Source organism: Azotobacter beijerinckii (genome assembly GCF_900110885.1).
Lineage (GTDB): Bacteria > Pseudomonadota > Gammaproteobacteria > Pseudomonadales > Pseudomonadaceae > Azotobacter > Azotobacter beijerinckii.
Genome location: NZ_FOFJ01000009.1, coordinates 1 through 53,952 on the forward strand (window position 1 = coordinate 1; position 53,952 = coordinate 53,952).

A 53,952-nucleotide genomic window follows, 5' to 3' on the forward strand; every position below is an offset into this window, starting at 1 on the left:
CGGGCGATGTTTTGAACCGTTCGGACTCGAGGCGTTTGAGCCAAAGGCAAAAGCCGTTGCGCTCCCAATACAATATCTTCACTCGATTACGCTGGCGATTCAGGAAAACGAAAAGCACCGGATCGAACACCGCCACCTGGATATCCAGCTCGACCAGGGCCGCGAGACCATCGATGGATTTTCGGAAATCGACCGGCTTGGGGTAGAGGTAGACTCTTCCGACCTTGGCGTCGGGACGCATCATGGCGACTGGCTCCAGAAAATAACGGGAGCAAAGCATCGTCGGGTCTGCACCTCATTTGAAGGTGGGGTTCATGGAGCGCTTTCGATGAAACCTTCTTTCTGGAGTCTTTCAAGGGGCAGCGAGACTTGCCGCGCCTACCTCGCAAGCGCGGAGGCAGTGCGAAGCGACGCGGGTTGTCTGCCGAGCAGACCCCCAACCTGACCCTGGCCGGACTCACCGCGACCCTCGAACGGGAGCGCGGTTCGGTGCTCTCCCGGCGGTGCCCGGCCAGCAGCTCAGCGCTACGATCATCGGCAAGACCCGCCTGCAGAGCGCCGAGCAGTTTCGCGAGACCCTGCTCGAGCCGTCGGTTGAGGTTTGCCGGATGCACCTGCGACCGATCCTCATGACCTCCCTGGCGTTCATTCTTGGCGTCGTGCCGCTGGCGACCTCCAGCGACGCCGATGCCGGCAGCCGGCACGCCATGGGTACCGGGGTGATCGGTGGGATGCTCACCGTCACCGTGCTGACGATCTTCTGGGTACCGCTGTTCCATGTGCAGGTGTCCTCCTGGCTCACGGGGCGGAGTCGCGCTGAGCAGCGGCGAAAACGCGCAGTGAAACAGGGGCGCGGTCGACATTCGTGGCTGGCGGCCGGAAAGCGGTGTCTACAGTGATATGGTTGTTGGTGCTTGCATCGTTCCGGGAGCAGAGATGATTTCAAGACACGCCACCCCCAGTCTCCTCTTCGCAGCCCTGTTGCTGGCCGGCTGCAGCTTTGCCGACAAGTCCGAACCGCGGCCGGCGGCCGCCAGCGCTCAGGGATGCGACGCCGGCGCCGTACAAGGCCTGATCGGCCAGACCGCCAGCCCCGACCTGCTCGAGCAGGCCCGCCAGCGTGCCAGGGCGCAGACGGCGCGCGTCATCGGCCCGCACGACAACATAACCCTGGACTACAACTCCAGGCGCCTGAATCTGGAAGTCGACGAGCGCCTGACGATCGGGCAGATCCACTGCGGCTGAAACGTCCCTGCAATGATCGCCCGCCGGTTTCGACCGGCGGCGGGGCGGCATCGATCATCGCTGTCGGCGCACCGATGCAAAGCAGGCACTTCCGGCATGAGCCGGGCATTGCAAGGAAATTGTCAATATATTTCTGCAAATAAAGTAATAATGCTTTTGGGAATCCCTGGTTTTTTGCCTTCCGTACGCACTCTAGAATCCAAGCGTCTTTCATACCCCGGTCTTTTCGCCGCATCGACGAAAAAGCTCCAGCTTCATCCCGATTAGCCGGAGGGTGAGGCACGGCGCATCGACCGGCCGCAAAAATCCAACCACTCCTTTTACGGGTTACGCCTATGACATCGATGGTCATGCCGTTATGTATGGCGCTTGCCTTCGTTCTATGCCTGCTGGGCGGCTGTGGATCGCCGCCCCAGATTCCCCATCGCTCCCATTCGGAGGCCGAGGTCAAGGAGTTCGCCAAAGACATGCTGGGGCGGAGCAACCTGCCGCGGGATCAATACGAACAATACAAAAAGGCCTTGTCCGCGCCGTAGGGGCCAATTGCAGGCGATAAGAATTCAAATCGGGCCTTGTCTGCAACACACCCGCCGCCGCGCATGCGTGCGGTTTCCGCGCGCAATGCTCGCGTGCCTTTCCTGCGAAACCATCCTGCCCGTCGCCTGGCGGACGGGTTTTCGCCCGGCAATGCTGGTCCGGACTCTCCGAGGGATCTGCAGAGTCGCAATTGCTAATAAAACAAAATAGAGGACGTTTCATGCGAAAGTATCTGTCATTGCCCGCAGTAGTCGTTCTGCTTCTGGGATCGGCGGGGGTGGCACACGCTGTCGAGGTGGGCGCCGCGGGCGGCGTCACTAGCCAGGGCGACATGACCTACCGCCTCAGCGTGGGGCTGCCCTGGGACCAGCAATGGTGGAAGAGTGACCTGGGCCACGCGACGGGTTACTGGGATGCCGGTTACACCTACTGGGAAGGCGGCTCCGGCGACGACAACTACTCGGGTGCGCACTCGCTGTCGCTGAGCCCGGTGTTCACCTACGAGTTCAGTGGTCTCGGCGTCACCCCGTTCCTCGAGTTCGGCGTCGGTGTCGCCTTCTTCTCCAAGACCCGCGTGGGCGAGAAGCAGCTGGGCTCCTCCTTCAACTTCGAGGACCGCATCGGCGCCGGCCTCAGGTTCGCGGGCGGCCAGAAGATCGGCGTCCGGGCGATCCACTACTCCAACGCCGGCATCAAGCAGCCCAACGACGGCATCGAGTCCTTCTCGGCCTACTACAGCCACGCGTTCTGATCCGGCTGCGGCTCTCGAGCCCGTTTCCAGGCGGAGCTCGAGACCGACAGTCCGCTCCGCCCCGGATTTCCGGGGTCCCCCGCAGGCGCCTTCGTCGCCCGAAGAGCGGCAGATCCGCTTTCGTGCGCGGTTTGCCGCGCTCTGCGCGAGCGGGGCGTCGGCGCTCCCGGTGGCGGCTGCGGTTCAGAGCGCGTTCAGCGGGATCTTCAGGTAGCGGATGCCGTTGTCCTCGGCCGGCGGCAGTTCGCCAGCACACATGTTGACCTGCACCGCGGGCAGGATCAGGGCCGGCATGCCGAGGGTGGCGTCCCGCGCGTTGCGCATGGCGACGAACACCTCCTCGTCGATACCTTGGTGCGCATGGACATTGTGTTTGCGCTCCTCGCCCATGCTGGTCTGGTGGAGAAACTCCGCGCGCCCCGACGCCTTGTAGTCGTGGCACATGAACACCCGGGTCTCGTCCGGCAGGCGGTAAAGCCGCTGGATCGAGCGGTACAACGTGCGTGCGTCTCCTCCCGGGAAGTCGCAGCGGGCGGTGCCATAGTCGGGCATGAACAGGGTATCGCCGACGAAGGCGGCATCGCCGATCAGGTAGGTCAGGCAGGCCGGGGTATGTCCGGGGGTGTGGAGCGCGCGGGCCTGGACGGCGCCGACCTGAAAGTCTTCGCCATCCCGGAACAGGTGGTCGAACTGGCTGCCGTCGCGGGCGAACTCGTCGCCGGCGTTGAACAGCTCGCCGAAGGTCTCCTGGATCTGGGTAATGCGTTCGCCGATGCCCCGCCTGCCGCCGAGCTGGCGCTTGAGGTAGGCGGCGGCGCTCAGGTGGTCGGCATGGACGTGGGTTTCCAGGATCCACTGTACCTCCAGCTCCTGAGTGCGGACATGGGCGATCAGGCGGTCGGCGGAGGCATGGCCGATGCGCCCGGAGGCGGGCTCGTAGTCCAGTACGGAGTCGATCAGGGCGCACTGGCGGGTGGTCGGATCGCTCACCACGTAGCTGTAGGTGAAGGTCGCGGGGTCGAAGAAGGCTTCTACACGGGCGTTCATGGGCTGTCCTTCAGCAAGGGGATCCAAGGTACATGAGAGCCTGGCGCCGGGGCTTGTTGCAAGCGGCGCTTGCCGAAGGGCCACCCGCAGTAGGAGCAGGCCGGCGGCGATGGACCGGGCGCGGTCGGGCGTTCCGACGCGGGTTTTCGTCTTGACCTTCGGTCAGCGAGCGCGCCGGCGCTCCAGCGCGGAGAACAGTCCCATCCCGCCGAGCAGGGCGAGCACGAACAACAGGCTCTGCCAGTAACCGCCGAGCAGCAGGGTAAGGGCCGGGCCCGGACAGATGCCGGCAATGCCCCAGCCGATACCGAACAGCAGGCTGCCGCCGATCAGTCGGCCGTCCAGTTCGCGTTTCTGCGGCAGTTGCATGGGGACATCCAGCAGCGAGCGCTGCCGGCGCTTGGCCCAGGAGAAGGGCAGCAGGGCGACGGCGATGGCGCCGGCCATCACCAGCGCCAGCGAAGGGTCCCAGGCACCGGCCAGATCGAGAAAGCCGAGCACCTTGGCCGGGTTGCTCATGCCCGCCAGCAGCAGGCCGATGCCGAAGAGCAGTCCGGCGAGCAGTGCCGTCAGTCGGCGCATGTTCAGCCTCCCCACAGGTGGCGCAGGACGAATACCGTGGCGAATCCGCTGGCCATGAAGGCCAGGGTGGCGACCAGGGAGCGCGGCGACAGACGGGCGATCCCGCACACGCCATGCCCGCTGGTGCAGCCGGAACCGTAGCGGGTGCCGAGACCGACCAGCAGCCCGGCGAGCGTCAGGCCGATCCCGCCGGTCTGGAATTCGACCTCCGGCAGTGTGTCGAACAGCCCCCAGAGCAGCGGCGCCGCCAGCAGACCGAGCAGGAACAGTGCCTTCTCGTCGCGCCCGTCGCCGCCGCGCTGCAGCAGGCTGCCGAGCAGCCCGCTGATCCCGGCAACGCGTCCGTTCAGCACCACGAACAGGCTGGCCGAGAGGCCGATCAGTGCGCCACCGGACAGTGCCGTCCAAGGCGTGAAGCTCGCCCAGTCGATATGCATCTCATCGTCCTGCCGCTGGGGCGGTCATCAGTTGATTGATAGACAATATATTTACTTATAAATCGTTTTCAAGGCTTTGCCTCGCGGGTTTTCCGGGAAGAGGGCCCATCCCTCGTTCGCCCGCGCCCACCGATGCCGCCTGCCGGCCTGCCCGGAGCGGGCCGGGCAGCGGGATGCTGTCGCTTGCTGGCGAGGCGCGGGAGCGCGCTGGCGCAGAGGCTATGAGCGCGCCGGGGGCTGCCTGCTGTCGCCCGGACGGGACGGGGGACGGCGGGGCGGCGGGCTGGCCCCCGCCGATCAGCTCGCGGAACGCGGACGCGCTCAGCGCAGGGGCGAACAGCCAGCCCTGGCCGTAGTCGGCGCCCTCGCTGCCGAGCAGGCGTGCCTGCTCCTCGCGCTCGATGCCTTCGGCGATCACCTTGAGGCGCAGCGCCCGGGCCATCCGCACGATGTGGGGGGCGACGCCGCTGCTGGCGGCATCGGCGCCGAGGGCATCGACGAATGCCTTGTCGATCTTCAGGCAGTCCACCGGCAGCATCTGCAGGTAGGCCAGGCTGGAATAGCCGGTGCCGAAGTCGTCGATCAGTACCCGGTGGCCGCGGGCGCGCAGTTCGGCCAGGTTCCGGCTGGCCGCCTGCAGGTCGATCAGTCCGTGCTCGGTCACCTCGAAAGCGATCTGCTCGGGCCTGACTCCGTGCCGGGCCAGCAGACGTCCAGTCAGTGCGCCGATCCGTGGCGCGCTGACGTCGCAGGCGGACAGGTTGATCGAGATGTACAGCTCGGGATGGCTGCGCAGCAGGTCGCCGAGCTGTTCGAGCACCTCCTGGAGCAGGAAGTCGGTGATCGCGCGAATCTGGCCGGTCGACTCGGCCAGCGGAATGAACTGCTCGGGGCTGGTCAGGCTACCGTCCGACCGCTGCCAGCGCATCAGGGCCTCGGCGCCGACGTAGCGGCGGCTGGCGAGGTGGACGATCGGCTGGTAATAGACCTGCAGCTCCTGACGCCGCAGGGCGCCCTGCAGTTCTCCGCCGAGCGACTGGCGCTGGCGTACCAGCCGGAAGGTCGCGCCGCCGCCCAGCAGGGCCAGCAGCAGGCCGACCGGCAGCAGGCGTTCCCAGCAGGCACGGATGCGCTGGAGCAGCTGGGCACGCGGGGCCAGCAGGGCCAGCTGGTAGTCCGGGTTGTCGCCCTGCAGGCGGTAGAACGGCTGCCCGTCGAGCAGTTGCAGCGCGGCGCTGTCCGCCGCCCCGGGCAGGACCGTCAGCGGCGGGGGCGCGGCGAGGATCGGCAGGGCCTGGGTGCTGCCGCGGGGAATCAGGTAGACGCCGAGGCCGTCCGACGGATCGACTGCGTCGAGCAGGTGGCCGCGGGAGCTGGACACCCGGAAGGGGCCGTGGGCGAGCATCAGGGCGGCCGGATCTTCGTCCGGCGCGTTCGTGGCGTTCAGCCAGTAGTCGAGGCTCTGGCTGTGGAAATCCGCCGGCCGTGCCGGCTCCGGGGCGGCGTGCGGCGGCCGGCTGGAGCAGCGCTGCCCGTCGGCGGCGAAGCTCGCCTCGTGGATGAAGCGATGCTCGAAGCTGACCCGCTGCAGGCTTTCCACCAGGCCCGGATCGCAACGGCGCAGGGGCTGCAACTCCAGCGTGGCGAGCCCCTGGCGCAGTTGCCCGAGGACCTGCTCGAAGCGCAGCAGGAAGCGTTCGCCGCGGCTTTCCAGATCTGCCCGCTGCGCCTCCCGTGCCTGGGAAAGCGCCACGCCCAGGCCGAGCAGCGCCAGCAGGCAGACGCTGGCCAGGGTCGCCAGCAGGGCCATCGGCCAGGGCCGGTAGACGGATCGGTACAGCCGTCCCAAGGGGTGTTGCATGTCAGCGCTCCCGACATCCTTTCAGGTCTGACCTTTGCCGTGCGTCTTTCTCACCCCGTTCCGTTCAGGGTAGCCAGCAGGGCTGCGGTTTCGGCGTCCGGCTCGCCGTCGAAACGGACCGGTCGGTACTTCATCTGGAAGGCGGCGATGACCCGACGCGTTTTGTCGTCGAGCACGCCATGCCGCTCCAGGGCATAGCCGTTGCGGATCAACTGTTCCTGGAACCAGGCGATCCCCGGCAGGTGAGCGGCATAGCGGGCCTGCAGTTCAGCCACCCGGCGGGCGTCCGGCCAGACGACCAGTCCGGCCTCGGCCAGGCGCTTCCAGGGGAACTGCGGGCCCGGGTCGACCTTGCGCTGCGGGGCGATGTCGCTGTGGCCGATGATCGCTTGCGGTCCCAGTCCGTGACGCTTGACGATCTCCTTGAGGAGGACGATCAGTGCATCGATCTGCTCCGGCGGATAGGGATACCAGAGGCGCCCGTTGGGGGTGTCCAGGTAGCCGGGGTTGACCAGCTCGATGCCGATGCTGCTGGCGTTCAGCCAGGTCCTGCCGTGCCACTGGCTGTCTCCTGCGTGCCAGGCGCGACGCTCCTCTCCAACCAAACGGTAGATGGTCGCGGGCTTGGCGTCGATCAGATAGTGGCTGCTGACGCTGCCCTGGGTGAGCTGTCTCAGCGAACCCTGCAGATCCTCGGAGGTGTAGTGCAGGACGACGTACTGCACGCGGCTGTCCTGGCTGCGGGCATTGTAGCGGGTGTCGATCCGCGGGCCGGCGGCGCAGCCGGCCAGCAGGGCGAGGATCAGGGAGAGGGCGACGGGTCTCATGAAGTTCGGGGCTATCCGGCAAGGTTTTGGCGGGTATCGGCAGGCTTCGGCGGGTTTTCGCGGAGCGGACGATACGCACCCTTGGAGTATTGCAAAAGCGTGGCGATCCGCTGCATGGGTCGATGGCAGGCCGTTCGCTCAGGGGCAGGGCTGCGGCAGGGTATTGCGCCGGAGGTGCTCGGGCAGGCGGATCTCCACCGCCACCGGCAGGTGGTCGGAGATCTGCTGGCGGAGCACCTGCACGCGCTCCAGGGTCAGGCTGGGGCTGAGCAGGATGTGGTCGATGCAGCGCTGTGGACGCCAGCTGGGAAAGGTGGCCTCGATCTGCGGGGCGAGCAGGCCGAGGTCGCGCAGCGGCGAATGCTCCAGCAGCTCGCGGGCGTGGGTGTTCATGTCGCCCATCAGCGCCAGGTGGCGGCAGTCGCCGATCAGCTCGCGGATATAGGCGAGCTGGCGGGTGCGGGTCCGTGCGCCGAGGGCCAGGTGCATCATCACCACCGCCAGGGCATCGCGCCCCGTGCCGAAGCGCAGGAGGATCGCGCCGCGCCCCGGCGGGCCGGGCAGCGGGTGGTCTTCCAGCTCGGTGGGCCGCAGGCGGCTGAGCAGGCCGTTGCTGTGCTGGGCCAGCGGGCCGAGGTTGCGGTTGAGCTGCTGGTACCAGTAGGGGAAGTGGCCGAGCTGGGCGAGATGCTCGACCTGGTTGACGTAGTCGGAACGCAGGCTGCCGCCGTCGACTTCCTGCAGGGCCACCAGGTCGAAATCGGCAAGCAGCTCGCCGATCCGCTGCAGGTTCACCGCGCGTCCCGCATGCGGCAGCAGATGCTGCCAGCTGCGGGTCAGGTAGTGCCGGTAGCTCTCGGTGCGGATGCCGACCTGGATGTTGAAGCTCAGCAGGCGCAGCCGGCCGTCGGCGGGCAGCCCGCTCGCATCGCAGCAGTGCGGGTTGCTCCGCGGCTGCCGCACGGCGGCCTGACGTTCAACCGTGCGTCGGCGCAGCATGGCTCCTCCTGCCCTCCGTCACTGGGCGGTGCGCTCCCGCTCGATCAGGTAGTCGGCCACCTGCAGGGCGTTCTGCGGGCCGCCGGCACTGCCCAGGTCGAAGCGGTACTTGCCGTTGACGACCATCACCGGGACGCCGGAGATCTGGTAGGCGATCGCCAGTTTCTTCGCCTTCTCCATCTGGGCCTTCACGTTGAAGGAGCTGTAGGCCTTGAGGAAGGCATCCTTGTCGACGCCCAGGGTGGCGAGGAACTCGGCCATTTCCTCGGGCGTCGCCAGCTTCTTGCCGTCCTTGTGGATGGCGTCGAAGATCGCGCTGTGGACCTTCGACTCGATGTTCATCGACTCCAGGGTGAGGAACAGCTGGCCATGGGCGTTCCACACACCGCCGAACAGGGCCGGGACGCGCCGGAAGCTCACGTCCTCCGGCAGAGTGCCGGCCCAGGCGTTGATGCTCGGCTCGAACTGGTAGCAATGCGGGCAGCCATACCAGAACAACTCCACGACCTCGATCTTGCCCGGCTGCGCCACCGGCACCGGAGCGGGCAGCTCGACATACTGCTGGCCGGCCTTGATGTCGGCGGGCGCGAGCGATTCCGCCTGGGCGGTCAGGGCGAGCAGGCTTGCACTGGCGAGAACGGCGCCGAGAATCAGTTTACGCATGCGTTACGACTCCTTGCATTGCTGGTGAGGGCTCCCGGTACGAGCCGGTCTTGACCCGGAAGGGGCGAAGCGAATGGCGCCTATTGTAAGGGGAGGGCCAATGAAAAAGGGCGGCCATCCGCCGCCCTTTTTCATCGCCGGTGAGCCGTCGTACTCAGTGCAGGCCCTGGATATAGCTGGAGATAGCGGCGATGTCCTTGTTGCTCAGCTTGGCGGCGATGGAGCGCATGATCATGCTGTCGCCGTCGTTGGTGCGCACGCCTTCGCGGAAGTCGGTGAGCTGCTTGGTCACGTACTGGGCGTGCTGGCCGCCCAGTTTCGGGTAGGCGGCCTGCTCGTTGCCCGCGCCGTTGGGCGAGTGGCAACCGGTGCAGGCCGGCATGCCGTCGGCCAGTTTGCCGCCGCGGTAGAGCGCTTCGCCGGCTTCGACCAGTTGGGGATCGGCGGCGCCGACGCCCATCTTCTGCGCGGCGAAATAGGCGGCGATGTCGGCCAGGTCCTGGTCGTTGAGGTTGTCGAGCTGGCCGGTCATTTCCAGCACCTTGCGGCCGGTACCCTCGGCGGCGCCTGCCGTCATGCCGGCCTTGATGTCCTTCATCTGCTTGAGCAGGTAGCGTTCGCCCTGACCGGCCAGTTTCGGGAAGTTCGGTGCCGCGCTGTTGCCGTCCGGGCCGTGGCAGGCGCCGCAGACGGCCGCCTTGCCCTGGCCGGCGGCGGCGTCGCCTGCGGCATGGGCCAGGCCGGAAATCCCCAGGGTTAACAACAGAGTCACGAGTGCTTTGTTCATCAGCTAATCCAAATCACGGCTCAAGAAAGGAGTTGTTTTAGACCGACGTGTCCGGCTTCAGGGGGATTCCCGGCGGCTTCGGCGTCGCTGTCCATGCGTCCATGCGCGCCCGCAGAGCCAGAGTCAACTGGGCAGCTGGCAGTCAAGGGCAGCATCACGACACCGCGGCGGGCAACAGGCTCCTGGAGCAGGCCTTTCGCAGGGAACAAGCACCGTGCGATCAACGTACGGCCAGTCTTGAACCGTTCCCGTGAACACTTACCCTGGGACAGGGGCAAAGCGCACACAAAATCCGCGGCATTATATACTGGCGACTCCGAAACGGAAACGACATGGCAGCGCAGCCAGCGCGTGCCAGCCCAGCGGAATCTCCCGATGTCCTTCAAGAATCCCATTCTCGGTCTGTGCCAGCAGGCCGCCTTCATGCTCAGCGCGGCCCGGGTCGACCAGTGCCCCGCCGACGACGGCCGCGAGGTCGCCTTTGCCGGGCGTTCCAACGCCGGCAAGTCCAGCGCGCTGAACACCCTGACCCACGCCAGTCTCGCGCGTACCTCGAAGACTCCGGGGCGCACCCAGTTGCTGAATTTCTTCCGCCTCGACGACGAGCGTCGCCTGGTCGACCTGCCCGGCTACGGCTACGCCAAGGTGCCGATCCCCCTCAAGCAGCACTGGCAGCGCCACCTGGAGGCCTACCTGGGCAGCCGCCGCAGCCTGGCCGGGGTGGTCCTGATGATGGACATCCGCCACCCGCTGACCGACTTCGACCGGATGATGCTCGACTGGGCCGGTGCCAGCGGCATGCCCATGCACATCCTGCTGACCAAGGCCGACAAGCTGGCCTTCGGCGCGGCGAAGAACGCCCTGCTCAAGGTCCGGCGAGATTTGGAGCAGGGCTGGGGCGAGGGGGTGAGTATCCAGCTGTTCTCGGCGCCCAAGCGCCAGGGGATCGAGGAGGCCCACGGCGTGCTGGCGCACTGGCTGGGGCTGACCGACGAGGCGGAAGGCGAGGCGGACGCCGAGGCCTGAGTCCGCCGGCGCGGCTCATTCGTGCCAGGCGTGGCCCTGCTGTTCGAGCAGGCTATGGGCCTGCTCCGGCCCCCAGGAGCCGGCGGGATAGGGGCGCGGCCGCTGGTAGTAGGCGTGCCAGCCGCCGATGATCGGGTCGACCCAGCGCCAGGCGGCTTCCACCTCGTCGCGGCGCATGAACAGGGTGGAGTCGCCCTCGATCACGTCGAGCAGCAGGCGCTCGTAGGCGTCCCAGCGGCGCTTCTGGCGGAAGGCGTGGGCCAGGTTGAGATCCAGCTCCACCGGCGCCAGGTGCATGCCCTTGCCGGGACTCTTGGCCATCAGCTGCAGGCTGATCGATTCCTCCGGCTGCAGGCGAATCCGCAGGCGGTTGGCCTGGCCGTCCTGGAACAGCCGGTGCGGCACCGGCTTGAACTGGATGATGATTTCCGAACACTTCCTCGCTAGGCGCTTGCCGGTGCGCAGGTAGAAAGGCACGCCGGCCCAGCGCCAGTTGTCGATCTCCGCCTGCAGCGCGACGAAGGTCTCGGTATCGCTGTCGTTGTCGACGTTTTTCTCGAAGTAGTACGCCGGAACCTCCTGCCCGCCGATCTTTCCGGCGGCGTACTGGCCGCGCACCGTGCGATCCTTCACGTCGAGGCCGGCGATGGGTTTCAGGGCCTCGAGAATCTTCACCTTCTCGTTGCGTACCGCTTCGGCGTCGAAGCGCACCGGCGCCTCCATGGCGACCAGGCAGAGCAGCTGCAGCAGGTGGTTCTGCAGCATGTCGCGCATCGCCCCGGCGTGGTCGTAGTAGCTGCCGCGGTTTTCCACGCCGAGGGTTTCGCAGACGCTGATCTGCACATGGTCGATGTGTCCGGCGCGCCAGAGCGGCTCGAACAGGGCGTTGGCAAAGCGCAGAGCCATCAGGTTCTGCACGGTTTCCTTGCCCAGGTAGTGGTCGATGCGAAAGACCTGGGACTCCTGGAATACCTGGCCGATGGACTGGTTGATCGCCAGCGCCGACGCCAGCGAATGGCCGATGGGCTTTTCCAGCACGATGCGCGCGTCGCTGCCGGCCAGGCCGGCGTTGGCCAGGCAGGCGGCGATATCCTCGAACAGGCTGGGGGCGGTGGCGAGGTAGTGGATGCGCCCGCGCGGGCCGGCGTTGTCGAGATGCCGGGCCAGGCGACCGTAGTGGGCGCTCTGGCTGGCATCCATGGCGAAATAGTCGATCCGCTCGGCGAAGCTCTGCCAGGTTTCCGCCTGGAAGCTCGTCCGCGCCACCTGGGCCCGGCAGCGGCGCTCGGCCAGGGCGCGGTAGGCGTCGCGGCCCAGCGGCTGGCGTGCCAGGGCGACGATGCGCAGGTCGGCCGGCAGGAGCCGGTCGCGGTGCAGGTGGTAGAGCGCCGGCAGCAGCTTGTGCAGCGCCAGGTCGCCGGTGCCGCCGAAAACCAGCATGTCGCAGGGATGGGTCACAACAGTCTCCAACGCGTTTGGCTATGGGCTGGAAGCCTGTCATGTAGTATAACTACAGGCACGCTACAGCCCGACTCCCGATCATAACCGAGTTCAGTCCCCGTGAATCTCTTGCAGCATATTGCCCAATCGCGCTCCCTGTTGCGCAAGTCGGAACTCAAGGTGGCCGATCATGTGCTGCTCGATCCGGCGGCGGCGATGCACAGTTCGATGGCCGGCCTGGCCCTGGAGGTCGGGGTCAGCGAGCCGACCATCGTGCGCTTCTGCCGGGCCATCGGCTGTACCGGTTTCCAGGACCTGAAGCTGAAGCTGGCGCAGAGCCTGGCCGCCGGCGCCAGCTTCGGCCAGTTCGCCATCCACGAGAACGACTCGGTCGTCGATTTCAGCCTGAAGATCTTCGACACCACCCTGCATACCCTGATGGAGGTGCGCGAGCACCTCGACCCCGAAGTGCTGCAGCGCGCCATCGACGCCATCGCCCGGGCGGCGCGCATCGAGTTCTATGGCTTCGGCGCCTCCGGCGCAGTGGCCATCGATGCCCAGCACAAGTTCTTCCGCCTGCTGCTCACCGCCGCCGCCTATTCCGATCCGCACATGCAGGCCATGTCGGCGGTGACCCTCAAGCCCGGCGACGTGGCGATCTGCATCTCCCAGTCGGGGCGCTCCAAGGACCTGCTGATCACCGCCAACCTGGTCCGCGAAAGCGGTGCGACCCTGATCGCCCTCTGTCCCGGACAGACGCCGCTGGCCGACCTGGCCGACGTCAACGTGGCGATCGACGTCCAGGAGGACACCGACGTCTACACCCCGCTGACCTCGCGCATCGCCCATCTGGTGGTGATCGACGTGCTCGCCATGGGCGTGGCGATGGCCCGCGGTCCGGACCTGGTCAACCACCTCAAGAGCGTCAAGCGCAGCCTGCGCAGCCTGCGGCTGTCGCCCAAGTCGGTGCGGGTGGCGGAAGACTGAGGCCGCCTGGCGTCACGACAGCTTCATCCCGCTGCCGCGAAAGCGTCACCGGCCGGCGGCAATCCTGATGGTCCCCGACCCCATGCTGGGAGACCCTCATGTCCCGCCATCCGGAAGACGCCTACTACCCCTCTCCCCTCGACACCAAGGCCCGCCGCAAGCGGCTGGACGAGCGGCGCATGCGCTTTCGCCGCGCCATCGAGCACTACGACGAGCAGCGCCGGCTGCAGCATGAGCTGGACGATTATCCGGACCTGCTGGCGCTCAGCTCGCTGCCGGTCGTTCCGGCAGTTTCCCGGCAAAGCGCTCGGCCAGCGCGCTGATCTTCGCCCGTTCCGCGCGGACGAAGGTTTCGAACGCCCGCGCCACCGGGCTCAGCCGCTTGCCCTCGGCGTGCACCAGGCACCAGCTGTGGTAGAGCGGCAGCTCCGCCACCGGCAGTTCACACAGCAGGCCGGTGGCCAGCTCCAGGCTCGCCGCGTGGCGCGGCAGCAGGGCCAGGCCGAGGCCGGCGATCACCGCCTGCAGCTGCGCTTCGGTCGAGCCGATCTCCAGCGTCTCGGCGAAGTGCGCGCGCTTCTGGTGGCAGTACTCCTCGGTGGCGCGGCGGGTGCCGGAGCCCGGCTCGCGCAGCAACAGCGGAAAGCCCGTCAGGTCCTGCAGGCGCAGGTTTTCGCGCGTGCACAGCGGGTGTCCGGGCGGCGCCACGGCGACGATCGGGTTGTTCAGGAAGGGAAAGAAGTTCAGCGCCATCTCGCTCGGCACCTGCGACATGATCAGCAGGTCGTCGCGGCTCATCGACAGGCGGCGCACCGCCAGGGCATGGTTGACCACCACCAGCTGCAGGCTGACCTCCGGATGCTGGGCGCGAAAGGCGGCGAACAGGTGCGGCACCAGGTACTTGGCGCTGGACTCCACGGCCAGGTTGAGCTGTCCCTGCAGCGAGCCCTGGATATCCGAGAGCTGCATGTCGAGACTCTCCAGGCGGCCGAAGATGTCCTCGCTGGCTTTCAGCAGCGCCTCGGCGGCCGGCGTCAGGTAGAGCTTCTTGGCCACGTACTCGAACAGCGGCTGGCCGATCAGCTCCTCGAGCTGGCGGATCTGCAGGCTGACCGCCGGCTGGGTCAGCGCCATCTCCTCGGCGGCGCGGCTGTAGGAGCGGCTTTCGCACACCGCGCGGAATACCCGGAACTGGCGCAGGGTCAGGCGCATCAGGGATTTGCGCATGGCGTTCTCGGCAACGGAAGGGGGCGCACGGCAGGGTTTTCGGCGAGAAAACCCCTGTGCTAAATAAGGTATTTTCGTGCAGCTATAAGTTGTAGTTTATGCTCAACCTAACAAATATTCATTTTTCTTAATCGATCCCGCGGCCTAGGGTTGTCTCACCTGCCGACTGACCGTCCTTGTCGGCCAGTTCTGCCGAGGGAGACCTCCGTGATAAGAAAAATCCTCATCGCCAACCGTGGCGAGATCGCCGTCCGCATCGTGCGCGCTTGCGCCGAGATGGGCATCCGCTCGGTGGCCATCTTCTCCGAAGCCGACCGCCACGCCCTGCACGTCAAGCGGGCCGACGAGGCGCACTTCATCGGCGAGGACCCGCTGGCCGGCTACCTGAACCCGCGCAAGCTGGTCAACCTGGCGGTGGAAACCGGCTGCGACGCCCTGCACCCGGGCTATGGCTTCCTCTCGGAAAACGCCGAGCTGGCGGAGATCTGCGCCCAGCGCGGGATCAAGTTCATCGGCCCGAGCGCGGAAGTGATCCGCCGGATGGGCGACAAGACCGAGGCGCGGCGCAGCATGATCGCCGCCGGCGTGCCCTGCACCCCCGGCACCGAAGGCAACGTCGCCGATCTCGCCGAGGCCCTGCGCGAGGCCGAGCGGATCGGCTACCCGGTGATGCTCAAGGCCACCTCCGGCGGCGGCGGCCGCGGCATCCGCCGCTGCAACAGCGTCTCCGAGCTGGAGCACGCCTACCCGCGAGTGATCTCCGAGGCGACCAAGGCCTTCGGCAGCGCGGAAGTCTTCCTCGAGAAGTGCATCGTTAACCCGAAGCACATCGAGGCGCAGATCCTCGCCGACTCTTTCGGCAACACCGTGCACCTCTTCGAGCGCGACTGCTCGATCCAGCGCCGCAACCAGAAGCTGATCGAGATCGCCCCGAGTCCCCAACTGACCCCCGAACAGCGCGCCTACATCGGCGACCTGGCGGTGCGCGCGGCCAAGGCGGTGGGCTACGAGAACGCCGGCACCGTGGAGTTCCTGCTCGCCGAGGGCGAGGTGTACTTCATGGAGATGAACACCCGGGTCCAGGTGGAGCACACCATCACCGAGGAAATCACCGGCATCGACATCGTCCGCGAACAGATCCGCGTCGCCTCGGGCCTGCCGCTCTCCATCGAGCAGAAGGACATCCAGCACCGCGGCTATGCCCTGCAGTTCCGCATCAACGCCGAGGACCCGAAGAACAACTTCCTGCCCAGCTTCGGCAAGATCACCCGCTACTACGCGCCCGGCGGCCCCGGCGTGCGTACCGACACGGCGATCTACACCGGCTACACCATCCCGCCGTACTACGACTCGATGTGCCTGAAGCTGATCGTCTGGGCGCTGACCTGGGAAGAGGCGCTGGCCCGCGGCCTGCGCGCCCTCGACGACATGCGCGTGCAGGGGGTGAAGACCACCGCGCCCTACTACCAGCAGATTCTCGGCAGTCCGGATTTCCGCAGCGGACAGTTCAACACCAGCTTCGTCGACGAACACCCGGAACTGCTCAACTACTCGATCAAGCGCCGGCCTGGCGAACTGGCCATCGCCATCGCCGCCGCCATCGCCGCCCACGCAGGGCTCTGACGAACACCAGCCCGGCTGCGCTCCGGCTGCAGGCTGAAGAGGAACTGACGAATGAAGAAGATCACGGTCACCGACACCATCCTGCGTGATGCCCACCAGTCGCTGATTGCCACCCGCATGCGCCTCGAGGACATGCTGCCGATCTGCGACAAGCTGGACAAGGTCGGCTACTGGTCGCTGGAAGTCTGGGGCGGCGCCACCTTCGATTCCTGCATCCGCTTCCTCAAGGAAGACCCCTGGGAGCGCCTGCGCCAGCTGCGCGCCGCGCTGCCCAACACCCGCTTGCAGATGCTCCTGCGCGGACAGAACCTGCTCGGCTACCGCCACTACAGCGACGACGTGGTCAAGGCTTTCGTCGCCAAGGCCGCGGTCAACGGCATCGACGTGTTCCGCATCTTCGACGCGATGAACGACGTGCGTAACCTGCGCGTGGCCATCGAGGCGGTCAAGGCCGCCGGCAAGCATGCCCAGGGCACCATCTGCTACACCACCAGCCCGGTGCACACCGTCGAATCCTTCGTCGAGCTGGGCAGGCGCATGCAGGAGAAGGGCGTCGACTCCCTGGCGATCAAGGACATGGCGGGCCTCTTGACCCCCTACGCCACCGCCGAACTGGTCAAGGCGCTGAAGGCCGAGATCGACCTGCCGGTGTTCATCCACTCCCACGACACCGCGGGCCTCGGCGCGATGTGCCAGCTCAAGGCCATCGAGGCCGGCGCCGACCACATCGACACCGCCATCTCCAGCTTCGCCTGGGGCACCAGCCACCCCGGCACCGAGTCGATGGTCGCCGCCCTGCGCGGCAGCGAGTACGACACCGGCCTGGACCTGGAGCTGCTGCAGGAGATCGGCCTGTACTTCTACGCCGTGCGCAAGCGCTACCACCAGTTCGAGAGCGAATTCACCGCGGTCGACACCCGCGTGCAGGTCAACCAGGTGCCGGGCGGCATGATGTCCAACCTGGCCAACCAGCTGAAGGAGCAGGGCGCCCTGCACCGCATCAACGAAGTGTTCGCCGAAATTCCGCGCGTGCGCGAGGACCTCGGCTTCCCGCCGCTGGTCACCCCGACCTCGCAGATCGTCGGCACCCAGGCGGTGTTCAACGTGCTCGCCGGCGAGCGCTACAAGACCATCACCAACGAGGTGAAGCTCTACCTGCAGGGCCGCTACGGCAAGGCGCCGGGCAAGGTCAACGAGCACCTGCGCTTCCAGGCGATCGGCACCGAGGAAGTCATCGACGTGCGCCCGGCCGACCTGCTCAAGCCGGAAATGACCAAGCTGCGCGCGGAGATCGGCGAGCTGGCGCGCAACGAGGAGGACGTGCTGACCTACGCCATGTTCCCCGACATCGGGCGCAAGTTCCTCGAAGAGCGCAAGGCCGGCACCCTGGTGCCCGAGCCGCTGCTGCCGATCCCCACCGCGGGTGCCGGTCCGGCCAGCGAAGGCGTGCCCACCGAATTCCTCATCGACGTGCACGGCGAGACCTACCGGGTGGACATCACCGGCGTCGGCATCAAGGGCGAAGGCAAGCGCCACTTCTACCTGTCCATCGACGGCATGCCGGAAGAAGTGGTGTTCGAGCCGCTCAACGAGTTCATCGCCGGCGGCTCCGGCAAGCGCAAGCAGGCCGGCGCACCGGGCGACGTCAGCACCAGCATGCCGGGCAACATCGTCGACGTCCTGGTCAAGGAGGGCGACACGGTCAAGGCCGGCCAGCCGATCCTGATCACCGAGGCCATGAAGATGGAGACCGAGGTGCAGGCGCCGATCGGCGGCACGGTCAAGGCCATCCACGTCGCCAAGGGCGACCGCGTCAACCCCGGCGAACTGCTGGTGGAGATCGACGGCTGAGTTCCAGTTTCTGAAAGTTTGAAAGGCGGTTTGGGGAGTCGAGAGACTCCCTTTTTTTTGCGTGCCGGTTCTGCGGCGCTTCTTCCCTCAGCGCAGGCCGGCGAGGATCTCGAACGAGCGCAACCGGTCGGCCGGCTCGTAGAGGTCGCCGGTGAAGATCAACTCGTCGGCGCCGGTCTGTTCGAGCAGCACCTCCAGGCGGGCGCGGACCTTCTCCGGGCCGCCGATCACCGCCAGGCCGAGGAAGTCGCCGACCGCGGCCTGCTCCTGGCGACTCCAGCGGCCGACCATCGACGGCACCGGCGGGCGCAGCACCCGGCTCTCGCCGCGGACCAGCGCCAGCGTGCGCTGGAGGGCAGTGGTGGCGAGGAACTCCGCTTCCTCGTCGCTGGGCGCGGCGATCAGCGGCACGCCGATCATCACGTAGGGCTTGTCGAGCGCCGCCGAGGGCTGGAAGTTGTCGCGGTAGAGACGAATCGCCTCGTGCAGGTAGCGCGGCGCGAAATGCGAGGCGAAGGCGTAGGGCAGGCCCTTGCGCGCCGCCAGGCGGGCGCTGAACAGGCTGGAGCCGAGCAGCCAGATCGGCACCTCGGTGCCGGCCCCGGGCATCGCGATCACCCGCTGGCCGGGCTGCACCGGGCCGAGCAGGGCCTGCAGTTCCTCGACGTCCGCCGGGAAGTCGTCGTCGCTGCCCAGGCGGTCGCGGCGCAGGGCGCGGGCGGTGAACGGGTCGGTGCCCGGCGCGCGGCCGAGGCCGAGGTCGATGCGTCCCGGATAGAGGGTGGCGAGGGTGCCGAACTGCTCGGCGACCACCAGCGGCGCATGGTTGGGCAGCATGATGCCGCCGGCGCCGACGCGAATTCGCGAGGTGCCCGCCGCCAGGTAGCCGATCAGCACGGCGGTGGCGGAACAGGCGATGCCGTCCATGTTGTGGTGCTCGGCCACCCAGAAGCGGGTGAAGCCCAGCGCCTCGGCATGGCGGGCCAGCGCCAGGGAGTTCTGCAGGGCTTGGGCCGGGCCGCCATCGTCGCGGATCGGCGCCAGGTCGAGAATGGAAAGTGCGGTGTCGGCCAGTCGTGGCATGGAAGTCTCCTCGAGTCGCCCCCGGGACTCGCCCGTCGGGGAAAAGGGGAGACTAAAGCAAAAGGCGGCGCCGGTGATTGCCGCCTTGCCCGGGCCGGCGGCCGGCCTCAGCTGTCGGTCAGGCGGAAGCCGATCTTGAGGGTGACTTGGTAGTGGCCGACTGCGCCGTTCTCGATGTGCCCGCGGGTCTCGACCACCTCGAACCAGTCCAGATGGTCGAGGGATTTCGAGGCCTCGGCCAGGGCATTGCTGATGGCGTCCTCGATGCTGGTGCGCGAGGAACCGACGAGTTCGATTTTCTTGTAGGTGTGGTGATCGGACATGGCCATCTCCTTGGTCTGAAAGGGGGCCGGTGCGCGTGGTCGCCCGGCTCGATAAGGAAACCACAGGGCGGTCCGGCCCGACAAGGAAAGCATCGGCTCTCCGCCGCAGGAGCGCGGGGCGCTTCATGCCCCCGCCGTCGTCTGCTCCAGCCGTGCCTGCAGCCAGGCCGCCAGGCGCTGCGCGCGCCCGTCGCCCGATCCGTGCCGCGCCGGCACCCACAGCGCCAGCTTCGCCGGCGTCTCGACGAACCCCCAGGGCGCCACCAGCCGGCCGGCGGCCAGATCGTCGGCGACCAGTTGCTGCGGCGCGATGGCCACGCCGAGTCCGGCCACCGCCGCCTCCAAGAGGTAATAAAGATGCTCGAAGCCGGCGCCGTAGCGCAGCCCGGCCGCCGGCAGCCCCTGGCTCGCCGCCCAGCTCGGCCAGGCCTGCGGACGCGAGGCGGTGTGCAGTAGGGCCTCGTCGAGCAGCGCTTGCGGCGGCGCTCGGCGTAACGCGGCGAAGCGCGCGTGGCGCGGACTGAGCACCGGGCCGATGCGCTCGGCGGCCAGCTCGAAGACCCGCATGTCGGCCGGCCACGGCGGCTCGGCGAACAGCAGGGTGGCGTCCAGTCCCGGCCGGCGCGGGTCCGGCCCGCCCTCGCTGGCCGAGAGCTGCAGGCGCAGTTCCGGCAGCTCGCGGTTGAGGCGATCCAGACGCGGAATGAACCAGCGCGCCAGCAGGCTCCCCGGACAGCCGAGCACGAACGGCGCCTCCTCGGTGCGCCGCTTCAGCTCGGCGCAGGCGCCGTCCAGACGGGCGAAGGCGTCGCCGGCGGCATCCCGTAGCACTATGCCTGCATCGGTGAGTTTTACGCCGCGCCCTTCCTTGACGAACAGGACCACTCCCAGCGCCTCCTCCAGGGCACGGATCTGCCGGCTGACCGCCCCATGGGTGACGTGCAGCTCCTTGGCTGCCTGCTTGACGCTCTGCAGGCGGGCGGCGGCCTCGAAGGCGCGCAGGGCGTTCAGGGAGGGCAGATCCGGGGGCGTCATAGGTGAGTTTTCCTGACGTATTGGCGCGATCTTATCGCTTTTCGCCGGGCGCACCATTGGTTAACGTGTGACACATCGCAGGTGGACCGTGAAAAGCACACCGCCTGCCCCTCCGCACATCCCGGGAGCACCCATGACCGAGACTTCCTACCGCACCGGCCCCGACGAAAAAGGCCTGTTCGGCCAGTTCGGCGGCCAGTTCGTCGCCGAAACTCTGATGCCGCTGATCAATTCGCTGGCGGCGGAATACGAGAAGGCGAAGAGCGATCCGGCCTTCCTCGAAGAACTCGCCTACTTCCAGCGCGACTACATCGGCCGCGCCAGCCCGCTGTACTTCGCCGAACGCCTGACCGAGCACTTCGGCGGCGCGAAGATCTTCCTCAAGCGCGAAGACCTGAACCACACCGGCGCGCACAAGATCAACAACTGCATCGGCCAGATCCTCCTGGCCAAGCGCATGGGCAAGCAGCGCATCATCGCCGAGACCGGCGCCGGCATGCACGGCGTGGCCACCGCCACCGTGGCCGCGCGTTTCGGCATGCAGTGCGTGGTGTACATGGGCACCACCGACATCGAACGCCAGCAGGCCAACGTGTTCCGTATGAAGCTGCTGGGCGCCGAGGTCATCCCAGTGGTCGCCGGCACCGGCACCCTGAAGGACGCCATGAACGAGGCGCTGCGCGACTGGGTGACCAACGTCGAGAGCACCTTCTACCTGATCGGCACCGCCGCCGGCCCGCACCCCTACCCGGCGATGGTCCGCGACTTCCAGTCGGTGATCGGCAACGAAGTGCGCGCGCAGATCATGGAAAAGGAAGGCCGCCTGCCCGACTCGCTGGTCGCCTGCATCGGCGGCGGCTCCAACGCCATCGGCCTGTTCCACCCCTTCCTCGATGACGCCAGCGTGCGGATCGTCGGCGTCGAGGCGGCCGGTCACGGCATCGACACCGGCAAGCACGCCGCCAGCATGGCCGGTGGCGCGCCGGGCGTGCTGCACGGCAACCGCACCTTCCTGCTGCAGGACGAGGACGGCCAGATCACCGATGCCCACTCGATCTCCGCCGGCCTCGACTACCCCGGCGTCGGCCCGGAACACGCCTGGCTGCACGAGATCAAGCGCGTCGAATACGTGCCGATCACCGACCACGAGGCGCTGGAGGCCTTCCACCAGTGCTGCCGTCTGGAAGGCATCATCCCGGCGCTGGAGTCCTCCCACGCCCTTGCCGAAGCCTTCAAGCGCGCGCCGACGCTGCCGAAGGAGCACCTGATGGTGATCAACCTGTCCGGCCGCGGCGACAAGGACATGCAGACCGTGATGCACCACATGCAGGACAAACTGGAGAAGCACGCATGAGCCGCCTGCAGACCCGCTTCGCCGAACTGAAGCAAGCCAACCGCGCCGCCCTGGTCACCTTCGTCACCGCCGGCGACCCGGACTACGACGCCTCCCTGGCCATCCTCAAGGGCCTGCCGGAGGCCGGCGCCGACGTGATCGAGCTGGGCATGCCTTTCACCGACCCGATGGCCGACGGCCCGGCGATCCAGCTGGCCAACATCCGCGCCCTCGGCGGCAAGCAGAACATGGTGAAAACCCTGCAGATGGTGCGCGAGTTCCGCACCGGCAACCAGGACACCCCGCTGGTGCTGATGGGCTACTACAACCCGATCTACGCCTACGGCGTCGCACGCTTCATCGCCGATGCCAGGGAAGCCGGCGTCGACGGCCTGATCGTGGTCGACCTGCCACCGGAGCACAACGACGAGCTGTGCGACCCGGCCCAGGCCGCCGGCCTCGACTTCATCCGCCTGACCACCCCGACCACCGACGACGAGCGCCTGCCGGTGGTGCTCGCCGGCAGCTCTGGCTTCGTCTACTACGTCTCCGTGGCCGGTGTCACCGGCGCCGGCGCCGCCACCCTGGCGCACGTCGAGCAGGCCGTCGTCCGCCTGCGCCGCCACACCGACCTGCCGGTGTGCATCGGCTTCGGCATCCGCAGCCCGGAACACGCCGCCAGCGTCGCCCGCCTGGCCGACGGCGTGGTGGTGGGCTCGGCGCTGGTCGACCGCATCGCCAAGGCTGCCAGCAAGGAGCAGGCAGTGGGGGATGTGCTGGGGTTGTGTCGCGAACTGGCCGAAGGCGTGCGCGGCGCCCGGCAGTAGTAGCGTTCGAGGTAAGACAGGAGCCGCTGTTTCCGTGAGGAGGCAGCGGCTTTTTTATCGAAGAGGTCGGCGGTTCGAGGCAGGCCAAAGCCTGCTTCCGTCCCATGGAAGGCAGACGGTCATTGACGGGGTAAGGATTATTCCTTACTTTTGCGCGAAATCAGGAGGGTTCCAGCATGGCCAGCATTCATGGCGTCGCCACCATTACCGCCAAGGGGCAAATCACTCTGCCCAAGTCGATTCGACAAGCGCTGGGCGTGGATCTGGGCGGCAAAGTCGCGTTCGATCTGGTGGGCTCGCAGGTCATCGTCTCCCGCGTAGCGGATGAGGATCACGACGATCCTGCAATCGCCGGTTTTCTCCGTCTGCTGGAGCAGGACATTCGATCCGGGCAGCACATGACGGCCCTGCCGGAGGATCTTGCGCGCTCGATGCTGGCCAGCCTGGATAGCCCCATCGACCTCGACGAGGAAATCGATGGCGATGTGGCATTGTGATTCGGCGCCACGGCTGGACTCTGCTCTTCCACCAATGCCTGATCGAACAACTCCGCTCCCTGGAGGCCGCCGTCGAGCGTGCCCGCTTGCAAGATCCCGCCGGTCATGAATCGAACGCCAACACCAAGCTGTTCGGCGCACTGTCGAAACTGATTCTGGACATCGTTCCGAGCGACCCGGGGCGCGACGAGTACCGGCAGGGCAACACCATGGGCACGGCCTTCCGCCATTGGCGTCGGGCCAGGATCGGACGGCGCTTTCGCCTTTTCTTCCGCTTCGACTCCAAGGCCCGGATCATCGTCTTTGCCTGGGTGAACGACGAGAACACCCTGCGTTCCTCGGGCAGCAAGACCGACCCGTATAGCGTCTTTCAGAAAATGCTCCAACGCGGCCATCCACCGGATGACTGGGCTGCCCTGCTGGAGGCCAGCAAGGCTGACTGGCGAGAGTGATTCGTGGACCGCTGCTGGCGGTGGACTATTGCAGCCCGATCTGCAGCGACGGCATCGACCGCTTCGTCGCCAACACATAGCAACCAATAGAAAGCCGGCACGGCGCCCTTGGAGCAGGTCGAACAGGCTGCGACCGGCATAGGCGCCGCCACACCGACCTGCCGTTGTGTGTCGGCTTCGGCATCCGTAGCCCGGCTCGGCTTTCTCCTGCTGGTTTTCCATCTGTAAAACCTTGGTTATACTTTCGGAAAACCTGAGGAGGCTCCCGCTATGGGTACCGTTGCACTGCGCCGCTCCGGCGGATCGCTGATTCTGGCCGTGCCGGCGGCCTTCGCCGCGCAGAACCAACTGTCGGCCGGCTGCCAGATGGTCTGGAAGATCGAGGGGGACGCCTTAGTTATCAAGCCGGCCCGCAAGAAACCGACCCTGGCCGAACTGATCGCCGAAACGCCGAAAGATGCCCGGGCCGAGGGTTGGGATGCCATGGCGGCGGCCGGGGACGAGCAATGGTGAAGCGCCCGCCTGCCGTTCCGGGTCGTGGCGAAATCTGGCACCTGAACTTCGACCCCTCCACCGGGCGCGAGATGCTGGGCGAGCACTATTGCCTGGTGTTGTCGAAGCGCGAATTCAACGAGGCGTTTGGACTGGCCCTGGTGTGCCCGATCTCCCAGGGCGCGGTGCAGCAGGCGCGCAGCCACGGATTCCTGATCACCCTGATGGGAACGGGAACCGACACCCAGGGAAATATCCACAGCCATCAGGTTCGCACCCTGGACTGGCGGGTACACCGGGCCACCTTCAAGGAAAATGCACCCGCCGAGATCGTGCAGCAGGTGCTTGATTGTGTGGGGGCTTTGTTGGAGGAGTAGTTTTTTTGTGTTGATCGTGCCCACGCTCCCGCGTGGGCACGCACTCCAAGCCGCTCCGGCGGTCGGACGCGGAGCGTCCAGAGGGTTGGCTTCTACGCAGGAGCGAGGGAGCCATCATAACCAGCAAGGCAGCCCGGATGCTCTCCGGTGGACAACGCTCACCCTCAGGCCCGCAGCCCGAACCGGGCTGGCCTCAGATGCACAAACTCCGCTTGCCCCGGTACAGCACCGGGAGCTTGGCGCCCTCGTCCCGGCCGGACGGGTTCGTTTCGGCGCGCGGCATGTCGTTTTCGGGGATATCCGGGCCGGATGCGGGGCGGCGTGGCCCGGTGGCCAGGTATACGGAAAAGGCGAGAAGAACCACGACCAGGGCGCTGGAAACAATCGGATCGGCGATCATCGTTACCTCCGGAAGGCATGGGCTTTTCAATAGGTGCCTACATGTAAGCTTGCGTCACTATGACGCAGCAGGGGCGTTGCAGGCAATCGACTTACGTCGGGTGGGGATATGGCGGGCAGCGTCATCCGCCTGTAACCGTCTTCTGCTTGATCCTGTCCCTCGGTGGCGCGCCTAGACTGAGAGCGAGCGAACCTGAGGAGCTTCCATGGAGTTCAAGGACTATTACGTGACTCTCGGCGTGGAGCCCACGGCCGACGAGAAGACCATCAAGACGGCCTACCGCCGGCTGGCGCGCAAGTATCACCCGGACATGAACAAGGAGGCCGGCGCGGAGAACCGGTTCAAGGAGGTGGCCGAGGCCTACGAGGTGCTGAGCAGTGCGGAGAAGCGCGCCGAGTACGATCAGCTTCGCCAGTACGGCCGCGCCGGCGAGCAGTTCGAGGTGCCGCCGGGCTGGCAGCGGGCGCACGGTTTCGGCGGGGCGCACGAGCATTTCGGCGGCGATTTCTCCGACTTCTTCGAGTCGATCTTCGGCGGCCGGCCGGGTAGCCATCAGCACGCCCAGGCGCCCCGGCGGGGCCGGGACATCGAGCTGGAACTGCCGGTGTTCCTCGAGGAAACCCTTGGCGAGCACAGCAAGCCGATCGACTACCGGGTGCCCAGCTTCGACGAACACGGCCAGCGAACCGACCGGCACAAGAGCCTCAACGTCAAGATTCCCGCCGGGGTCGCCGATGGCGAGCGCATCCGCCTCAAGGGCCAGGGCGGGCTGGGCGTCAACGGCGGACCGAGCGGCGACCTGTATCTGTTCATCCGCCTGGTTCCCCACCCGCTCTTCGACGTCGAAGGCCACGACCTCATCCTCACCGTCCCCCTGGCGCCCTGGGAGGCCGCACTGGGCGCGCGGATCGAAGTGCCGACGCTGTCCGGCCGCATCCACCTGAGCATCCCGCCGGACAGCCAGAGCGGGCAGCGCCTGCGCATCAAGGGCAAGGGGCTGAAGGACAAGCACGGCGTCGGCAATCTCTATGCCGTACTGAAGGTGGTGATGCCGCCGCGCAGCGACGAACACGCCCACAAGCTCTGGACCCAGCTGCGCGACGCGGCGGGCTTCGACCCGCGTAGCCAATGGAGCAAGCCAGAATGAGCACAACCCTGACCGTGCAACTGACCCTGGAAGAATGCTGCCTGCTGGTCGAGACGCCCGCCGCCAGCCTGGTCGAGATCGTCGAACACGGCATCGTCGAGCCGGGCGGCGGCAGCCCCCGGGACTGGCGCTTCGATCCCGCCGCCCTGGACCGGCTGCGCCAGGCGCTGCGCCTGCAACGGGAGCTGCAACTCGACTGGCAGGCGGTGGCCGTGGCGCTGGATTTGCTCGACGAAGTGACGCGCCTGCGCGCCGAGAACGAAAGCCTGAAACGGCGCCTGCTGAGGTTCACGGAGCCGTAGCGCCCGGCAGCAAGGGCGCTCCAGGCGGTACGGGAGCCGCTGCTTTCGCAAGGGGGCAGCGGCTTTTTCGTGGGCGTCTTGTACAGTGGAGACGGGCCATGGCGATCCGCAGGCGCCCGCAACGATCCGCATACCTCGACGACCACGATCCCGGCTTTTCGGGCAAGAGAGGCAAGATGCACGGCAAACGGGCTGAGCTGAAAGGACTGCTGCAGGCACAGTGGCGGCACCTGGTGACGATCAACCCCAGCGACCGGATCTGGCAGATGCCCTTCGCCGCGGCGCTGGCCACGGGCCTGCCGCTGCTGATCGGCGCCTACCTGGAGCGCATGGACTACGGGCTGGTCTCCTCGCTCGGCGGGCTGGTGTTCCTCTACCTGCCGAACACGCCGCTCTATCACCGGATGGTGATGCTAATGGCCTGCGCCTTCGCGATGATCGGCTGCTACACGCTGGGCGTGATGAGCAACTTCTTCCCGCCGCTGATGGTGCCGGCGCTGGTCTTCGCCACCATCCTGGTCACCATGCTCTGCCGCTTCTACGGCGTGGGGATACCCGGCAGCATGTTCTTCATCATGGCGGCGTCGATCGGCGCCTATACGCCGGTGGAGATGCTGCAGGTGCCGCTGATGGTCGGCCTGATCGGCATGGGGACCCTGCTGGCCTGCCTGATCGCCTTCTTCTACAGCCTCTACAGCCTGCGCCTGCAAGCGCCCAATCCGGCCCCGCCGTTGCCGCGGCCCAGCTTCGATTTCGTGGTGTTCGACTCGGTGTGGATCGGCCTGTTCGTCGGCCTCTCGCTGGCCATCGCCCAACTCCTGCACCTGGAGAATGCCTACTGGGTGCCGGTCAGTTGCCTGGCGGTCATCCAGGGCGCGTCGCTGCAGGCGGTCTGGAACCGACAGTTGCACCGGGTGCTGGGCACCAGCGTCGGCCTGCTGGTGGCCTGGGTCCTGCTGTTGCTGCCGCTGGACAAGTGGAGCATCGCCCTGACCCTGATGGTGCTGTGTTTCGTGATCGAAACGGCGGTGGTCCGCCACTACGGCTTCGCCGTCGTCTTCGTCACCCCGCTGACCATCCTCCTGGCCGAAGCGGCCACCCTGGGCCAGGATTCCGCCACGGCGCTGATCGGCGCCCGCTTCGTCGATACCGTGCTGGGCTGCCTGGTCGGCCTGCTCGGCGGCGTCTGCCTGCACAGCCCGCGCTTTCGGGAGGCGGTGGGGCGGCCGATGCGGCGGCTGGTGCCGGAGCGGTTTGGGGGATGAGGGGCGTTAATCGGGACAGACCCGCGTTTCGGGACAAAGGGGACGGGGTTATTGATTGAGGCTGTCCCCCCGTTCCGACGCTCAAGCAGGCTGTCGCGGAGGCTCACGGCGCTGCCGATGGGCCGCCGCGCTCGCTGGTTTTCCAGCCTGCGCGGGCAGTCCGCTCGGCTAGGGTGGACGACGCTCTGCTTGTCTACTGGCGGCCTCGAATACCCGTCCCGATCCTGGCTCCCGGCCTTTTGCCGTGGGAGAAACCCCGTCTGCGTTTAAAATGCGGGCAACGTACCCGCGATGATCTCCCATGAATCCAGAAGCCCTCGATACCCTGCACCAGCATCTGCTCGCCGCCTTGAGCCCCGCCCCCGACGAGGCGCGTCGTCTGTTCCACGGGCGGGGGCGCCGCTGGTCGGGGCTCGAGCAGGTCACCGTCGACTGGTTGCAGGGCGTGCTGCTGGTGTCGCTGTTCCGCGAGCCGGCGGAGTCTGAGGGGGTCGCGTTGCGCCGGATGCTCGTGGCACTTGCCGAGTCGCCCGCCTGGCGGCACAGCAACGCGCATGCGCTGTTGCTGCACCACCGTTACCGGCCGGACAGCCCGACGGAGGTGCTGCTGGGCGAGGCGGTGGAGGAATGGCCGATCACCGAGAATGGCCTGCGCTACCGGCTGGAGCTGGGCCGGAAACAGAACAATGGCCTGTTCCTGGACATGCGCTACGGGCGCCGCTGGGTGCAGGCCCAGGCCCAGGGCAAGCGCGTGCTGAATCTGTTCGCCTACACCTGCGGGTTTTCCGTCGCCGCGATTGCCGGCGGTGCCGAGCATGTGGTGAACCTGGACATGGCCAGGGCGGCCTTGAGCCGCGGACGGGACAATCACCGCCTGAACGGGCACGACCTGGCGCGGGTGACCTTTCTGGGCCATGAGCTGTTCAAGTCGTGGGGGAAGGTGAAGAAATGCGGCCCTTACGATCTGGTCATCATCGACCCGCCTTCTTTCCAGAAGGGCAGCTTCTCCCTGACCAGGGACTACCAGAAGATCCTGCGCCGCCTGCCCGAGTTGCTCGGCGGGCAAGGCACCGTCCTGGCCTGCATCAACGATCCGGACATCGGCCCGGACTTCCTGATTGAGCATGCAGCCCGCGAGGCGCCCGGCTTGCGCTTCGAACAGCGGCTGGAAAATCCGCCGGAGTTTGCCGACATCCATGCCGACAGCGGCTTGAAAGCCTTGGTGTTCCGTCAGGCCGGTGCCGCCTCGGCAAGCCACACGGCATAGCGTCGTCCTGCTCGCCGGTGGAAAACGGGTCGCGATTTTCCAGCCGGCGCGGACGCCGGCCCGTCAGTACGGCGCCTGCCCAAAATAGTTGCCCGCCGGCTCGTAGTTGCACACCACGATCACCCGGCCGCCGCACTGGCTGCGGGCGCAGCCGAGCCGGCGGGTGTTGTGCCAGACCATCTGGGTGTAGTGGCCGATGCCTTGCGTGTTGCCCGCCCTCAGCGCGCCGCCGTCGTAGCGCTTTTTCTCGCGTTCCCAGGCCAGGGCGGCGTCTTTCACCCCGTAGTGGCCGGCCGTGCCGATGAACAGGTTTTCGCCGTAGCCCGAGCCGCGGCTGTGCTGCATGCGGCAGCTGCTGGCGGCGAGGTGGTCGGCCCAGCGCTGGGCGCTTTTGGCGACCGGCGCCGACCAGTGCAGGGGCGCGACCCCGACGTTCGCCCGCGCCCGGTTGTGTTCGCGCAGCAGGGCTTGCACCTCGGCGGTGGCGAGGCGCGACCCGCTCGCGGCGGGCGATGGTTGTCGTGCAAAGGCGCTGGCGGAGGCGAGGAGCAACAGGGAGGCGATGCAGAGCGGAAGGCAGCGGGTGGGACGGGTAGGCATGCGGGTCGTTTCGTGCTGGAAGGTGATGGGGCGGGTGGCGATCCTTCCTTGGCGGTGCGCGCGGGGCTTGCCGTGCGGGGCGAAACCTTGGGCGTGCCCACCTTCCTGCGTGGGCACGCACCGGGGAGGCTCCGGCGCGGGAGCCTGGCGGCCATCGTAACCCGATTCCCGCCGGGTCAGCGCGTCAGCAGCTCGCTCAGGGTATCGTCCAGCCCTTGCCGCAGCAGGCCCCTGGCGGTGTCGAGGAGGCCGGTCATGGCGCCGCCGAATCCGCACCGCCACAGCGCGACCTCGCCGACGTAGGGATTGCCCCAGCCCATCTGGCAGGCGACCTTCTGGTTGCGCCGGCGCTCCTGCTCGGTGACCGGATACTGGCGGTTCCAGGCCTCGTAGAGTTGCCGGTCCTGCTTGGCCATGCGCAGCTTGTAGCGGTCGTGCATGTAGAGATAGGTGCGAGCCACGGCGCCGCGCACTTCCTCGCGGGGCATGGCCTTGCGGGCCTGGAAGTCGACGACCATTCGGCACTGGCCGTACTGGTCGGGGGCCTTGTCCAGCATGGCGAAGCCGAAGTTGCTGCGGTCGCCGTTGACCTCGCCGATCTCCGGCACCAGGTTGTGCAGGTCGGCCTCGGCCCGGGCGAAGACCGGGTCGTTGGCCGAACAATTGTCGCGTCCGCCGGTTTTCCAGCACTGGCGCTGATGGCCGATGACCCAGGCGGGAACCACGTGTTCCCATTCCAGCCGGCCGGCGCGCTGCGGGTTCTGGCGCGGCCGGTAGCCGCAACTGGCGAGGTCGATGCGATTGTCCCGGTAGCGGCACCCGCAGTAGAAGGTGAGCGGGTCGTCGGCATGGATCTCCTGGGCCAGCTTCTTCGCCGCGCCGAAGGTCCCGGGCGGCCGGATATCGCTGAAGAGCGCGCCGGCAACGGCCAGCGCGATGCCGGAAAGCAGCGAGAGGATTTTCTTTGCAGCGGGGGTGCTCATCCGTGTAGCTCCGCCTGTCGGTCGATGGAGCGGCGATTCTACCGACGACGAAGCCTGCGGGCTGCCGGGTCGTGCTCAGGAGCGCGCCTCTGCCCGGCACCGTTCCTTATCTCCGTCCCGCCCTCCTCGAATCCGCCCCGCTCAGCAGGCCGCCGCCTGCGGCAGGCTGTCGGCCAGCCCGCCGGGGTGGAACAGCCGGCCGCTGGCGCGCAGGGCGTGGGCCGGGGTGCTGCGGTTCGACAGCAGCCGGGCCAGCGGCGCCAGGCCTTCGACGGCGGCGGCGTTGCCGGCGCGGTCGAGGGCTTCGGCGGCGGCGTAGAGGGCGGCGCGCGCGCCGTTGCGGATCTCGGGATCGTCGAAGGCGTGCAGCGCGGCGCGGCGGTACAGCGCCACGTCCGGGATTTCGCTGCGCCCGCGCAGGTTGTCCGCCAGGCAGAGGCCGGTCAGCAGGTGGCAGCAGGCGGCGAGCAGTTCCACCGAGGGCATCGCGTCGAAGGCCTTGAACTCGATGCGCCCGGCCTCCCGCGCCAGCCGCGCCGGGCGCAGCAGGGGCGAGCGGTCGGCCAGCTCGGCGTATTCCTCGAGGCCGAGGAACAGCTTGACCGCCGGGCGCTGGTCGCAGCGTAGCCAGGTGCGTCGCGACCAGCCGTGCCAGGGCCGGCCGGCGCAGTACGGCGAGCTGAAGCTGAAGGGCACGATGTAGGGCGCGTAATGGTTGAGCTTGCGCGCGGCGTCGAGGTTGCGTCGGGTGCTCCACTCGGGCAGCGAGAGGTTGAGGTCCGGGCCGTAGGTCAGCATCGACAGCTCCATGCCCCGGTATTCGCGGTCGCCGGCGCGCAGGCGCTGCTCGAAGGCGTTGAGCGGCGGCTGGTAGCCGTACTGGGTGCGCAGCGGATCGAAGCCGGCGATGGCCAGGCCCAGGCCGTCGCGCTCGAGGCGCGCGGCGAGCTGGCGCTCGATGTCGAGCAGGCAGTCGATCGCGGCCGCGACGCCCGGCCGCGGCGGGGTGCGGATCTCCACGCCCTTGGCGACGAAGCCGCAGAAGCGCCCGTCGAGGTCGAAGCGCTCGTCGCCTTCCAGATACCAGTAGCCGTTGCGGATGCCCAGGTCGCCCTCGGCCAGCGTCGGGTCGCCGAGGCCGGGCTTGTCGGCGAGCAGGTCGGCGAGCCGGGCCACATCCAGGGCGTGGATGTCGCGCAGGCGCCCGGCCTGCGGGCCGCGGGTATCGGCCAGCAGGTACTCGAACTCGATGCCGTAGTGCACGGCCGGCATCGGCCTAGATCCAGTGGAGGACGTCGTGGGGGTCTTGCACAGCCTCATGGGGTGTCTCCTCGGCGTGTTGCGGCGTACCCAGATAGAGGAAGCCGACGATCTGCTCGTCCTCGCCCAGCTCCAGCTCGCGGTGGAAGCCGCGGTCGTACATCAGCCAGCCGGAGCGCCACAGACCGCCGTAGCCGAGGGCGCGGGCGGCCAGCTGCAGGGTCAGCACGGTGCAGGCGGCGCACAGCTGCTGGTCGAGCAGCGGCACCACCGTGCTCGGCTGCGGGCTGGCCACCACGGTGATCACCAGCGGCGCGCGGTGCGGCATGCGCAGGCTGCGCTCGATCACCGCGGCACTCTTGCCGGCGGCGACGGCGGCGCGCTGCATGGCCTGGCCCAGGCGGTCCAGCCCCTCGTCGCGGGCGGCGAGGAAGCGGTATGGGCGCAGGCGCTGGAAGTCCGGCACGCGCAGCGCGGCGCGCAGGATCAGTTCCAGTTCCGCATCGTCCGGTCCGGGCGCGCGCACGCTGTGGCAGGAGCGGCGGTTGAGCAGCAGGCCCAGGGCGGAGTCCGGCGCGGGGAGCGGGGTCATTCCGCCCATGGCAGTTCCTCCTCGATGCGCAGGCCGGCACGCAGCCGCTCGCGGATGCCCATCAGGGCGGCGTCGAGCCGCTCGATGCGCTGCAGGTTGCGCCGCTCGGCCACGCTGGTGTCGAGCACCGCGGCGATGCCGCCGTTGCGGATCACCAGCCGCCGCGCGCCGCGCAGGGCGAGCAGCGGGTCGTGGGTGGAGACCAGGACGATCTTGGCGCCGCCGACCAGGAGGTCGAGGGCGCGCTTGCGGTCGACCCCGGCGTTCTCGATCTCGTCGATCAGCACCACCGGCGAAGCCGAGAGCAGCGCCGCGTCGGCGATCATCAGCGCCCGCGTCTGGCCGCCGGAGAGCTGGGTGACGGCGCTGTCGGCGGCGAACTTCTCGCCGGTCAGGGCGTTGGCGCAGGCGATCACCGTCAGCGCCAGGCCCTCCGGGTCGGCGACCATCCGGCAGCGGGCGTGCATCTCGATCAGCTCGCGCACGCTGAGGTCGACGACGAAGTTCATGTTCTGCGAGAGCTGCGCGACCAGCTTGCGGTCCGGCGCGTAGCGGCGCTCCGCCGGCGGCTCGGCGCCGTTGACCAGCACCCGGCGGCCGGTCGGCGTGTCGCCCTGGGCCAGGCACTCGATGTCGGCGAGCAGGCGGCTCTTGCCCGAGCCGGTCGGGCCGACGATGCAGACGATTTCCCCGGCGTGGAAGACCAGCTTCAGGTCCTCGGCGCGGCCGCTCTTGTCGCGCCCGCCGAGCAGCGTGAGGCTGTCGACCCGCTCGCCCGGCATCTCGGCCATGGCGCGTACCTCGGCGACCAGCCGCTCGAGGTGGTCGAGCATCTGCCCGCGCTCCATCCCGGCGTCGAACAGCGCCTCGTCGGGCAGGCCGGCCAGCCACTGGCCGAGGCTGGCACCGGGCGCGGCCGGCGGCAGGGCGAGGGCGGCGACGAACTCGGCCACCGGCGGATGGCGCTCCAGCACGGCGGCGAAGGGCTGTTCGGCGAGAATCATCGGGCGTCCTCCCGGTCGGCGAAGCGCATCTTCTTCACGTTGCCGCGCTGGTGAGTCTCGCCGATGGCGGTTTCGCCGACGCAGTAGGGGCACACCGCCGCCGGCATCGAGAAGCGCAGGCGGCTGCCGTCCAGGCTCGGCGTCGGCGCGGCGGCGCGGATGTGCCGGGCGAGGTCGGCGGCACCCTGGCCGGTCAGGCCGTTGCAGAACAGCGCCGGTGCGCCGGGGTTGGCCAGGCGCACGTGGAAGGCGAACACCTCGCGCTCGACCTGGGAGACGATGTCGCCCTTGGTGATCGCCACCAGGTCGGCCAGGCGCAGCATCGGGCCGATCTTCTTCGGCGTGTGCACCCCGGCCAGGGCGTCGACCACGCAGATCGCCAGCACGTTCTCGATGTGCGGCGAGCAGCGGTTGCACAGCCCGGCGCTTTCGCTGAGCAGCACGTCAAGCCCCTGGCGCCGGCCCCAGGCCAGGCAGTCCTCGATGTTGGAGACGAAGTAGTGGTCGGGGCACAGGGCGCCGGCCAGGCCGACCGCCACCGGGATCTCGTGCTGGGCATAGAGGCGCCCGTCGTCGCTGGACAGGGCGTCGAACTTGGCCACGCCGACGGCCAGGCCGTCCTGTTTCAGCAGCTTGGCGACCTGGAGGATGACCGAGGTCTTGCCGACCGACGGCGAGCCGGCCACGGTGATCAGTTGCATAGGCGCAGGCCCCCTTGGGCGGCGAAGAACAGCTCGGCGGCGCGGCGCTGTTCGGCGGCGAAGTCGTGAGTGCGGAAGAATGCCCAGCCCGGCCACTTCAGCCGCGCCCCCGGTGGGAAGGCTTGGGCGTGCGCGGCGCCGGTCGGCGGATAGCAGTTGCGGGCGAGCACGGCGCCGAGCTGCGCGCCGTGCAGGTAGTCGATGAGCGGGGCGAGGCGTTCCTCGCAGCCGGGCTTGAGCAGGTAGCCGATCGGCATGGTCAGCGCGCCGTCCTCCGGCCAGAGCACGGAGGTGCGGTCGCGGCGCGGGCAGAGTTCGGCCTGCAGCCAGGGCAGCACGGCGATGGCGCCGACGTCCGGGCTGTTCGAGCCGGCCTGGGTCGCGGTGCGCACGTTGTGCTGCAGGTGGCGGACGTTGCCGGCGAAGGTGGCGAGGCCGCTCTGGCCGAACTCCAGGTACAGGGCCAGCAGCAGGTAGGCGTTGTAGTCCTGGTAGGGCACCTGCGGATTCGGCCGCCAGCCGCCGAAGACGATCTCCCCGGCCCATTGCGGATCGAGCAGGTCGCTCCACACCCGCGGCGGCCGGCGGCCCTTGAGGCGGCGCCGGTCGACCAGCCAGACGAAGGGGATCGTCGCGAACACCCGGAAGGCGCCCAGCGGGTCGGCCAGACCGGCCGCCGCACAGGCCGGATGCAGTTCGGGCAGCGGGCGGGCGTCGGGGCCGGGAGCGTAGTGGGCGAGCAGGCTCGGGGCGAGGATGTCCTGGTAGATGGTCGAGACCAGCAGGCCCGGCAGGCGCGCCGGGTCGCGCTCGCTGGCCAGGCTGTCGAACGGGCTGTACCACTCGCCGCCGCCCAGGCAGCAGCAGTTCAGGGCCTCGCCGCCGGCCGCGCGTTGCGCCGCCAGGGTCTGGTCGAGGCCGGCCTTGAAGGCCCGGCGCAGCGGAATCGGCAGGCGCCCGAGCAGGTCCAGAGCGCCGAGGGCGCCGGGCGCCGGCAGCGCGGGGTGGCCGGCGTCGGCGGGGATGTGCGGCGGTGATGTCACGCTGACCTCCTTGATCCGGCGGGTCGTCTGGTCCGTGGGCTGGGAAACGGCCGCAGGTCTTTCCCGCCATTGGCGCTGGCCGGTGGAGAGTCGCTGCACGGGTTTTCCATCCCACGGACTGGCTTTAGCGAGATTCGGGCCAGCCGGCGCGGCAATGGCCGAGGCCGCGCCGGGCCGGGGCTGCGACCTCATGGGCGGGGGAGGGGGCGCGCATGAAATGTTCGCCGCGGAACATTCCGCCGCCGCGGGCGTACCGGGGCGAACCCTCGGGCGTCCGCCGGCGCCGCCGGGTGGCCGTGCGCGGCCCGGCCGCCGCCGGCTGCGGGGTTCTGGCACGCCGCTGGCATCGTCCCCGCCGCATCCATCCGTCACGAGGAACACGCCATGAAGTCACGCGGCATCGTCAATGCCACCCGCCGCCTGATCGGCGCGCGCAAGCTGGGCAGCGCCACCCTGCTCGGCAAGGCCGAGGAGGAGGCCCGCCACGCGCTGACCCAGGCGCGCGCCTGGATCGGCCGGGCCAATCCCATCGACGAGGAGGCGCAGCACAACTTCCAGACCATCGTCGAGGCGACCGCGGATCTGGAGCGTGTGCTGCTGGAGGGCGCGGCCCCGGCCTGAGGGCCGTTTCGTAGGGCGGGTGCAACCCGCCGGTTTCGGTGCAGGCCTTTGCTACATCTGGCGGGTTTCACCCGCCCTACGCCTACAGCAGAGGCTTACTGCGGCTTGGTCAGATCGACCAGCGGCTCTTCGCGCACCTCGGTCGGCCGGCCGGCCTGGACTTCCTCGACCCGCTTGAGGGCCTGCGCCACGGCCGCCTGGTCGGCGAGCAGGGCGAAGCCGACCCGGAACTGGCGCTGCTCCTTGGGGCCGATGGTCGGCACCAGGCCGAGCGGGCGCTGGAAGCGGCGGTTGTAGGAGAAGCTGGTGCCGGGCTCGAGGCCGGTGACGTAGCCCTGTTTCTCGGTATCGGTGTTCTTCCACAGGGAGAACACCGGCAGTTGCCGGACGTTGTAGTCGACCCGCACGCCGCGGTCGCCGGCCTGGTTGTGCAGCACGGCCAGGGTGTCGCCCTTGTCGTCGCCGTAGGGCACCAGGTTGTAGACGGTCTCGTCGTAGTCCCGGGTCGGGCCGCGGTAGGTCTGCCAGTCGGCGAGGTCGCCGCGGGCCTTGGCGTTGAACGGCGAGACCTGCTTGACCGGGGCGACGAAGCGCGCGCCCTGCTCGAGCAGCGGGGTGCCGAAGTTGTTGTGGTAGAGCGCCTGGTATTCCTTGGGATAGTCGCCGTTGTTGGTCAGGGTATCGTTCACCACGAAACGGGTGGCACCCGGCTCGGTGCTGAGTTCGGTGGCGACGCTGAAGTCGACCTTCTTGAAGGCCTGCTCCTTCAGCTCGCCCTTGAGGCGGATGGCATACGGCGGCTGCTCGTCGATGCTCAGCACCACCTTGCTGGCCGGAATGTTCGCCGCCCGGCCGTGCAGGGTGAGCAGCTCGCCGTTGTCCAGGCCGGGATGGCCGACCCACTCGTAGCCGCAGCGGGTGACCAGTTCGTTGAAGCCCTCCAGCCAGCCGAGGCCGCCGCGGCCGTTCTGCTCGATGAAGGCCGGGTTGACCACCTCCTTGACCGGCGAGTCCCAGCCCAGGCGGACGTCGCCGGCCACCGCGCGCAGCACGTTCATGCCGCGGGTCGGCACCACGGTGATGGTCATGGCGCCGGTGTCGATGTCGATCAGGCTGACGCCCTCCTGGAGGCCGCCGTGCAGGGTGCGCAGGCTGACCGAGAACGGCTTGTCGGTCTTGATGCCCAACTGCTGGCTGTCGATCTTCCAGTTCTGCGGGGCCTTGTCGCTGTCGATCAGGACAAAGTCCTTGGCCAGTGCGGGCCCGATGCCGACAAGTGCGGTCAGGCCGATGAGGCAGGAAAGCTTGTTCATGATGGTCCTTCTTTCTTGTTGTGAGGCGGCCCGGAGCGTCCGGGCCGCCCCTGGGGGTACTTACGAGCGCTTCAGCCAGACCGCGGTATTGCCGGGCAGTTGGCCCGGCTCCGGCAGCGCCTCGCTGGACAGCAGCACCTGGCTGCCTGCCGGCAGCGCGGCGGCCTGCTCGCCCATGTTGATCACCACGCGCAGGTCGCCGTTGTCGAAGGCCAGCACGTCTTTTCCGGCGTCGATCCACTGCAGCTTGCCGTTGCCCAGCGCATGCGCATGGCGCAACGCGAGGATCTGCCGGTACAGGTTCAGCGTAGAGTCGGCGGCACCCTCCTGGCGGTCCACGGCGTAGCGTGCGTAGGACTCGGGTTGCGGCAGCCAGGTCTTGTCGCCCGGGCCGAAGCCGAAGGACGGGGCGCCCGCCTTCCAGGGCAGCGGTACGCGGCAGCCGTCGCGGCCGACTTCCTCGCCCTGGGTGCGCAGGAACATCGGGTCCTGGCGGTACTGGCCTTCCATGGTGGTGTGCTCGGGCAGGCCCAGCTCCTCGCCCTGGTAGATGTAGGTCGAGCCGGGCAGGGCCAGGGTCAGCATGGCCAGGGCGCGGGCCCGGCGCAGGCCCAGCGCCTCGTCCGGCTGCGCGGTGGCGGGACCGATGCCGTTGCCGGGCAGGGCATGCTTGCCCAGCTCCTTGAGGCCGTAGCGCGAAGGCGCGCGCACGGTGTCGTGGTTGGAGGTCACCCAGGTGGTCGGCGCGCCCACCGTGGCGGTCAGGGCCATCGAGCTGTCGATGACTTCCTTGAAGGCGCCGGCGTTCCATTGGGTCATCAGGTATTCGAAATTGAACGCCTGGTCCATCTCGTCGGAACGGATGTAGTGGGTCAGGCGCTCGCGCGGGGTGACCCAGGCCTCGGCCACCATAATGCGCTTGCCGGGGTATTCCGCGAGGACCTTGTTCCAGCTGCGGTAGATCTCGTGCACGCCGTCCTGGTCCCACATCGGGCCGACCAGCGCGCCGGCATTCTCGCGGCCTTCCTCGACCGGCAGGTCGGGCAGCCCCTTCGCCTTGATCAGGCCGTGCGCCACGTCGACCCGGAAGCCGTCCACGCCACGCTCCAGCCAGAAGCGCAGCACCTGCTCGAACTCGGCGCGCACCTGCGGGTTGTCCCAGTTCAGGTCGGGCTGCTTGCTGTCGAACAGGTGCAGGTACCACTGCTTCTCGCCCGGTACCCGGTCCCAGGCGGCCTTGCCGAACACGCTCGGCCAGTTGTTGGGCGGCAGCTCGCCGTTCTCGCCCTGGCCGTCGCGGAAGACGTAGCGGGCGCGCTCGGGGCTGCCGGGCGGCGACTTCAGCGCCGCCTGGAACCAGGCGTGTTCGTCGGAGGTGTGGTTGGGTACCAGGTCGACGATCACCTTCATGCCGCGGGCGTGGGCTTCCTTGAGCAGACGCTCGAAGTCCGCGTTGCTGCCGAACATCGAATCGACCACCCGGTAGTCGGCCACGTCATAGCCGGCGTCGGCCTGGGGCGATTTGTAGAAGGGCGACAGCCATAGCGCATCCACGCCCAGCTTGTCCAGGTAGGGCAGCCGCGAGACGACGCCTGCCAGGTCGCCCATGCCGTTGCCGTCGCCGTCGGCGAAGGAGCGCGGGTAGATCTGGTAGATCACCGAGTGGCGCGCCCAGTCCTCATCGCCCGGGGCGGCCTGGGGAGTGGTCGCCCAGGCATTGCCGTGGAGGGCGGTCAGGGACAGGGCGACGGCAGTCGCGAGGCTGGTGGCGAGGAACTTGCGACGAAACATACGGACTTCCAGTTCTTGGGATTGTTGGTAGGCAAGGCGTGTTTCTTGGCTTAGCGTGTGCTTTCTTCGGGACGGAGCCTCAGGGCCGCCGGCATCGGAGCCGGATGTGGTCCGGGCGATTCGGCCGGGCGCGGCGCATGAAGGCGCCGGGCAGCGCGTCACCGTCTTTGCCGGCATGAAGGCACAGGAGATGCGGCGAGCGAGGGGCAGGGATATCGCCTGCGAGGGCGGGCGGCTGGATGACTGCAACCATGGGACACCTTGTTCCGGGGACAACGCTGTCTTGGGGCCGCAGGCCCGGGCGCGTCGACCCCCGTCTTGTTGTTCTTGTCGTCTGCCGGGGCGGACCCGAAACGGGCGGGCCGCTCTGCCCCGGCAAGGGTCCCCTGTCGGGGTATCGCTACCTTAGTAGGGGGTTTTTCGTTTGACAAGACATTCATCGTTTTAAGGTTTTTCGCCGTATTTGCACCTAGGTAAAACGATTCATCAAGATAAAAGCAGATATTTGCACGTTCGGGCCGGCAGCCGTGCGGATCGCGCCGCTCGGCCTCCGGGACCGCCTGCCAAAAAAGCCTGGCGAAGGCCGGCCTGTGCTGCCGGGGCACGCGACAGTACGCCTCGCGCCGGGCGACTGCCGTGCTGGCTACGCTGTAGACGAAAGCCGGCCCCTGCCGGTACGGGGGAAACATGGGCAGCTCCAACGACATGGATTCGTCCGCCGGTGGTCTCGGCAGCGGTTTTTCGCGCTGGCTGAACCTCCGTCGCGCATTGCGCCCGCCGCAGGGCGAGCGCCCGGCGGAACCCGGCGAGCCCTGGTGGAGCTGGACGCCGGCGCAGGCCTTCGCCGCCCTGGACAGCCGCGCCGAGGGTCTCTCCGGCGCCGCCGCAGCCACCCGTCAAGGCGCCGGCAGGACGCCGGAGCAGGGCCGCTCCCGCGGCCTGCCGCGGATCTTCCTCGAACAGCTGCGCAGCCCGCTGGTGCTGATCCTGATCTTCGCCAGCGTGGTCTCGCTGGTGGTCCACGACTGGCTGGACGCGGGCATCGTGCTGGCCATCGTGCTGGTCGGCGCGCTGCTCGGCACCGTCCAGGAATACCGCGCCTCCAGCGCTCTGGAGCAGCTGCGCCGGCGCGTGGCGATCACCGCCCGGGTGCGCCGCGACGGCGTGCCGGTCGAGATTCCGGCCGGCGAGGTGGTGCCGGGCGACGTGATCGAGCTGTCCGCCGGCAGCCTGATCCCCGCCGATGGCCTGCTGCTGGAAGCCCGCGACTGCTTCGCCAGCCAGAGTCTTTTGACCGGCGAAACCTTCCCGGTGGAGAAGCAGCCGGGCCTCGCCGAGCCCCAGGCCAGCCTCGCCGAGCGGAGCAACTGCCTGTTCATGGGCAGCTCGCTGCGCAGCGGCACGGCGACCCTGCTGGCGGTGCGCATCGGCAGCGCCAGCGAATACGGCCAGATCGCCCGCAGCCTCTCGCTGCGCCCACCGGAAACCGAATTCGAGCGCGGCCTGCGCCACTTCGGCAGCCTGCTGCTCAAGGTCATGCTGCTGATGGTGGTCGGCGTGCTGGCGGCGAACATCCTGCTCGGGCGGCCCACCGTGGACACCCTGCTGTTCGCCATCGCCCTGGCGGTCGGCCTGTCCCCCGAGCTGCTGCCGGCGATCCTCGGCATCACCCTGGCCCAGGGCGCGCAGCGCATGGCCCGGCGCGGGGTGATCGTGCGCCAGCTGAACGCCATCGAGAACCTCGGCGCCATGGACGTGCTGTGCACCGACAAGACCGGCACCCTGACCCGCGGGGTGGTGCAGCTCGACGGCGCGCTGGCCCCCGATGGCCAGCCCTCGGCGCGCTGCCTGCTGCTCGCCTGCCTCAACGCCAGCCTGCAGACCGGGCTGGCCAACGCCCTGGACGCCGCGCTGGTCGCCACGGCGCAGGAGCAGGGCCTCGACCTCGGCGCCTTTCGCAAGCTCGACGAGATCCCCTACGACTTCGTGCGCAAGCGCCTCGCGCTGGTTGTCGAGGACGCGGATGGGGAGGCGCTGATGATCGTCAAGGGCGCGCTGGACAAGGTGCTGGAGCGCTGCACGCGGATCGGCGAGGGCGAGGCAGCGGCGCCGCTGGATGAGGCGGCGCTGGCCGACATCCGCGAGCGTTACGCCCAGTGGAGCGCCCGGGGCTACCGGGTGCTCGGCCTGGCCAGCCGGCGGCTGGCGCGCCAGGCGCGCTACGCCGAGGCGGACGAGCGCAAACTGGCCTTCGCCGGCTTCCTGCTGTTCTTCGACCCGCCCGAGCCCGGCGTGCGCGAGACCCTGCAGGCCCTCGGCCGGCTCGGCGTGGCGGTGAAGATCATCAGCGGCGACAACCGCCTGGTGACCCAGCATGTTGCCGAGGCGGTCGGTATTCCGGCCGAGCGGGTGATCACCGGCGGCGAACTGCTGCAGATGAAGGAGGAGGCGCTGCTCAACCTGGCGCCGCAGGTGGCGCTGTTCGCCGAGGTCGACCCCAACCAGAAGGAGCGGATCATCCTCGCCCTGCAGAAGACCGGCCACGTGGTGGGCTTTCTCGGCGACGGCATCAACGACGCGCCGGCGCTGCACGCGGCGGACGTCGGCGTCTCGGTGGACCAGGCGGTGGACGTGGCCAGGGAGGCCGCCGACTTCGTCCTCCTGCGCCACGACCTGGACCTGCTGCGCCAGGGGATCGACGAGGGCCGCCACACCTTCGCCAACACCCTCAAGTACATCTTCATCACCACCAGCGCCAACTTCGGCAACATGATCAGCATGGCCCTGGCCTCGCTGTTTTTGCCCTTCCTGCCGTTGCTCGCCAAGCAGATCCTGCTCAACAACTTCCTCTCCGACATCCCGGCGATGGGCATCGCCGGCGACAACGTCGACCGCGAATGGGAACGCACCCCGCACCACTGGGACATCCGCGAGGTGCGCAACTTCATGGTGGTGTTCGGGCTGGTCAGCTCGGCCTTCGACCTGCTGACCTTCGGCGTGCTGTTCTACTTCGTCGGCGAACGGCCCGAGCTGTTTCGCAGCGGCTGGTTCGTCGAATCGCTGCTCACCGAACTGGCGATCATCTTCGTGGTGCGCACCTACAAACCCTTCTACCGCAGCCGCCCCGGCCGCCTGCTGCTCTCGAGCACCCTGGCGGTGATGCTGCTCACCGTGCTTTTGCCCTACACCCCGGCCGGCACCTGGTTCGACCTCGTCCCCCTGCCGCCCGTGCTGCTGGCGACCATCGTGCTGATCACCCTGCTCTACGCGGCGGCTTCGGAGGCAGTGAAGCGGCGGTTCTATGCGGCGGCGCGGAGGCCGAGGGGGGCGGCGAGGAGGTATCGGGGGGGCGTGGGGTAGGGCTTGGGTCAAACGAGGGACGTTTCAGCGAAGTGGCCGTGATTTGTTCGGTATTCCCCCCGAGGGGTGCGGCCTGCCTGGACTGACGCGAGCAGATTCGATCAACATTGAAAAATGATCCATTTTCAGCCGCGTAATATACGGCCAGTTGCCGAGCAATAATTTGACGGTATTCCCATAAGCTACATTAAATTCCAATTTATTATCCTGAGGCCCAAGAGCTGATAATTTACCTGGCCGAATCTTTGGCGGTTGCTCTTTTATTTATTTTGAGTTTGTTACATTTGGCAGGGTAAATGGTATTTACAATGGCTATAAGTAAATATGATCGGGAAGAAATTGCCAACATTGCAGATATGTTGCCGGACGTAGTGTTCATGGTAAGTGCTGGTGGTCGAATAACCTATGTCAGTGCCGCTTGCGAGACTGTTTTTGGCTATAAGCCCGAAGAGATGGTCGATAATTTCGTCATTGATTTTGTCGTACCGACGGAGCGCGACAGAACCTTGAAAGAGGCCAGTCGCGTCATGGCTGGCGGGCAGCGGATCGGCTTTGAGAATCGCTATCTCCATAAAGGCGGCCACGAAGTCCATGTGATGTGGTCCGCGCGATGGCGGGAGTCGGAGCGATTGCGTGTCGGAGTTGCTCGCGATATTACTGGTCTGAGGCTTGGGCAAATGTTGAACCGCGGTTTGCAGCTTGCCTCCGTTCCTTTGGCGCCATACGAGCGTAAGGTACTGCAACTGCTCTTGACCGAGGCCACGGAAAAACAAATCGCCGAGCGTCTGGGGCTGGCCGTTTCCACCACCCACTCATATGTCACCAGCGTATTCCGGAAGTTTGGTGTGCGGGGGCGGGCAGGATTGATGAGCTTGTGGTTGAATCAGCATTCAAGCATAGACCTGCCAGTCCAGCGCTGAATGCGGCTGGTCCGTGGGGTTCACTCAAGGACTGTTCCGGCAAGGACTCGGTCAATCGCCGACGGTGACAAGACTTGAGTGCAACACCTTGGGGAAATCCGAACAAGTAAGCCGTTCTCAGCCAATCGCCGGTCGAGTCTACGTTCAGCCCAGCGACGGCCGGGATGATGCCCTCAGAAACCAGAGCAAAGCCCCCGGTTTCTAGATAAACCCCCTGGGTTTGTTTGGGCGGAAACGGGTCAATCAGATCATTGGCGGATCGGTGCCGACTTGTTCGGAGTTTCCTCAAGCCTAATCAGGCCACGGATTTAAGCGAGAAGCCCCTTGCACCATGTCGCTCAATGTATATCGAGCACTGGTCGATCAACTTCCTTGCGGACTCTTTCAACAGGTTAAGCATGAGGTCGTCATATTCGACGTACAGACTGGTCGTTTCCGTCTGGCTTTTCATGTCGCCGATAACAACAATCTCTTCCTGAAGCTTTATTTTTGCACCATCGATGTCGTCGGAGGCTTTCGAGACAATACCCTCAATTGTCTTGAAATGCTCTTTCACCTCCTCGAACTTTTCTTTCAATGCAGGAATTAGCTTTCCCTCCAGGACGCCAGCGGCAATGCTGTAGCTTATGAGGAGGCCGAATGGACCAAGCACCAAGCCTGCCGCTGCGCCACCATAGGCTTCCTTACGGAGCCTATCGACCTGCATATCGTAGTAATTGCTTCCTTCCACAAAGTCGTTGTTCAACTGGGTGCTCAGAGATGAGATATGACCAGAGGCAGCGTTGAAGCTCTCGGAGCTAGCATGGAGCGAGGCCTGTGCCACCGTCATCTTATTAATGCCGTCATTAAGCACCTTGAGCAGGATGCTTTTCTGAGCCTTCGCCTTTTCCTCGTTATAATTCTCGAACAACTGCAAATATGCCGTGAGCAGCTGGGAGGCCACACTAGACCACTCGAATACCGACTGCGTCGCCTTGAAGTATTCATCACGGCTATTTAACAGCAAGGTCTTGACTTGAGCGACGATTTCCCCGGCCGCGTTCGAATAATCCTTCTCGTATTTAGTCAGATTATCTATGGTTTCCTCGAAGGTCTTCCACGGAATCAGTTGGTCGAGAATCTTGTTATACAGATCAAGCGCCTTGTCGCCTGCCTCAAGTCCATCCTTTACTATTTCTACTACGGCTTGTGCTTCAGCTACCACTTTTGACTCCTTGGCTTATTTCTAAAGGGAGATTGCTGCCTTTCGACCAAACGTCGAGTCCAAGGAAATCTTAAAAGATTCCTTTGCCCAAAGGTACACTCTGAAAATCACGTCATTTCCGAGATGCAGTGCACAAATGCAGCATCTTTTTAATGGCTGACGTCACAGTGCTATTGATCAATACGACAACATCAAGCCGGATATTATTGAAAATTCCAGATCCACCATACCCTGCTAATTAGCAGGGTGGAAATCGAATGCCGCCACACCCTCCGCACAGCTACCTCCCCTACCCAGCAGATGTTTTCGCATTATCCAGTGGTTCGACAGGGCAAACAGCATCACCAGCTACGCCGTATTCCTTTTCAGGTCGCGGAAATGCACCTTGATGTAGCCGATATATCAACAGGTCTCAGCGTGTTTCGATATTTCGACGTGGCCAAAAACCGAGTAATAAGTACCTGGAGAAAAATAATCCGATATTTTCTCAACGCATGCCCACTCAAGCCCGTGAAGCACGCGGGTTTGCACGCTCAGGGGCGGAGGAAATCTAGGGGGATTTCCTTTCAGGTACTTAAGAGCATGCTCTTAAGTTGATATTTCAAAGTCGACGACACTGCGAGCTTGCAATACCCGATATATTTAAAACCTTCCCAACCCGCCCGATATGCTCGACCAACGCCGGATTGTCGATTTGCGAAAACAGCGACAGGTCGATCTTCCAGGGCAGCAGCAGGTCGCCCAGCGCCAGTTCGATATCCAGCAACTCCCGATAGCTCGGATCGCCCTTGAGGGGCAGGTCGATATCCGAGCCGGGGTGGTAGTTGCCCTTGGCTCGGGAGCCGTAGAGCATCGCCTGCTCGATGCCCGGAAAGCGGCCGAACACCTGGCGGATGGACTCGACGGCCTGCGGCGGAAGGCCGATTTCCTCGGGCATCATGCGTTTGGCTCCACCCGGCTGGAGAGTATGCGCTCCAGCGCCTTGAGCAGCGGATGATGCTGCTGCCGGATGTTGAGCAGGATCGCCTCGGCGGTTTCTTCGTTGTAGGTGTGCGACGTACGGTTGCGGTCGGTCAGCATCTGCATCCAGCCTTGCCCGTCGGCGATCAGTCCTGCACTGAAGGCTTCGCGGATGGTGTCGCGCGCACCGCTGGACGGACCGTATGCAGGGTACGGCAGTTCGACAAGGCTGCCGATTCTTGGCTCAGCTGGAGCGGTGCGCCCCAACCGCCTTGATCACCCGCCTTACCGCCTCGTCCTCATCCGCCCCGGTCACATCCACCTGCAGGTCGCAGCGCGCCCTGAGTTCCGCCATGAACTCGCCGCGGAACGCCGGGTCCAGGCTCTGGCGGTCGGCGAGGCTCATTTCCCTGCGTGCGCCCAGGCGGCGGACGCGTTCGTCTTCGTCCAGGGTGAGCAGCACCGAGACGTCCGGGCGCGGCAGGGCGGGGAGCAGGACGTCGAAGTCGGCCGCGACGCCGCGGGCCCGCGCATAGGCGATGGCGGAGGCCAGGAAGCGGTCCATCACCACGGTCCGGCCGGCGTCCGCCGCGGCCCGCGCCTTGCTGCCCTCGGCGGCGGCGATAGCGAGGTAGAACAGGGCGTGGGCGATCCTGGCATCGCCCAGCACGGTGTGGATCTGCTCGCGCAGCGGCTTTACCGCCGGGCCGGGCATGCTCATGGCGATCCCGCCGAGCGCGGCGGCCAGGTTGCGGACCAGGGTCGTCTTGCCGACGCCGTCCAGGGATTCGATGACGATGAACCGGGCCATGGGAGTTCCTGCCGCTGGGATTCGCGATCTTAGGGTAGCAGCTGGGCGTCCGGCGTCTGCTCGATATCCACAGCCCATCCCGATGGTCCGGGTTGCCCTTGATAGGCGTACAGGCCCCGTGATTCGGGAGCCGGCATGGGCAGAGGCCGGAAAAGTGCCGGATGGTTCTTCTTTAACGGCTTACCGAAACGCTCGGAGGCCGCATTCGGATTTTGCGGCCGCTCCATTTCGCTACTTAACTGTTAAGGCCCGCTTAAGGTCCGAGCAGGCTCAATCGACTGCCAATGCACCATTTCCATTTCCGGAGACCACTCGAAATGAATGGACTTGTACGCTGCGCTTATCGACGGTTGGAGCTGGCACACGTTTACCGCGACACCGCCAACGAGCTGTATGGCGAAGCCAATACCAGTAATGGCGGCATGGCAAAATTTTTCAAAAACAAAGCCTATTACGAGAAGATTCGTGCCAATGCCCTCCTTGAGATGCTGGCGGAGGCGGCCTACCACAACAAACCGGTGGGCTCCCAGTGATCTGCCGATAGGCCATTGTCGAGCGAGCACTGCCACATTGCCGGCGAGTCGGCGGCGCCAGGGGACGAAAGCGCCTGCGCTGGTCGGCTGACCGTCCGCGTCGGTGTGGGCTGTCGCTCTGGAAATGCTGTTCGTGCCCGGCTTCCGGTCGAGGCGTTGTGCGTCGACGCCGAGCTTTTTCTCGCCAATCGCAACCCGGCTTCATAAAAAAGCGCCGACCGGCAGGGAAAACGGTCGGCGCAAAGCCTCTGGGGGAACGGCTCAGAGCGGGGTGATGCCGTGTTCGGCGTAGATTTCGTCCTGGGCCTGGCGGAATTCGTTGATGGTGAATTCGAAGCCGTGCTCCTTGAGCAGTACCCAGCTCGCCTGCTCGTCTTCCGAGCCTTCGTTGACCAGGTTCTTGAACGCTTCGTCGCTGCGCATGCGGTTGATGTAGGCCTTGGCGGATTCGACACTCATCGGAGATGCCTCCCTATTCATGCAGTGGTGTGATCGAGGAAACGGCGGCGGATCTGCGCGCCGAGCAGGTTGACGAGGCTGACCAGCGCCAGCAGGACGGCGATCAGGGCCAGGGCCTCGCGGTATTCGAAGAGGTGGAAGGCGGTGACGATCTCCAGCCCCAGGCCGCCGGCGCCGATCGCGCCCAGGGTGGTGGCGGCGCGGATGTTGTGTTCCCAGCGGTAGAGGGCGACGTCGACCAGCCGCGGCAGGACCTGCGGCAGCACGCCGAAGCGCAGCACGCCGAGCACCGGGACGCCCTGGCTGCGCAGCGCGTCGACCGGGGCGCGGTCGACGTGTTCGAAGATCTCGGCGAAGAACTTGCCGAGCATGCCGGTGGAGTGGGTGGCCAGCGCCAGCACCCCGGGCAGCGGGCCGAAGCCCACCGCGGCGACGAACAGGATGCCCCACACCAGACTGGGGATCGAGCGGATGGTGTTGAGCAGCAGCAGGACCAGCTGGCGCAGCGGCGCGGGGGCCTGGCCGCTGGCCGCCAGGGCGCCGAGCGGCAGGGCGGCGAGCACGCCGCCGACGGTGCCGGCGACGCTCATGGTCAGGGTGTCGAGCAGCGGCTTGCTCCAGTGCTCCCAGCGCTCGAACGCCGGCGGCCAGGCGTCGCCGGCCAGGGTCCAGAGGGTCGGCAGCAGCTCGCGGTAGCGCTCGGCGTCGAGCGCGCCGGTGTGCTGGGTGGCCAGCAGCACCACGCCCAGGCCGAGCACCAGCAGCAGCCGCGACAGCCAGGCGCGCCGCGAAACCGCCCTCAGCAGCGCCTGCTGCTGCACGAGGGAGACGCTCACGGTTTCACCACGACGGCTTCGGGATGCTCGCGCTCGACCGTCGCGATCCAGTCGCGCACCCGGTCGACGTCGGCGTCGACGCAGGGAATGAACGCCTCGGCGCGGAATACCCCCAGCGCGGCCGGGTCCTTGATGCTGACGAAGGCCTGGCGGATCTTCTCCTTCAGCTCCGGTGCAAGACCTTCGCGGAAGGTCCACATGTATTCGGGGATCGCCGGCGAATCGGCGAGTACGCGGACCTTCGCGGCGTCGAGTTTGCCTTCCTTCAGCAGGCGCTCGTAGATCGGCTTGGACAGGCCGCCGGCGGCGACTTTCTTGCCGGCGACGGCGAGCGCCACCGCGTCGTGGGCGCCGAGCACCCGCAGGGTGTAGTCGCGCTCCGAGACCAGGCCGGCGTCGGCGAGCATGTAGCGCGGCACCCAGGTGCCCGAGGTGGAGGCCGGGTCGCCGAAGGCCACGTCCTGGCCGCGCAGGTCCTCGAGGGTCCGCGCCGGGCTGTCGGCCGGGACGATCACCACCGCCTGGAAGGTCGGGCCGACCTTGGCGTGGGTCGGGCGGGCGAAGGGTTCGAGGTGCGCGCGCTTGCTCTGCAGGATGTAGGTCACCGGCCCCAGGTAGGCGATGTCGATACGCCCGAAGCGCAGCGCCTCGCCGGTCGCCGCGTAGTTGGCGCCGACGGTCAGCTCGACGGGGATGCCGAGGGTCTTCTCCAGGTGCGCGCGCAGCGGCTCGTTGAGGCGCATCACGGTGGGGGCGGATTCGCCGGGTAGCAGGCCGATGGTCAGTTTCTTCGGCTGGGCGGTGTCGTCGGCGTGGGCGGCGAGGACCGGCAGGAGCAGCGCGGCGAGCAGCGGGCGCAGGCGCTTGAGCAGTCGGGTCATGGGGGCTTGTCCTTTCACTGGGGTTGGCCGGGGGCCGGAGCGGGGTGCAGGGGGAACAGGCGCGCCTGGGCCTGGGCGTCGAAGCGCGCTGGCGGGCCGTCGAAGGCGATCCGCCCATCGGCCAGGCCGACGATGCGGTCGGCCAGCCGGCGGGCCAGGTCGAGCTGGTGCAGGACCACCACCAGGGTCAGCGCGCGCTCGCGCACCAGGCGCTGGAACTCGCCGGCCAGGCGTTCGGCGAGCGCCGGATCGACCGAGGCGAAGGGCTCGTCGGCCAGCAGCAGGCGGGGCTCGCGCACCAGCGCGCGGGCGATGCCGACGCGCTGGCGCTCGCCGCCGCTGAGCCGGGACACCGGGCTCAGCGCCTTGGCGAGCAGGCCGACCTCGGCGAGCGCGGCGACGGCCTGCTCGCGCAGCGCCCGCGGCCAGGGCAGCGGGGAGAGCGGATGGCGGCGGTCGGCGAGGCCGAGCAGCACGTTGTCGAGCGCCGACAGGCGGGCGATCAGCGCGTGCTCCTGGAACACCGTGGCGCTGTGCCGGCGGTGGGCGAGCAGGCTGGCCGGGGTCTGCAGGCGGCCGATGCCGTCCACGCTGAGGGTGCCGGCGGCGGGCCGCAGCAGGCCGTTGAGGGTGGCCAGCAGGCTGCTCTTGCCGATCCCCGAGGGACCGACGAGGGCGGTGATGCTGCCGCGGCGGATGTCGAGGCTGAGGCCTTCGAGAATCCGGTTGCCGCCGCGCTCGACCGACACCCGGTCGAGGCTCAGCAGCACCGGCGAGCCGCCGGCAGCGGTTGCCGGCGCAGCCCGCTCGGGGACCGTGCTGCCCGCGAGGGCGCGCTCGAGGGGCAACTGGTAGACGCCGTTCACGCTTCGCGCTCGATCAGGTAGTCGGGGTTGCGCACGCCGTAGCCCAGCGCCTTGCGCAGCCACAGCGGCGGGTTGTTCTGCATCATCCGCTGCAGGTGCTCGACCACCTCGTCGATCTCGCGGGGGTGCTGCATCTTCACCGGGAACACCCCGGCGTTCTTCACCTTGACCGCGGCGAAGTCGCTGAGGGCGAGGGTGAAGAGCACGGCGCAGCCTTCCATGGCGTCGACGCGCAGTTGGACCTGGTCGACCGAGGCGCCGCCGGTCGGGTCTCCCATGGAGCAACCGCCGCCGCCGGGGCCGCGCTTGCCGTCGCCGCCCTTGCCGCCGCCCTTGAACTGCACGACGTCGAGGAAGCTGGCCTCGTCGTAGGTGACGTCGTAGATGACGATCTGTTTGGCGGTGGCGAAATTGGCGTCGACCTGCAGCAGGTCGTTGCTGGTGATGGCGATCTTCAGATGGCCGATCTCGTTCATGTCCGTTCCTCGCGTCGGTGGGGCTCAGGCTGACGCCGGGCGCGGCCCGGCGCGCGGCGTTCTCAGGTCATCGGCAGGCCGACGACGTTCTTCTCGTGGGCGAAGCGCAGGCGGAAGGCGTCCGGCAGCCGTGCCTCGGCGTCGGTGCGGGCCTGCCAGCGGGCCAGTTCCGCGGCGGCGAGGCGCCCGGCTTTCAGGGCCTCGACCGGCACGATGTACAGGCGGCTGTCGAGGGTGATGTAGAAGTCGATCGGGTGGCGGGCGGCGTTTTCGCCGTACTTGCCCAGGTCGATGCAGTAGTGGCCGTCCTCTTCGAGGCGCAGGCGGGGGTTGTCGCAGTCCAGGCGCAGGTGGCGGTTGAACCAGCCTTTGTGGCGGAACTGGAAGAGCACCCGGTCGTCGTCGGCGAAGGCGCGGATCTCGGCGACGATGTCGGCGTAGTACTGGCCGAACAGCAGTTCCTGGTAGGCCTCGCTGTAGGGCTGGTCGAAGGATTCGAGGTAGCCGGCGACGCAGGCGGCGAGCAGTTCGAGGCCGCTCTGGGTGATCAGCAGGTTCAGCGCGCAGCGGTTGTAGGTGCAGCTGGCGCGGACCAGCCCGTCGTCGCGGATCTCGATGGCGCCGTTGTGCTGGATCGCCGCGGCGCGGAACACGCGCAGGATGCGGAAGACTTCGGCGATCAGCTTTTCCGTCGCGCTGCGCCGCGGCAGGGCGAGGTAGCGTTGCCAGCTGCCGAGTTCGGCCAGCGAGGGGTCGCGGCATTCCTGCCAGTCGGCCAGCAGGGCGTAGGCGCTGGTCAGCGCTAGCACCAGGCGGCCCGGTATGCGGCGGGTGGCGTCGGTCTCCGGCGGCGCGAAGTTCAGGCGCCGGGGACTGGTGTAGGGTTCGATGTGGCGGTGTTCCGGTCGGGCGCACAGCTCGCCGAAGCTCGCGCGGTATTGGGCGACCATTTCCTGTCGCTGTTTCATGGCATCACTCCCGGGAATGGCATGGCGGCCGGATTGGAATACGGGGGCGGACGCCCCTGCCGGAGCAGGGGGCCAGCCGCTGGTGGCTCAACTCACCACGTGTTGAGGATCCATTCCTTGTTACGGGTGTATTCCATGTGGGCGAACATGGCGTTGGCGATCATCTCGCCCAGCTCCATGGCGCCCTGGTAGCCGATGGTGGGCTTGCGGTAGAGGCCGGCGCGGTCGAAGGTCGGGAAGCCGACGCGGACCATCGGGATGTTGGCCTCGATGGCGACGTAGCGGCCCTTCGAGTGACCCATGATCAGGTCGAGCTGCAGGCCGTTGTTGATGCGCTTCTCCAGTTCCCAGAGGTCGGCGTTGTGGACGATCTCCATGTCGAAGTGCGCGGCGTCCTTGAGTTCCTGCAGGCGCGGGTCCTTCTTGTACTTGTTGCCCTGGTCGTCGCCGATCAGCAGTAGCACCGGTTCCAGTTCCACTTCCAGGCAGAACTGCGCCAGGCCGAATACCAGGTCCGGGTGACCGAAGATCGCCACCTTCTTGTTGGCGAAGAACATATGCGCCAGGTCGGCCAGGGCGTCGAGGGCGATGCCGCGCTCGCGGACCAGCGACTCGGGGATCTCCTTGCCGGTGAGTTCGGCGATCTTGCGCAGCATGTCGTCGGTGTTCTTGATGCCGTAGGGGGTGTTGACCAGGGCATTCGGCACCGCGAAGGTCTTCTGCAGCAGGTCGCCGGTGGTGGCGCCTTCGTAGCGGGCCAGGGACAGGGTGGCCAGGGCGTTGGCGCTGTCGGCGATGTCCTCGACGGTGGTGCGGCCGTGGGTCTCGATGCTCTTGTTCGGCAGCATCGGCGAGTCGAAGTCCTCGGTGTCCATGAACACCGTGGCGTCGACGCCCATTTCCGTGAAGTAGCGCTTGAGCAGCACCACGTCGCCGGGGTTGACCCAGCCCGGGAAGACGTTGAGCTTGCCGCTCGGCTGGCCCTTGCCGTGCACGTCGGTGATGGTCTTGAACATCGACTTCACGCACTCGGCATAGCCGGTGACGTGGCTGCCCTTGAAGCTCGGGGTGTGGACCGGCGCCAGGTAGATCTTGCGCTCCGGGAACTCGCTCTCGAGCGCCTTGTTGCAGACCCGGATGCAGCCCTCGATGTCGTCGCCGATGACCTCGGTGGAGCAGGTGGTGATGATCGGGATCACCCGCAGTTCCGGGTAGCGGCGGGCCAGCACCAGCACGCCTTCCTCGACGCGCTTGGCGCCGCCGAACACCGCCGACTCCTCGTGCAGCGAGGTCGAGGCGACGTCGAAGTTTTCCTTGAAGTGCTGGGCGAACAGCAGGCGGACGAACATCGTGCAGCCCTGGCCGCCGTGGACCAGCGGGATGCAGTCCTTGACGCCGATGCCGGCGTACTGGGCGCCCGCGGGCTGGCAGTCGTACATCGGGTTGATGATGCCTTCGCGGTCGCGCGGGCTCAGCTTGACTTCTGCCGGCTTCAGCACGGTCAGCTCGCAATTGCTCATGAAATGGCTCCTTGGCGGACGGGAGCGGCCTTCTGGCCGCTCCCGCAGCGGTGACTCAGTAGAGGTGGTGGTTGAGTTCGCGGTTGGTCGAGCGGGTGATCACGGTGTCGACCAGGCGGGACTTGAGGCCGTCGATCAGGAAATGGATTTCCTCGTGATTGACCTGCGACGCCCAGGGGAAGCGCTCGCGAACGTCGTTGGCCATGGCCAGGGCGTCGGCGTAGAACAGCCGCTCCTGCGGGGTGCCGCGCAGCGGCTCCTGGCCGGTCAGCAGGCGGGCGACCTGGCCGAGCACGCCTTCGATGTTTTCCTCGCGGTCCCAGGTCCGCGAGAAGAACTGCCACAGGCAGCGCTCCTCGGTGTAGTCGAACAGGTCGTCGAGTTTGGACTGGCTCATCAGGCGGCCCCCCGCACGATGACCGGCGTGGTCTGCGAGCTGTCGCGGATGTCCACGGCGGCCAGGTGGCGCAGCGGGTTGTGCACGGCGTTGTAGGTGTCGCGGGCGAGGTTGACGAAGCCCTCGAAGCCCATGTACGGGCCGTTGTGGTAGCCGTGGCCGTTGACGTAGGGGATGTGCAGCTTCTTGACCAGCTCGCCGACGCGCGGGCCGGTGAAGATCACGTCCGGCTTGACCAGGTCGATGATCTCGAAGAACTCCAGCTCGTTGCCGTCGTCGATGTAGTAGGTGCCTTCCTTGCCGCGGGCGATGACCTTCTCGAAGTCTTCCTCATGGCCGAACTTGGAGGACATGGCCACCACCTGGATGCCCAGATCGTCCTCGACCGACTTGGTCCAGTGCCACAGGCGCGGGCCGCCGGTCCAGATCGCCATCTTCTTGCCCTGCAGGCGTTCCTTGTACCAGTCGAGCTTCGGCTTCCACTTGGCATATTCCTCGGCGATCAGCGCTTCGCCCTTCTCCTCGATGCCGAAGAAGGCGCAGATCTTGCGGATGCCCTCGGCCATGTAGCTGAAGCCCCAGGAGTCGATGTCCAGGCGCGGGATGCCGTAGCGCTTCTTCAGTTCGTTGGCGATGTAGCCGGAGGAACGCGCGCAGTTCACCACGTTGAGCTGGGCCTGGTGCATGCAGCGCAGGTCGTCGTAGGTGCCGTTGCCGGTGAAGTGGGCGACGACCTGGATGCCCAGGCGGTCCCAGTAGGTCTGCAGGAGCTGGGTATCACCTTGAATATTGAAGTCACCGATGAAGTTCATGGTGTATTCGCTGGTGATCTCCTTCTCCATCGTCTCGACTTTCTCGTTGATCCAGCCGATGTTCAGGACGTGGTGGCCCTTGGACTGGGAGACGCCGGAGAAGCCGGGGCATTCGACGGTGAAGACGTCGACGTCGGGACGGTCCTTCATGACCTTCTTGGCCACCGCCTTGATGTCGTCGCCGATCAGTGCGGTCGGGCAGGTCGTGTAGACGATCATCCGCTTGATGTCGGGCATCTCGTCGAAGGCCTCGTGCATGCTCTTCTCGAGGCGCTTCTCGCCGCCGAAGACCACGTGGCTTTCCTTCATGTCGGTCGACCAGACGTACTTCATGTTGAAGTGGCCGTTGTC

General features: G+C 67.1%; 57 protein-coding genes and 4 pseudogenes (1 of these 61 only partly in view). 24 read left to right on the forward strand and 37 right to left on the reverse strand.

Annotated elements, in window-relative coordinates; all coding sequences use genetic code 11:
• Window positions 1–244 (reverse strand): IS66 family insertion sequence element accessory protein TnpB (gene tnpB / locus BMY22_RS06455; RefSeq protein WP_143068466.1); only part of this gene is annotated, 244 nt, incomplete at its 3' end.
• Window positions 245–327: 83 nt separating this feature from the next.
• On the opposite strand from tnpB, the pseudogene BMY22_RS23690 reads away from it, so the two are divergent.
• From BMY22_RS23690 to BMY22_RS06475, 4 genes and pseudogenes are all read left to right on the forward strand, one after another.
• Window positions 328–450: pseudogene (locus tag BMY22_RS23690) on the forward strand (IS1595 family transposase); the annotation flags it as partial.
• A 146-nt stretch (window positions 451–596) separates the two neighbouring features.
• A pseudogene (locus BMY22_RS06465) lies at window positions 597–899 on the forward strand (efflux RND transporter permease subunit); the annotation flags it as partial.
• Between the two features lie 37 nt (window positions 900–936).
• Complete coding sequence (locus BMY22_RS06470; protein ID WP_208599239.1) at window positions 937–1,245, forward strand: I78 family peptidase inhibitor; 309 nt, start codon at window positions 937–939, stop codon at window positions 1,243–1,245.
• A gap of 757 nt (window positions 1,246–2,002) precedes the next feature.
• Window positions 2,003–2,533, forward strand: a complete 531-nt coding sequence (locus tag BMY22_RS06475) for an acyloxyacyl hydrolase (RefSeq protein ID WP_090620502.1) — start codon at window positions 2,003–2,005, stop codon at window positions 2,531–2,533.
• Window positions 2,534–2,716: 183 nt separating this feature from the next.
• On the opposite strand, the gene BMY22_RS06480 is transcribed toward BMY22_RS06475, so the two are convergent.
• From BMY22_RS06480 to BMY22_RS06515, 8 genes are all read right to left on the reverse strand, one after another.
• On the reverse strand, window positions 2,717–3,580 hold the full coding sequence (locus BMY22_RS06480; RefSeq protein ID WP_090620504.1) for an MBL fold metallo-hydrolase: 864 nt from the start codon (window positions 3,578–3,580) through the stop codon (window positions 2,717–2,719).
• A gap of 162 nt (window positions 3,581–3,742) precedes the next feature.
• Complete coding sequence (locus BMY22_RS06485; protein WP_090620506.1) at window positions 3,743–4,162, reverse strand: DUF6691 family protein; 420 nt, start codon at window positions 4,160–4,162, stop codon at window positions 3,743–3,745.
• A 2-nt stretch (window positions 4,163–4,164) separates the two neighbouring features.
• Window positions 4,165–4,599, reverse strand: coding sequence for a YeeE/YedE family protein (locus BMY22_RS06490; RefSeq protein ID WP_090620508.1), 435 nt, complete (start codon window positions 4,597–4,599; stop codon window positions 4,165–4,167).
• A 55-nt stretch (window positions 4,600–4,654) separates the two neighbouring features.
• Window positions 4,655–6,460: an EAL domain-containing protein gene (locus BMY22_RS06495; RefSeq protein WP_090620510.1), complete on the reverse strand. Its 1,806-nt coding sequence runs from the start codon at window positions 6,458–6,460 to the stop codon at window positions 4,655–4,657.
• 50 nt (window positions 6,461–6,510) lie between these two features.
• On the reverse strand, window positions 6,511–7,287 hold the full coding sequence (locus tag BMY22_RS06500) for an N-acetylmuramoyl-L-alanine amidase (RefSeq protein WP_090620512.1): 777 nt from the start codon (window positions 7,285–7,287) through the stop codon (window positions 6,511–6,513).
• A gap of 138 nt (window positions 7,288–7,425) precedes the next feature.
• Window positions 7,426–8,286: an endonuclease/exonuclease/phosphatase family protein gene (locus tag BMY22_RS06505; RefSeq protein ID WP_090620513.1), complete on the reverse strand. Its 861-nt coding sequence runs from the start codon at window positions 8,284–8,286 to the stop codon at window positions 7,426–7,428.
• Between the two features lie 18 nt (window positions 8,287–8,304).
• Window positions 8,305–8,949, reverse strand: a complete 645-nt coding sequence (locus BMY22_RS06510; RefSeq protein WP_090620515.1) for a thiol:disulfide interchange protein DsbA/DsbL — start codon at window positions 8,947–8,949, stop codon at window positions 8,305–8,307.
• Window positions 8,950–9,103: 154 nt separating this feature from the next.
• Entirely contained in the window at window positions 9,104–9,736 is a 633-nt protein-coding gene (locus tag BMY22_RS06515) for a c-type cytochrome (protein WP_090620517.1), read from the reverse strand.
• A 375-nt stretch (window positions 9,737–10,111) separates the two neighbouring features.
• Between BMY22_RS06515 and yihA the strand changes: the two genes are divergently transcribed.
• The gene (gene yihA / locus BMY22_RS06520; protein ID WP_090620519.1) at window positions 10,112–10,762 is read left to right on the forward strand and encodes a ribosome biogenesis GTP-binding protein YihA/YsxC; all 651 of its coding nucleotides are present in this window, start codon (window positions 10,112–10,114) and stop codon (window positions 10,760–10,762) included.
• A 15-nt stretch (window positions 10,763–10,777) separates the two neighbouring features.
• On the opposite strand, the gene zwf is transcribed toward yihA, so the two are convergent.
• Window positions 10,778–12,220, reverse strand: coding sequence for a glucose-6-phosphate dehydrogenase (zwf, locus tag BMY22_RS06525; protein WP_090620521.1), 1,443 nt, complete (start codon window positions 12,218–12,220; stop codon window positions 10,778–10,780).
• Between the two features lie 102 nt (window positions 12,221–12,322).
• Between zwf and hexR the strand changes: the two genes are divergently transcribed.
• Together hexR and BMY22_RS06535 are read left to right on the forward strand one after the other, a co-directional pair.
• Window positions 12,323–13,189, forward strand: coding sequence for a transcriptional regulator HexR (gene hexR / locus BMY22_RS06530; RefSeq protein ID WP_090620523.1), 867 nt, complete (start codon window positions 12,323–12,325; stop codon window positions 13,187–13,189).
• A gap of 98 nt (window positions 13,190–13,287) precedes the next feature.
• On the forward strand, window positions 13,288–13,512 hold the full coding sequence (locus tag BMY22_RS06535) for a PA3496 family putative envelope integrity protein (RefSeq protein ID WP_090620525.1): 225 nt from the start codon (window positions 13,288–13,290) through the stop codon (window positions 13,510–13,512).
• On the opposite strand, the gene BMY22_RS06540 is transcribed toward BMY22_RS06535, so the two are convergent.
• A complete protein-coding gene (locus BMY22_RS06540; RefSeq protein WP_170849354.1) occupies window positions 13,454–14,416 on the reverse strand; it encodes a LysR family transcriptional regulator in 963 nt (320 codons plus the stop codon). The two genes, BMY22_RS06535 and BMY22_RS06540, sit on opposite strands and share 59 nt — an antisense overlap.
• Before the next feature lie 207 nt (window positions 14,417–14,623).
• Between BMY22_RS06540 and BMY22_RS06545 the strand changes: the two genes are divergently transcribed.
• On the forward strand, window positions 14,624–16,039 hold the full coding sequence (locus BMY22_RS06545; RefSeq protein WP_039800969.1) for an acetyl-CoA carboxylase biotin carboxylase subunit: 1,416 nt from the start codon (window positions 14,624–14,626) through the stop codon (window positions 16,037–16,039).
• A 51-nt stretch (window positions 16,040–16,090) separates the two neighbouring features.
• On the forward strand, window positions 16,091–17,890 hold the full coding sequence (oadA, locus tag BMY22_RS06550; RefSeq protein WP_090620527.1) for a sodium-extruding oxaloacetate decarboxylase subunit alpha: 1,800 nt from the start codon (window positions 16,091–16,093) through the stop codon (window positions 17,888–17,890).
• A gap of 87 nt (window positions 17,891–17,977) precedes the next feature.
• On the opposite strand, the gene BMY22_RS06555 is transcribed toward oadA, so the two are convergent.
• The 3 genes from BMY22_RS06555 to BMY22_RS06565 form a co-directional block, all read right to left on the reverse strand.
• Window positions 17,978–18,973 carry an LLM class flavin-dependent oxidoreductase gene (locus tag BMY22_RS06555; RefSeq protein WP_090620529.1) on the reverse strand — a complete coding sequence of 332 codons (996 nt, stop codon included), beginning with the start codon at window positions 18,971–18,973 and terminating at the stop codon, window positions 17,978–17,980.
• Between the two features lie 107 nt (window positions 18,974–19,080).
• Window positions 19,081–19,296 carry a dodecin gene (locus BMY22_RS06560; protein WP_090620530.1) on the reverse strand — a complete coding sequence of 72 codons (216 nt, stop codon included), beginning with the start codon at window positions 19,294–19,296 and terminating at the stop codon, window positions 19,081–19,083.
• A gap of 123 nt (window positions 19,297–19,419) precedes the next feature.
• Window positions 19,420–20,331 carry a LysR family transcriptional regulator gene (locus BMY22_RS06565; RefSeq protein ID WP_244158810.1) on the reverse strand — a complete coding sequence of 304 codons (912 nt, stop codon included), beginning with the start codon at window positions 20,329–20,331 and terminating at the stop codon, window positions 19,420–19,422.
• Between the two features lie 133 nt (window positions 20,332–20,464).
• On the opposite strand from BMY22_RS06565, the gene trpB reads away from it, so the two are divergent.
• From trpB to BMY22_RS06595, 7 genes and pseudogenes are all read left to right on the forward strand, one after another.
• On the forward strand, window positions 20,465–21,685 hold the full coding sequence (trpB, locus tag BMY22_RS06570; RefSeq protein WP_090620534.1) for a tryptophan synthase subunit beta: 1,221 nt from the start codon (window positions 20,465–20,467) through the stop codon (window positions 21,683–21,685).
• The gene (trpA, locus tag BMY22_RS06575; protein ID WP_090620536.1) at window positions 21,682–22,491 is read left to right on the forward strand and encodes a tryptophan synthase subunit alpha; all 810 of its coding nucleotides are present in this window, start codon (window positions 21,682–21,684) and stop codon (window positions 22,489–22,491) included. The genes trpB and trpA (BMY22_RS06575) overlap by 4 nt, the downstream gene beginning before the upstream one ends.
• Before the next feature lie 176 nt (window positions 22,492–22,667).
• Entirely contained in the window at window positions 22,668–22,988 is a 321-nt protein-coding gene (locus BMY22_RS06580; RefSeq protein WP_090620537.1) for a type II toxin-antitoxin system PrlF family antitoxin, read from the forward strand.
• Window positions 22,988–23,440, forward strand: a complete 453-nt coding sequence (locus tag BMY22_RS06585) for a type II toxin-antitoxin system YhaV family toxin (protein WP_090620715.1) — start codon at window positions 22,988–22,990, stop codon at window positions 23,438–23,440. Before BMY22_RS06580 ends, BMY22_RS06585 begins: the two co-directional genes overlap by 1 nt.
• Window positions 23,441–23,533: 93 nt before the next feature.
• Window positions 23,534–23,634, forward strand: a pseudogene (gene trpA, locus BMY22_RS25355) (tryptophan synthase subunit alpha); the annotation flags it as partial.
• A 76-nt stretch (window positions 23,635–23,710) separates the two neighbouring features.
• On the forward strand, window positions 23,711–23,953 hold the full coding sequence (locus BMY22_RS06590; protein WP_090620539.1) for an AbrB/MazE/SpoVT family DNA-binding domain-containing protein: 243 nt from the start codon (window positions 23,711–23,713) through the stop codon (window positions 23,951–23,953).
• Window positions 23,947–24,309, forward strand: a complete 363-nt coding sequence (locus tag BMY22_RS06595) for a type II toxin-antitoxin system PemK/MazF family toxin (protein ID WP_090620540.1) — start codon at window positions 23,947–23,949, stop codon at window positions 24,307–24,309. The genes BMY22_RS06590 and BMY22_RS06595 overlap by 7 nt, the downstream gene beginning before the upstream one ends.
• Window positions 24,310–24,502: 193 nt before the next feature.
• Here BMY22_RS06595 and BMY22_RS06600 read toward each other — a convergent pair whose 3' ends face one another.
• The gene (locus tag BMY22_RS06600; protein WP_090620542.1) at window positions 24,503–24,709 is read right to left on the reverse strand and encodes a hypothetical protein; all 207 of its coding nucleotides are present in this window, start codon (window positions 24,707–24,709) and stop codon (window positions 24,503–24,505) included.
• Window positions 24,710–24,914: 205 nt separating this feature from the next.
• Between BMY22_RS06600 and cbpA the strand changes: the two genes are divergently transcribed.
• The 4 genes from cbpA to BMY22_RS06620 all read left to right on the forward strand — a co-directional run bounded on the left by cbpA (window position 24,915) and on the right by BMY22_RS06620 (window position 28,690).
• Window positions 24,915–25,856, forward strand: coding sequence for a curved DNA-binding protein (gene cbpA, locus BMY22_RS06605; RefSeq protein WP_090620544.1), 942 nt, complete (start codon window positions 24,915–24,917; stop codon window positions 25,854–25,856).
• The gene (locus tag BMY22_RS06610) at window positions 25,838–26,158 is read left to right on the forward strand and encodes a chaperone modulator CbpM (RefSeq protein ID WP_090620546.1); all 321 of its coding nucleotides are present in this window, start codon (window positions 25,838–25,840) and stop codon (window positions 26,156–26,158) included. Before cbpA ends, BMY22_RS06610 begins: the two co-directional genes overlap by 19 nt.
• Before the next feature lie 176 nt (window positions 26,159–26,334).
• Entirely contained in the window at window positions 26,335–27,423 is a 1,089-nt protein-coding gene (locus BMY22_RS06615; RefSeq protein ID WP_090620717.1) for an FUSC family protein, read from the forward strand.
• A 301-nt stretch (window positions 27,424–27,724) separates the two neighbouring features.
• Window positions 27,725–28,690, forward strand: a complete 966-nt coding sequence (locus BMY22_RS06620; RefSeq protein WP_090620548.1) for a class I SAM-dependent methyltransferase — start codon at window positions 27,725–27,727, stop codon at window positions 28,688–28,690.
• 63 nt (window positions 28,691–28,753) lie between these two features.
• On the opposite strand, the gene BMY22_RS06625 is transcribed toward BMY22_RS06620, so the two are convergent.
• From BMY22_RS06625 to BMY22_RS06655, 7 genes are all read right to left on the reverse strand, one after another.
• A complete protein-coding gene (locus tag BMY22_RS06625; protein ID WP_090620550.1) occupies window positions 28,754–29,290 on the reverse strand; it encodes a CAP domain-containing protein in 537 nt (178 codons plus the stop codon).
• Between the two features lie 176 nt (window positions 29,291–29,466).
• On the reverse strand, window positions 29,467–30,273 hold the full coding sequence (locus tag BMY22_RS06630; RefSeq protein WP_090620552.1) for an endonuclease: 807 nt from the start codon (window positions 30,271–30,273) through the stop codon (window positions 29,467–29,469).
• Between the two features lie 141 nt (window positions 30,274–30,414).
• A complete protein-coding gene (locus tag BMY22_RS06635; RefSeq protein ID WP_244158811.1) occupies window positions 30,415–31,545 on the reverse strand; it encodes a glutamate-cysteine ligase family protein in 1,131 nt (376 codons plus the stop codon).
• Between the two features lie 4 nt (window positions 31,546–31,549).
• Entirely contained in the window at window positions 31,550–32,134 is a 585-nt protein-coding gene (locus BMY22_RS06640) for a nitroreductase family protein (protein ID WP_244158812.1), read from the reverse strand.
• The gene (locus BMY22_RS06645) at window positions 32,122–33,129 is read right to left on the reverse strand and encodes an ATP-binding cassette domain-containing protein (protein WP_090620556.1); all 1,008 of its coding nucleotides are present in this window, start codon (window positions 33,127–33,129) and stop codon (window positions 32,122–32,124) included. Before BMY22_RS06645 ends, BMY22_RS06640 begins: the two co-directional genes overlap by 13 nt.
• The gene (locus BMY22_RS06650; protein WP_090620558.1) at window positions 33,126–33,830 is read right to left on the reverse strand and encodes a GTP-binding protein; all 705 of its coding nucleotides are present in this window, start codon (window positions 33,828–33,830) and stop codon (window positions 33,126–33,128) included. The genes BMY22_RS06645 and BMY22_RS06650 overlap by 4 nt, the downstream gene beginning before the upstream one ends.
• Window positions 33,821–34,972 carry an ABC transporter substrate-binding protein gene (locus BMY22_RS06655; protein ID WP_244158813.1) on the reverse strand — a complete coding sequence of 384 codons (1,152 nt, stop codon included), beginning with the start codon at window positions 34,970–34,972 and terminating at the stop codon, window positions 33,821–33,823. The genes BMY22_RS06650 and BMY22_RS06655 overlap by 10 nt, the downstream gene beginning before the upstream one ends.
• Window positions 34,973–35,257: 285 nt before the next feature.
• Here BMY22_RS06655 and BMY22_RS06660 point away from each other — a divergent pair, with 285 nt between their 5' ends.
• A complete protein-coding gene (locus BMY22_RS06660) occupies window positions 35,258–35,494 on the forward strand; it encodes a hypothetical protein (protein WP_090620561.1) in 237 nt (78 codons plus the stop codon).
• A 95-nt stretch (window positions 35,495–35,589) separates the two neighbouring features.
• Here BMY22_RS06660 and BMY22_RS06665 read toward each other — a convergent pair whose 3' ends face one another.
• Together BMY22_RS06665 and BMY22_RS06670 are read right to left on the reverse strand one after the other, a co-directional pair.
• Window positions 35,590–36,807 carry an aldose 1-epimerase family protein gene (locus BMY22_RS06665; RefSeq protein ID WP_090620563.1) on the reverse strand — a complete coding sequence of 406 codons (1,218 nt, stop codon included), beginning with the start codon at window positions 36,805–36,807 and terminating at the stop codon, window positions 35,590–35,592.
• 60 nt (window positions 36,808–36,867) lie between these two features.
• Complete coding sequence (locus BMY22_RS06670) at window positions 36,868–38,598, reverse strand: glycoside hydrolase family 13 protein (RefSeq protein WP_090620565.1); 1,731 nt, start codon at window positions 38,596–38,598, stop codon at window positions 36,868–36,870.
• A 747-nt stretch (window positions 38,599–39,345) separates the two neighbouring features.
• Here BMY22_RS06670 and mgtA point away from each other — a divergent pair.
• Together mgtA and BMY22_RS06680 are read left to right on the forward strand one after the other, a co-directional pair.
• Window positions 39,346–41,958: pseudogene (gene mgtA, locus BMY22_RS06675) on the forward strand (magnesium-translocating P-type ATPase); the annotation flags it as partial.
• A gap of 308 nt (window positions 41,959–42,266) precedes the next feature.
• Window positions 42,267–42,878 (forward strand): helix-turn-helix transcriptional regulator, encoded by a 612-nt coding sequence (locus tag BMY22_RS06680; protein WP_090620567.1) that lies wholly within the window; start codon window positions 42,267–42,269, stop codon window positions 42,876–42,878.
• Window positions 42,879–43,173: 295 nt separating this feature from the next.
• Here the strand turns inward: BMY22_RS06680 and BMY22_RS06685 are convergent, their stop codons facing one another.
• The 4 genes from BMY22_RS06685 to BMY22_RS06700 all read right to left on the reverse strand — a co-directional run bounded on the left by BMY22_RS06685 (window position 43,174) and on the right by BMY22_RS06700 (window position 45,853).
• On the reverse strand, window positions 43,174–44,082 hold the full coding sequence (locus BMY22_RS06685; protein WP_090620569.1) for a hemolysin E: 909 nt from the start codon (window positions 44,080–44,082) through the stop codon (window positions 43,174–43,176).
• 601 nt (window positions 44,083–44,683) lie between these two features.
• Window positions 44,684–45,022, reverse strand: coding sequence for a nucleotidyltransferase domain-containing protein (locus tag BMY22_RS06690; RefSeq protein WP_090620571.1), 339 nt, complete (start codon window positions 45,020–45,022; stop codon window positions 44,684–44,686).
• Complete coding sequence (locus BMY22_RS06695; protein ID WP_244158815.1) at window positions 45,019–45,309, reverse strand: HI0074 family nucleotidyltransferase substrate-binding subunit; 291 nt, start codon at window positions 45,307–45,309, stop codon at window positions 45,019–45,021. The genes BMY22_RS06690 and BMY22_RS06695 overlap by 4 nt, the downstream gene beginning before the upstream one ends.
• Entirely contained in the window at window positions 45,287–45,853 is a 567-nt protein-coding gene (locus tag BMY22_RS06700; protein WP_090620572.1) for an AAA family ATPase, read from the reverse strand. Before BMY22_RS06700 ends, BMY22_RS06695 begins: the two co-directional genes overlap by 23 nt.
• 317 nt (window positions 45,854–46,170) lie before the next feature.
• On the opposite strand from BMY22_RS06700, the gene BMY22_RS06705 reads away from it, so the two are divergent.
• Window positions 46,171–46,386, forward strand: coding sequence for a hypothetical protein (locus tag BMY22_RS06705; protein ID WP_139204341.1), 216 nt, complete (start codon window positions 46,171–46,173; stop codon window positions 46,384–46,386).
• A 261-nt stretch (window positions 46,387–46,647) separates the two neighbouring features.
• On the opposite strand, the gene BMY22_RS06710 is transcribed toward BMY22_RS06705, so the two are convergent.
• The 9 genes from BMY22_RS06710 to vnfD all read right to left on the reverse strand — a co-directional run.
• Window positions 46,648–46,845 carry a Nif11-like leader peptide family natural product precursor gene (locus BMY22_RS06710; RefSeq protein ID WP_090620576.1) on the reverse strand — a complete coding sequence of 66 codons (198 nt, stop codon included), beginning with the start codon at window positions 46,843–46,845 and terminating at the stop codon, window positions 46,648–46,650.
• A 17-nt stretch (window positions 46,846–46,862) separates the two neighbouring features.
• Window positions 46,863–47,681, reverse strand: coding sequence for a phosphonate ABC transporter, permease protein PhnE (phnE, locus tag BMY22_RS06715; RefSeq protein ID WP_090620578.1), 819 nt, complete (start codon window positions 47,679–47,681; stop codon window positions 46,863–46,865).
• Window positions 47,678–48,562: a phosphate/phosphite/phosphonate ABC transporter substrate-binding protein gene (gene phnD / locus BMY22_RS06720; RefSeq protein ID WP_090620580.1), complete on the reverse strand. Its 885-nt coding sequence runs from the start codon at window positions 48,560–48,562 to the stop codon at window positions 47,678–47,680. Before phnD ends, phnE begins: the two co-directional genes overlap by 4 nt.
• Window positions 48,563–48,576: 14 nt before the next feature.
• On the reverse strand, window positions 48,577–49,428 hold the full coding sequence (locus BMY22_RS06725) for a phosphonate ABC transporter ATP-binding protein (protein WP_244158816.1): 852 nt from the start codon (window positions 49,426–49,428) through the stop codon (window positions 48,577–48,579).
• Window positions 49,425–49,904 (reverse strand): NifB/NifX family molybdenum-iron cluster-binding protein, encoded by a 480-nt coding sequence (locus BMY22_RS06730; protein WP_090620581.1) that lies wholly within the window; start codon window positions 49,902–49,904, stop codon window positions 49,425–49,427. Before BMY22_RS06730 ends, BMY22_RS06725 begins: the two co-directional genes overlap by 4 nt.
• Window positions 49,905–49,966: 62 nt before the next feature.
• A complete protein-coding gene (locus BMY22_RS06735; protein WP_090620583.1) occupies window positions 49,967–50,872 on the reverse strand; it encodes a hypothetical protein in 906 nt (301 codons plus the stop codon).
• Between the two features lie 92 nt (window positions 50,873–50,964).
• Window positions 50,965–52,392 (reverse strand): V-containing nitrogenase subunit beta, encoded by a 1,428-nt coding sequence (gene vnfK, locus BMY22_RS06740; protein ID WP_090620585.1) that lies wholly within the window; start codon window positions 52,390–52,392, stop codon window positions 50,965–50,967.
• Between the two features lie 55 nt (window positions 52,393–52,447).
• On the reverse strand, window positions 52,448–52,789 hold the full coding sequence (gene vnfG / locus BMY22_RS06745) for a V-containing nitrogenase subunit delta (RefSeq protein WP_090620588.1): 342 nt from the start codon (window positions 52,787–52,789) through the stop codon (window positions 52,448–52,450).
• Window positions 52,789–53,952, reverse strand: the 3' portion of a protein-coding gene (gene vnfD, locus BMY22_RS06750) for a nitrogenase vanadium-iron protein, alpha chain (RefSeq protein ID WP_090620590.1). 261 nt of this gene lie beyond the right edge of the window; only the last 1,164 of its 1,425 coding nucleotides appear in the window; its start codon lies beyond the right edge, outside the window; its stop codon occupies window positions 52,789–52,791. Before vnfD ends, vnfG begins: the two co-directional genes overlap by 1 nt.

Bases quoted from the DNA above. Each gene is read 5' to 3' on its own strand.
- BMY22_RS06650 (WP_090620558.1), bottom strand. From the start codon at position 33,830: ATGCAACTGATCACCGTGGCCGGCTCGCCGTCGGTCGGCAAGACCTCG.
- BMY22_RS06515 (WP_090620517.1), bottom strand. From the start codon at position 9,736: ATGAACAAAGCACTCGTGACTCTGTTGTTAACCCTGGGGATTTCCGGC.
- BMY22_RS06640 (WP_244158812.1), bottom strand. From the start codon at position 32,134: ATGGGCGGAATGACCCCGCTCCCCGCGCCGGACTCCGCCCTGGGCCTG.
- BMY22_RS06600 (WP_090620542.1), bottom strand. From the start codon at position 24,709: ATGATCGCCGATCCGATTGTTTCCAGCGCCCTGGTCGTGGTTCTTCTC.
- BMY22_RS06680 (WP_090620567.1), top strand. From the start codon at position 42,267: ATGGCTATAAGTAAATATGATCGGGAAGAAATTGCCAACATTGCAGAT.
- BMY22_RS06670 (WP_090620565.1), bottom strand. From the start codon at position 38,598: ATGTTTCGTCGCAAGTTCCTCGCCACCAGCCTCGCGACTGCCGTCGCC.
- phnD (WP_090620580.1), bottom strand. From the start codon at position 48,562: ATGACCCGACTGCTCAAGCGCCTGCGCCCGCTGCTCGCCGCGCTGCTC.
- oadA (WP_090620527.1), top strand. From the start codon at position 16,091: ATGAAGAAGATCACGGTCACCGACACCATCCTGCGTGATGCCCACCAG.
- BMY22_RS06625 (WP_090620550.1), bottom strand. From the start codon at position 29,290: ATGCCTACCCGTCCCACCCGCTGCCTTCCGCTCTGCATCGCCTCCCTG.
- BMY22_RS06730 (WP_090620581.1), bottom strand. From the start codon at position 49,904: ATGAACGAGATCGGCCATCTGAAGATCGCCATCACCAGCAACGACCTG.
- BMY22_RS06500 (WP_090620512.1), bottom strand. From the start codon at position 7,287: ATGAGACCCGTCGCCCTCTCCCTGATCCTCGCCCTGCTGGCCGGCTGC.
- BMY22_RS06540 (WP_170849354.1), bottom strand. From the start codon at position 14,416: ATGCGCAAATCCCTGATGCGCCTGACCCTGCGCCAGTTCCGGGTATTC.
- BMY22_RS06665 (WP_090620563.1), bottom strand. From the start codon at position 36,807: ATGAACAAGCTTTCCTGCCTCATCGGCCTGACCGCACTTGTCGGCATC.
- BMY22_RS06480 (WP_090620504.1), bottom strand. From the start codon at position 3,580: ATGAACGCCCGTGTAGAAGCCTTCTTCGACCCCGCGACCTTCACCTAC.
- BMY22_RS06475 (WP_090620502.1), top strand. From the start codon at position 2,003: ATGCGAAAGTATCTGTCATTGCCCGCAGTAGTCGTTCTGCTTCTGGGA.
- BMY22_RS06595 (WP_090620540.1), top strand. From the start codon at position 23,947: ATGGTGAAGCGCCCGCCTGCCGTTCCGGGTCGTGGCGAAATCTGGCAC.
- BMY22_RS06490 (WP_090620508.1), bottom strand. From the start codon at position 4,599: ATGCATATCGACTGGGCGAGCTTCACGCCTTGGACGGCACTGTCCGGT.
- BMY22_RS06700 (WP_090620572.1), bottom strand. From the start codon at position 45,853: ATGGCCCGGTTCATCGTCATCGAATCCCTGGACGGCGTCGGCAAGACG.
- vnfG (WP_090620588.1), bottom strand. From the start codon at position 52,789: ATGAGCCAGTCCAAACTCGACGACCTGTTCGACTACACCGAGGAGCGC.
- BMY22_RS06580 (WP_090620537.1), top strand. From the start codon at position 22,668: ATGGCCAGCATTCATGGCGTCGCCACCATTACCGCCAAGGGGCAAATC.
- BMY22_RS06690 (WP_090620571.1), bottom strand. From the start codon at position 45,022: ATGATGCCCGAGGAAATCGGCCTTCCGCCGCAGGCCGTCGAGTCCATC.
- trpA (WP_090620536.1), top strand. From the start codon at position 21,682: ATGAGCCGCCTGCAGACCCGCTTCGCCGAACTGAAGCAAGCCAACCGC.
- BMY22_RS06470 (WP_208599239.1), top strand. From the start codon at position 937: ATGATTTCAAGACACGCCACCCCCAGTCTCCTCTTCGCAGCCCTGTTG.
- BMY22_RS06510 (WP_090620515.1), bottom strand. From the start codon at position 8,949: ATGCGTAAACTGATTCTCGGCGCCGTTCTCGCCAGTGCAAGCCTGCTC.
- BMY22_RS06660 (WP_090620561.1), top strand. From the start codon at position 35,258: ATGAAGTCACGCGGCATCGTCAATGCCACCCGCCGCCTGATCGGCGCG.
- BMY22_RS06535 (WP_090620525.1), top strand. From the start codon at position 13,288: ATGTCCCGCCATCCGGAAGACGCCTACTACCCCTCTCCCCTCGACACC.
- cbpA (WP_090620544.1), top strand. From the start codon at position 24,915: ATGGAGTTCAAGGACTATTACGTGACTCTCGGCGTGGAGCCCACGGCC.
- BMY22_RS06565 (WP_244158810.1), bottom strand. From the start codon at position 20,331: ATGACGCCCCCGGATCTGCCCTCCCTGAACGCCCTGCGCGCCTTCGAG.
- BMY22_RS06735 (WP_090620583.1), bottom strand. From the start codon at position 50,872: ATGAAACAGCGACAGGAAATGGTCGCCCAATACCGCGCGAGCTTCGGC.
- yihA (WP_090620519.1), top strand. From the start codon at position 10,112: ATGTCCTTCAAGAATCCCATTCTCGGTCTGTGCCAGCAGGCCGCCTTC.
- BMY22_RS06615 (WP_090620717.1), top strand. From the start codon at position 26,335: ATGCACGGCAAACGGGCTGAGCTGAAAGGACTGCTGCAGGCACAGTGG.
- trpB (WP_090620534.1), top strand. From the start codon at position 20,465: ATGACCGAGACTTCCTACCGCACCGGCCCCGACGAAAAAGGCCTGTTC.
- BMY22_RS06630 (WP_090620552.1), bottom strand. From the start codon at position 30,273: ATGAGCACCCCCGCTGCAAAGAAAATCCTCTCGCTGCTTTCCGGCATC.
- BMY22_RS06610 (WP_090620546.1), top strand. From the start codon at position 25,838: ATGGAGCAAGCCAGAATGAGCACAACCCTGACCGTGCAACTGACCCTG.
- BMY22_RS06705 (WP_139204341.1), top strand. From the start codon at position 46,171: ATGAATGGACTTGTACGCTGCGCTTATCGACGGTTGGAGCTGGCACAC.
- BMY22_RS06710 (WP_090620576.1), bottom strand. From the start codon at position 46,845: ATGAGTGTCGAATCCGCCAAGGCCTACATCAACCGCATGCGCAGCGAC.
- BMY22_RS06590 (WP_090620539.1), top strand. From the start codon at position 23,711: ATGGGTACCGTTGCACTGCGCCGCTCCGGCGGATCGCTGATTCTGGCC.
- BMY22_RS06635 (WP_244158811.1), bottom strand. From the start codon at position 31,545: ATGCCGGCCGTGCACTACGGCATCGAGTTCGAGTACCTGCTGGCCGAT.
- BMY22_RS06560 (WP_090620530.1), bottom strand. From the start codon at position 19,296: ATGTCCGATCACCACACCTACAAGAAAATCGAACTCGTCGGTTCCTCG.
- BMY22_RS06495 (WP_090620510.1), bottom strand. From the start codon at position 6,460: ATGCAACACCCCTTGGGACGGCTGTACCGATCCGTCTACCGGCCCTGG.
- BMY22_RS06505 (WP_090620513.1), bottom strand. From the start codon at position 8,286: ATGCTGCGCCGACGCACGGTTGAACGTCAGGCCGCCGTGCGGCAGCCG.
- BMY22_RS06620 (WP_090620548.1), top strand. From the start codon at position 27,725: ATGAATCCAGAAGCCCTCGATACCCTGCACCAGCATCTGCTCGCCGCC.
- BMY22_RS06555 (WP_090620529.1), bottom strand. From the start codon at position 18,973: ATGCCACGACTGGCCGACACCGCACTTTCCATTCTCGACCTGGCGCCG.
- BMY22_RS06485 (WP_090620506.1), bottom strand. From the start codon at position 4,162: ATGCGCCGACTGACGGCACTGCTCGCCGGACTGCTCTTCGGCATCGGC.
- BMY22_RS06645 (WP_090620556.1), bottom strand. From the start codon at position 33,129: ATGATTCTCGCCGAACAGCCCTTCGCCGCCGTGCTGGAGCGCCATCCG.
- vnfK (WP_090620585.1), bottom strand. From the start codon at position 52,392: ATGAGCAATTGCGAGCTGACCGTGCTGAAGCCGGCAGAAGTCAAGCTG.